Annotated in this window: 43 protein-coding genes; 23 read left to right on the forward strand and 20 right to left on the reverse strand. The window is 60.4% G+C overall.

The genetic code is table 11. From position 1 onward, the window contains the following. Positions 1-192: 192 nt before the first annotated feature. Positions 193-1,533, reverse strand: a complete 1,341-nt coding sequence (locus tag VD17_RS23095) for a PQQ-dependent sugar dehydrogenase (protein ID WP_046055820.1) — start codon at positions 1,531-1,533, stop codon at positions 193-195. A gap of 185 nt (positions 1,534-1,718) precedes the next feature. After that, complete coding sequence (locus VD17_RS23100; RefSeq protein ID WP_046055821.1) at positions 1,719-2,642, reverse strand: LysR family transcriptional regulator; 924 nt, start codon at positions 2,640-2,642, stop codon at positions 1,719-1,721. 175 nt (positions 2,643-2,817) lie between these two features. On the opposite strand from VD17_RS23100, the gene VD17_RS23105 reads away from it, so the two are divergent. The 12 genes from VD17_RS23105 to VD17_RS23160 all read left to right on the forward strand — a co-directional run bounded on the left by VD17_RS23105 (position 2,818) and on the right by VD17_RS23160 (position 15,731). Further along, positions 2,818-3,957, forward strand: coding sequence for an iron-containing alcohol dehydrogenase (locus VD17_RS23105; RefSeq protein WP_046055822.1), 1,140 nt, complete (start codon positions 2,818-2,820; stop codon positions 3,955-3,957). Positions 3,958-4,029: 72 nt separating this feature from the next. After that, on the forward strand, positions 4,030-4,809 hold the full coding sequence (locus tag VD17_RS23110) for an enoyl-CoA hydratase-related protein (protein ID WP_046055823.1): 780 nt from the start codon (positions 4,030-4,032) through the stop codon (positions 4,807-4,809). Position 4,810: 1 nt separating this feature from the next. After that, positions 4,811-6,016 carry a CaiB/BaiF CoA transferase family protein gene (locus tag VD17_RS23115; RefSeq protein WP_046055824.1) on the forward strand — a complete coding sequence of 402 codons (1,206 nt, stop codon included), beginning with the start codon at positions 4,811-4,813 and terminating at the stop codon, positions 6,014-6,016. 166 nt (positions 6,017-6,182) lie between these two features. Next, positions 6,183-7,226, forward strand: coding sequence for a TRAP transporter substrate-binding protein (locus VD17_RS23120; protein ID WP_046055825.1), 1,044 nt, complete (start codon positions 6,183-6,185; stop codon positions 7,224-7,226). Between the two features lie 15 nt (positions 7,227-7,241). Continuing rightward, complete coding sequence (locus VD17_RS23125) at positions 7,242-9,140, forward strand: TRAP transporter large permease (protein WP_046055826.1); 1,899 nt, start codon at positions 7,242-7,244, stop codon at positions 9,138-9,140. Positions 9,141-9,180: 40 nt separating this feature from the next. Next, a complete protein-coding gene (locus VD17_RS23130; protein WP_046055827.1) occupies positions 9,181-9,639 on the forward strand; it encodes a thioesterase family protein in 459 nt (152 codons plus the stop codon). A gap of 15 nt (positions 9,640-9,654) precedes the next feature. Next, positions 9,655-10,614 carry an amidohydrolase family protein gene (locus VD17_RS23135; protein WP_046055828.1) on the forward strand — a complete coding sequence of 320 codons (960 nt, stop codon included), beginning with the start codon at positions 9,655-9,657 and terminating at the stop codon, positions 10,612-10,614. Further along, complete coding sequence (locus tag VD17_RS23140; protein WP_046055829.1) at positions 10,607-11,566, forward strand: amidohydrolase family protein; 960 nt, start codon at positions 10,607-10,609, stop codon at positions 11,564-11,566. Before VD17_RS23135 ends, VD17_RS23140 begins: the two co-directional genes overlap by 8 nt. Before the next feature lie 30 nt (positions 11,567-11,596). Next, positions 11,597-13,174 carry an aldehyde dehydrogenase (NADP(+)) gene (locus VD17_RS23145; RefSeq protein WP_046055830.1) on the forward strand — a complete coding sequence of 526 codons (1,578 nt, stop codon included), beginning with the start codon at positions 11,597-11,599 and terminating at the stop codon, positions 13,172-13,174. 124 nt (positions 13,175-13,298) lie between these two features. Next, positions 13,299-13,871, forward strand: coding sequence for a PPC domain-containing DNA-binding protein (locus VD17_RS23150; RefSeq protein ID WP_046055831.1), 573 nt, complete (start codon positions 13,299-13,301; stop codon positions 13,869-13,871). Between the two features lie 77 nt (positions 13,872-13,948). Further along, the gene (locus VD17_RS23155) at positions 13,949-15,256 is read left to right on the forward strand and encodes an OprD family porin (RefSeq protein ID WP_046055832.1); all 1,308 of its coding nucleotides are present in this window, start codon (positions 13,949-13,951) and stop codon (positions 15,254-15,256) included. Positions 15,257-15,413: 157 nt separating this feature from the next. Continuing rightward, positions 15,414-15,731: a DUF2388 domain-containing protein gene (locus VD17_RS23160; protein WP_046055833.1), complete on the forward strand. Its 318-nt coding sequence runs from the start codon at positions 15,414-15,416 to the stop codon at positions 15,729-15,731. A 52-nt stretch (positions 15,732-15,783) separates the two neighbouring features. Here VD17_RS23160 and VD17_RS23165 read toward each other — a convergent pair whose 3' ends face one another. Together VD17_RS23165 and VD17_RS23170 are read right to left on the reverse strand one after the other, a co-directional pair. Further along, positions 15,784-16,716: a pyridoxal-phosphate dependent enzyme gene (locus VD17_RS23165; protein WP_046055834.1), complete on the reverse strand. Its 933-nt coding sequence runs from the start codon at positions 16,714-16,716 to the stop codon at positions 15,784-15,786. 67 nt (positions 16,717-16,783) lie between these two features. Further along, positions 16,784-17,575: an SDR family NAD(P)-dependent oxidoreductase gene (locus tag VD17_RS23170; RefSeq protein WP_046055835.1), complete on the reverse strand. Its 792-nt coding sequence runs from the start codon at positions 17,573-17,575 to the stop codon at positions 16,784-16,786. Between the two features lie 123 nt (positions 17,576-17,698). Between VD17_RS23170 and VD17_RS23175 the strand changes: the two genes are divergently transcribed. Continuing rightward, the gene (locus VD17_RS23175) at positions 17,699-18,643 is read left to right on the forward strand and encodes a GlxA family transcriptional regulator (protein WP_046055836.1); all 945 of its coding nucleotides are present in this window, start codon (positions 17,699-17,701) and stop codon (positions 18,641-18,643) included. Between the two features lie 121 nt (positions 18,644-18,764). Beyond that, complete coding sequence (locus tag VD17_RS23180) at positions 18,765-19,424, forward strand: methyltransferase family protein (protein ID WP_046055837.1); 660 nt, start codon at positions 18,765-18,767, stop codon at positions 19,422-19,424. A 106-nt stretch (positions 19,425-19,530) separates the two neighbouring features. Here VD17_RS23180 and VD17_RS23185 read toward each other — a convergent pair whose 3' ends face one another. The 8 genes from VD17_RS23185 to VD17_RS23220 form a co-directional block, all read right to left on the reverse strand. After that, positions 19,531-20,199 carry an HAD-IA family hydrolase gene (locus VD17_RS23185; RefSeq protein WP_046055838.1) on the reverse strand — a complete coding sequence of 223 codons (669 nt, stop codon included), beginning with the start codon at positions 20,197-20,199 and terminating at the stop codon, positions 19,531-19,533. 112 nt (positions 20,200-20,311) lie between these two features. Next, entirely contained in the window at positions 20,312-20,524 is a 213-nt protein-coding gene (locus VD17_RS23190; protein WP_008156959.1) for a DUF1059 domain-containing protein, read from the reverse strand. 159 nt (positions 20,525-20,683) lie between these two features. Beyond that, positions 20,684-21,091: a response regulator gene (locus VD17_RS23195; protein ID WP_046055839.1), complete on the reverse strand. Its 408-nt coding sequence runs from the start codon at positions 21,089-21,091 to the stop codon at positions 20,684-20,686. Positions 21,092-21,203: 112 nt separating this feature from the next. After that, positions 21,204-22,811 (reverse strand): GMC family oxidoreductase, encoded by a 1,608-nt coding sequence (locus VD17_RS23200; protein WP_046055840.1) that lies wholly within the window; start codon positions 22,809-22,811, stop codon positions 21,204-21,206. Between the two features lie 252 nt (positions 22,812-23,063). Further along, positions 23,064-24,281, reverse strand: a complete 1,218-nt coding sequence (locus VD17_RS23205; protein ID WP_046046632.1) for a mandelate racemase/muconate lactonizing enzyme family protein — start codon at positions 24,279-24,281, stop codon at positions 23,064-23,066. Position 24,282: 1 nt separating this feature from the next. Then, positions 24,283-25,602 carry an MFS transporter gene (locus VD17_RS23210; RefSeq protein WP_046055841.1) on the reverse strand — a complete coding sequence of 440 codons (1,320 nt, stop codon included), beginning with the start codon at positions 25,600-25,602 and terminating at the stop codon, positions 24,283-24,285. A gap of 84 nt (positions 25,603-25,686) precedes the next feature. Further along, positions 25,687-27,111 carry an aldehyde dehydrogenase gene (aldA, locus tag VD17_RS23215; protein WP_046055842.1) on the reverse strand — a complete coding sequence of 475 codons (1,425 nt, stop codon included), beginning with the start codon at positions 27,109-27,111 and terminating at the stop codon, positions 25,687-25,689. A gap of 233 nt (positions 27,112-27,344) precedes the next feature. Then, entirely contained in the window at positions 27,345-28,277 is a 933-nt protein-coding gene (locus VD17_RS23220; RefSeq protein ID WP_046055843.1) for a LysR substrate-binding domain-containing protein, read from the reverse strand. A 368-nt stretch (positions 28,278-28,645) separates the two neighbouring features. Between VD17_RS23220 and VD17_RS23225 the strand changes: the two genes are divergently transcribed. The 6 genes from VD17_RS23225 (at position 28,646) to VD17_RS23250 (ending at position 36,157) form a co-directional block, all read left to right on the forward strand. After that, the gene (locus VD17_RS23225) at positions 28,646-30,289 is read left to right on the forward strand and encodes an ABC transporter substrate-binding protein (protein ID WP_046055844.1); all 1,644 of its coding nucleotides are present in this window, start codon (positions 28,646-28,648) and stop codon (positions 30,287-30,289) included. A gap of 77 nt (positions 30,290-30,366) precedes the next feature. After that, a complete protein-coding gene (locus VD17_RS23230; protein WP_046055845.1) occupies positions 30,367-31,320 on the forward strand; it encodes an ABC transporter permease in 954 nt (317 codons plus the stop codon). After that, positions 31,317-32,153, forward strand: a complete 837-nt coding sequence (locus tag VD17_RS23235) for an ABC transporter permease (protein WP_046055846.1) — start codon at positions 31,317-31,319, stop codon at positions 32,151-32,153. Before VD17_RS23230 ends, VD17_RS23235 begins: the two co-directional genes overlap by 4 nt. 2 nt (positions 32,154-32,155) lie before the next feature. Further along, positions 32,156-33,802, forward strand: a complete 1,647-nt coding sequence (locus VD17_RS23240) for a dipeptide ABC transporter ATP-binding protein (RefSeq protein WP_046055847.1) — start codon at positions 32,156-32,158, stop codon at positions 33,800-33,802. Between the two features lie 134 nt (positions 33,803-33,936). After that, on the forward strand, positions 33,937-35,070 hold the full coding sequence (locus tag VD17_RS23245; RefSeq protein ID WP_046055848.1) for a hypothetical protein: 1,134 nt from the start codon (positions 33,937-33,939) through the stop codon (positions 35,068-35,070). A 211-nt stretch (positions 35,071-35,281) separates the two neighbouring features. Beyond that, positions 35,282-36,157 (forward strand): LysR substrate-binding domain-containing protein, encoded by an 876-nt coding sequence (locus tag VD17_RS23250; RefSeq protein ID WP_046055849.1) that lies wholly within the window; start codon positions 35,282-35,284, stop codon positions 36,155-36,157. Positions 36,158-36,282: 125 nt separating this feature from the next. Here the strand turns inward: VD17_RS23250 and VD17_RS23255 are convergent, their stop codons facing one another. The 7 genes from VD17_RS23255 to VD17_RS23285 form a co-directional block, all read right to left on the reverse strand. Next, positions 36,283-37,647, reverse strand: a complete 1,365-nt coding sequence (locus tag VD17_RS23255; protein WP_046055850.1) for an MFS transporter — start codon at positions 37,645-37,647, stop codon at positions 36,283-36,285. A gap of 177 nt (positions 37,648-37,824) precedes the next feature. Then, positions 37,825-39,258, reverse strand: a complete 1,434-nt coding sequence (locus VD17_RS23260; RefSeq protein WP_046055851.1) for an NAD-dependent succinate-semialdehyde dehydrogenase — start codon at positions 39,256-39,258, stop codon at positions 37,825-37,827. Further along, the gene (locus tag VD17_RS23265; protein ID WP_046055852.1) at positions 39,255-40,289 is read right to left on the reverse strand and encodes an aldo/keto reductase; all 1,035 of its coding nucleotides are present in this window, start codon (positions 40,287-40,289) and stop codon (positions 39,255-39,257) included. The genes VD17_RS23260 and VD17_RS23265 overlap by 4 nt, the downstream gene beginning before the upstream one ends. Before the next feature lie 10 nt (positions 40,290-40,299). Then, the gene (fae, locus tag VD17_RS23270; protein ID WP_008043405.1) at positions 40,300-40,812 is read right to left on the reverse strand and encodes a formaldehyde-activating enzyme; all 513 of its coding nucleotides are present in this window, start codon (positions 40,810-40,812) and stop codon (positions 40,300-40,302) included. Positions 40,813-41,174: 362 nt separating this feature from the next. Beyond that, positions 41,175-41,471, reverse strand: a complete 297-nt coding sequence (locus VD17_RS23275) for a pentapeptide MXKDX repeat protein (RefSeq protein ID WP_046055853.1) — start codon at positions 41,469-41,471, stop codon at positions 41,175-41,177. 71 nt (positions 41,472-41,542) lie between these two features. Further along, a complete protein-coding gene (locus VD17_RS23280) occupies positions 41,543-42,328 on the reverse strand; it encodes a molybdopterin-dependent oxidoreductase (RefSeq protein ID WP_046055854.1) in 786 nt (261 codons plus the stop codon). Next, the gene (locus VD17_RS23285; RefSeq protein WP_046055855.1) at positions 42,325-42,945 is read right to left on the reverse strand and encodes a cytochrome b/b6 domain-containing protein; all 621 of its coding nucleotides are present in this window, start codon (positions 42,943-42,945) and stop codon (positions 42,325-42,327) included. The genes VD17_RS23280 and VD17_RS23285 overlap by 4 nt, the downstream gene beginning before the upstream one ends. A gap of 200 nt (positions 42,946-43,145) precedes the next feature. Between VD17_RS23285 and VD17_RS23290 the strand changes: the two genes are divergently transcribed. Further along, the gene (locus VD17_RS23290; protein WP_046055856.1) at positions 43,146-44,084 is read left to right on the forward strand and encodes a class I SAM-dependent methyltransferase; all 939 of its coding nucleotides are present in this window, start codon (positions 43,146-43,148) and stop codon (positions 44,082-44,084) included. 97 nt (positions 44,085-44,181) lie between these two features. Here VD17_RS23290 and VD17_RS23295 read toward each other — a convergent pair whose 3' ends face one another. Next, positions 44,182-44,955, reverse strand: a complete 774-nt coding sequence (locus VD17_RS23295) for a helix-turn-helix transcriptional regulator (RefSeq protein ID WP_046055857.1) — start codon at positions 44,953-44,955, stop codon at positions 44,182-44,184. 111 nt (positions 44,956-45,066) lie between these two features. Between VD17_RS23295 and VD17_RS23300 the strand changes: the two genes are divergently transcribed. Further along, on the forward strand, positions 45,067-46,170 hold the full coding sequence (locus VD17_RS23300; protein ID WP_046055858.1) for an extracellular solute-binding protein: 1,104 nt from the start codon (positions 45,067-45,069) through the stop codon (positions 46,168-46,170). 158 nt (positions 46,171-46,328) lie between these two features. Beyond that, entirely contained in the window at positions 46,329-47,459 is a 1,131-nt protein-coding gene (locus tag VD17_RS23305; protein WP_046055859.1) for a DmpA family aminopeptidase, read from the forward strand. The last annotated feature ends 210 nt before the right edge of the window (positions 47,460-47,669 follow it).

The raw sequence follows: 47,669 nt of genomic DNA on the forward strand, positions 1-47,669 counted from the left end.
CTCCTACAGGGTCCGGTGTCGGCCACAAATCTCGCGAACAACATAAAACCAATGTGGGAGCGAGCCTGCTCGCGAAAGCGGTGTGTCAGGCGACAGTGTTTTTGACGGTGCTGACGCCATCGCGAGCAAGCTCGCTCCCACAGGGGGCTGTGCCCACCACAAATCTTGCGGAGTTAGCCGTCGCGCCTTTATCTAGGGTTTGGCGATCGCGATACGCCAAACCTTGTTCCCGACATCATCGGCCACCAACAACGCTCCGCTCTGATCAAGCGTGACGCCCACCGGGCGCCCTTGCGCTTCGCCATCGGCATTGAGGAAACCCGTCAAGAAATCGACCGGCATGCCTGAAGGCTTTCCGTCGGTGAACGGGATGAACACCACCTTATAGCCCGCCTGCGGATTACGGTTCCACGAGCCATGTTCACCGACAAAAACGCCATTGGCGAAGTTCGCAGGCATCGCGCGGGAATCAGAGAACGTCAGCCCTAACGGTGCAACGTGGGTGCCCAGCGCGTAGTCTGGCGCGATGGCCTTGGCCACCTTGTCCGGACGCGGCGGCTCGACTCGGGTGTCGACATGGGCACCGTAGTAGCTCCACGGCCAGCCGTAGAACGCACCGTCCTGCACCGATGTCAGGTAATCCGGCACAAGGTCGCTGCCGATTTCGTCGCGCTCGTTGACCACAGTCCACAACTGCGTCGAACCGGGCTTCCAGGCCAGCCCGTTGGGGTTGCGCAGGCCGCTGGCAAACAGACGCTTGCTGCCGGTTTTGACGTCCACCTCCCAAATCGCTGCACGCCCGTCTTCTGCATCAAGACCGTTCTCGCCGACATTGCTGTTGGAACCGACCGTGACGTAAAGCTTGGAACCCTCGAGGTTGGCGAGGACATTCTTGGTCCAGTGGTGATTGATGCCTGCGGGCAGATCGGTGACTTTCACCGGGGTGGCGTCACTCTCGGTTTGCCCCTCGATATAAGGCACTTTGACCAAGGCATCGGCATTGCCGATAAACAATTCATTGCCCACCAACGCCATACCAAACGGCGAAGCGAGGCCCGTCATGAATACCTTCCGGACTTCCGCGTGGCCATCACCGTCGGCATCGCGCAACAAGGTAATGCGATTGGCACTGGGTGCATCAGCGCCAATACGGCCCATCACAAAACCCATGACGGTGCGTTTTGCCCAGGCGATCGGGCCGGTGCCACCGTCAGTCGCGCCTTCCGGCATTGGTGGGTGATTACTCTCGGCAACCAGAACATCGCCATTGGGCAGCGTATACACCCAGCGCGGGTGATCGAGGTTTTCGGCCAGCGCGGTCACTTTGAAACCGGCAGGTGCCTTGGGCATGTCATTACCCGCCCAGCCGATCGCTTTGGATACTTTTAACGTAGGGATCAACGAGGTAGTGGGTTCAGGCAATTGCGGGGACGGACCGACGCTGGCCTGAGACGGCAATTTGGAAGACTCGCCACACGCGGTGAGCAGCGCGGCAGTCGTCATCAAGAGCGCAAGTCGGTTGGACACATTCATTGTTCTAACCTCGCAACGGCCATCCGTGGGCCAATTATTGGGCAGGCAAAATCCCGGCGAAGTATCGCGGCGCGGGTCCGTTTCAAACACCGCGTCTGTCGCAAATCAAATTTGCCTAAAACGCACGAATGCGCGCCTCTAAAGCCGGGCACTATCGCAAGCGCCTGTTTCAACCGTTCCTGAGTTCAAACGGGGTTCAACAACGCCTCCCGTAACAGCCTGGCGGCCGGCGAATCCGGCACGCCTTTGCGCGACACCAGCTCGTACGGTTCGCTGCGCGAGGTGATGGGCAGCGGCAGCGTGGTGGTGAAACCGTAGCCGGAGCAGAACTTCGCCACATCGGTCGACACCAACGCGACGAGGGTCGGGTTTTCCTGAAGCAGCGACAAGGTGGCAAACGCCGACGTGGTTTCCAGCAGGTGCACCGGAAAACGCAGGTCAGCCTCGTGAAACTCGCGCTCCAGCAGCAAACGCATCGGCATGTTGGCGCGATAGACCACCCAGCGGTAATCCACCAGGTCCTTCAGCGAGAGCTGCCGGGCATAGGCGAACGGATGCTGAGTGCTGGCGATCACTGCCAGGGTTTCTTCGACGAAGATCGAACTCTCATACAAGTAGGGCGTGTTGCTGATGGTCGTACGGCAGATCGCAAGGTCCAGGCGCCCGGCGTCAAGCTGGCTGAGCAGTGCGGCGCTGGTGTCTTCGACGATCTCGATGGACAGCTTCGGGTGGTCGGCAATCACCCGGCTGATCGCGGTGGTGAGCAGTGGGACGGCACCCATGATGGTGCCGACGGACACACGTCCGCCCTCTCCGCTCATGATGCCGATGATCTCTTCGCGCAGGTGCGCAAGGTCGGTCTGGATCAGCCTTGCGTAGCGAATGACCGAGCGCCCGGCATCGTTCGGTTCAAGCCCGCGGTTAGTGCGGGTGAACAGCGCGGTGCCGAACGTGGTTTCAATTTCTTGCAGGGCTTTACTGGCGCCGGGCTGGGTCAGCGCGACCTGTTTGGCCGCGCCCAGCAAGGAGCCGTGTTCATCAAGGGCTATCAACAAGCGAAGCTGCTTGATGTGCAGGCGGGACATGATCGAATTAAGTGAGGGCGTCATCAGGGTTAACTAAAAGTTATAGAGGTATCGAAAGTTGTCAGTATCGAGGCTCGCCACGACGGCCCTATAGTCCACTCCACAACCAGGCAATGCAATGGGTTTGACCAGATAGCGAAAGCCTTCCTGCCGCAGACCGATTGCAACAATAACAATCCTGTATAACTTGTGGTGAATCATGTCCCTCATCAATTACGTCACCAAGATCCAGTTCGGCTACGACAGCCTGCAGCATCTGGCCGCCGAAGCCGAGCGCGCGGGCATTACCCGGCCGCTGATTGTCACTGACATCGGCGTGCGCAATGCCGGCATCGTCGACAAGGTCATCGCGGCCCTCGGCGCCAGTCTTCCCCCTTCGATTTTCGACGCCACCCCGCCCAACCCAAACGAGCACGCCGTACGTGAAGCCGTCGCGCAATACCATCGCGACGAGTGCAACGGCATCATCGCGGTCGGCGGTGGTTCTTCCATCGACCTGGCCAAAGGTGTCGCTGTTTGCGCCACTCATGACGGTCCTCTGCAAAGCTTTGCGGTGATCGAAGGTGGCCTGGATCGCATCACCTCTGCCACCGCGCCGCTGATCGCCATTCCTACCACGGCGGGCACCGGCAGCGAAGTCGGCCGAGGCGCCATCCTGATCCTCGACGATGGTCGCAAGGTGGGCGTAATCTCTCCTTATGTCGTGCCTCGCGTGGCCATCTGCGACCCGGAACTGACCCTGGGCCTGCCACCGATGCTGACCGCCGCCACCGGCATGGACGCGATTGCTCATTGCATCGAGACGTTCATGGCGCCGGCCTTCAACCCGGCGGCGGATGGCATCGCCCTCGACGGCCTGTGGCGTGCCTGGGAACACATCGAGCGCGCCACCGCCGAGCCCGGTGATCGCGAAGCCCGGATGAACATGATGAGCGCGTCGATGCAAGGCGCACTCGCCTTTCAGAAGGGATTGGGCTGCGTGCACAGCCTGTCCCACGCCTTGGGCGGCATCAATCCGAAGCTGCACCACGGCACCTTGAACGCCATCTTTCTGCCAGCGGTCGTGGACTTCAACGCCAACGCCCCGACCGTTCGCGACGAACGCAAGCTCGAACGCCTGCGGCACGCCATGGGCCTTGAGGCCAACGCCAATATCGGCACGGCCATCGAAGACATGACCCGACGCCTGGGCCTGCCGACCCGCCTGAGCGAAATCGGCGTCGACGAAAGCCTGTTTGCCGGCATCGTCGAAGGCGCCTTGCACGACCACAGCCACAAGACCAACCCCCGCGAAGCATCGTCCGCGGACTACCTGTCGATGCTTGAGCAGTCGTTGTAACCGTCGCTACCCAACAATAAAAAATGAGGAGGCAGCCGCGTCGTCGGTTGAACCGACGCCAGCGCAACAATCATGAAGCCCACCGTCCTGATCGACCGGCAAGACAGCCTTGCCACCGTCACCCTCAGCCACCCGGGAAAAATGAACGCCCTGACCTTGTCCATGTGGCAGGACCTGGGTGATGTCATGACCGAGTTGTCCGCCGACGCCACCGTGCGTTGCGTGGTGTTGCGCGGTGCCGACGAACAAGCCTTCGCCGCCGGCGCCGATGTCAGCGAGTTTCCGACCGTGCGCGCCAACGCGGCACAGGCCCGGGTGTATGCCGACATCACCTCCAGAGCCATGCGCGCTGTCGCCGACTGCCCGCACCCGGTGATCGCGATGATCCATGGCGTGTGTGTCGGCGGCGGCCTGGAAATCGCTGCGCTCTGCGACCTGCGTATCTGTGGCACCTCCAGCCGTTTCGGCGCGCCGGTCGGCAAACTGGGCCTGATCATGTCCTATGACGAAATGGCCGGTCTGGTGGCGTTGGCCGGACGCTCGACGACCCTGGAGATTCTTCTCGAAGGCCGCATTCTCGACGCCAATGACGCCTACGTAAAAAACCTCGTGACCCGCGTCGTGCCCGATGCCGAGGTCGAGTCCGAAACCCTCGCCACCGCCAAGCGCATCGCCAATGGAGCGCCCCTCGTCGCCCGTTGGCATCGCCAGGCCGCACGCCAGCTTGAGGCCGGCGTTGCACCCACCGCCGAGCAGATTGACGCGAGTTACTTCTGCTACGACACCGAAGATTTTCAGATCGGTCTGAACGCTTTCATCGAGAAAGCCAAACCACAATTCAAGGGGAAATAACATGGGACCGCTGACAGGAATGCGCGTTGTAGAACTGGCTCACATCATGTCCGGCCCAGTGTGCGGAATGATGCTGGCCGACATGGGCGCGGACGTGGTGAAGGTCGAGAAAGTCCCGGGCGGTGATGATTCGCGCCGCTTCTCGCCGATCATGGCCAGCGGTGAATCCGCCTCGTTCATGGTGGTAAACCGCAACAAACGCGGTATTGGCCTGAACCTGAAAACCGAGGGCGGGCGCGACGTGTTGCGCCGCCTCTTGATGGACGCCGATGTGGTCACGGAAAACTACCGTGCCGGCACCATGGAGAAATTCGGCCTGGGTTATGAAACGCTGAAAACCCTCAACCCTGGGCTGATCTACTGCGCGATCTCCGGCTACGGCCGCAGCGGGCCGTTTGGCGAAAAAGGCGGTTTCGACCTGATCGCCCAAGGCATGAGCGGCATGATGAGCATGACCGGTGAAGCCGGGCGTGAGCCGGTCAAGGCCGGTTCGCCAGTGGCTGACATCAACTCCGGCATTCTCGCCGCCCTCGGCATCTGCGCAGCGTACGCCGCCAAACAGAAAACCGGCCTCGGGCAGATGGTCGACACTTCATTGTTCGAAGCCGGTCTGCAACAAATGTACTGGCCAGCGGCGGCGTATTTCGCCGACGGCACCATCCTGCCGAAGATGGGTTCCGCCAACTCCACCAGCGCGCCGTATCAGGTGTTCCGCACGGCGGACGGCTGGATCAACATTGGCGCCGCCAACCAGGCCAACTACGAACGTCTGGTCGAGGCGCTCGCCCTGCCCCAACTCAAAGCCGACCCACGATTCGCCAGCAACGCATTGCGCATGGAGCACCGTCTGGCCCTGGTGGAAATCCTCAACGAAGTCCTGGTCGCGCGCACCACGGATGAATGGATGGTGCTGTTCGACAACCTCGGCCTGCCTGCCGGGCCGGTCCTCGATATCGCGGCGGCGCTGGCTCATCCACAAACGGAAGCACGCGGCATGGTCGTCGAGACCGAACACCCGACCGAAGGCCGGGTACGCGGCATGGGCCTGCCGATTCACTTCTCCGACATGGACAACGCCGCGCCGCCAACCAGTCGGCATGCCCCGCTGCTCGGTGAACACACCCGCGAAGTGCTGAAAGAAAGCGGCTTTGCTGAAGATGAAATCGATGAGCTGATTAGAACCCAGGCCGTCGTGGCACTGGCGTAACGCAAACCTGTAGGAGCGAGCCTGCTCGCGAATGCGGTGGGTCAGTCGACATGAATTTCGAGTCTGACGACGCTATCGCGAGCAGGCTCACTCCTACCCGGAGCAGCGTTCGCTTGAACGATCCGCTGTTTTTTAAAACAACTACAAAAACAATAAGGTGAACATCATGAGCCGTATCTTGACCGAGTCCGTCAGCCGCCGATCATTCCTAGTGTCTGCCGGCGTCACCGTTGGCGGCGCATTCGCCGCCAACCTGCTGCCCTCCAGCGTCTTCGCCGCGACCAAACCCATTGTGTTGCGCTACACCAGCAGCCTGCCCGACACCCATCCGCTGAACATCCAGATGAAGGCGGCTTCGCTAGCCATCAAGGCCGAAACCAACGGCGCCGTGGACCTGCAGGTGTACGCCAACGGCGCCATGGGCGGCGACACCGACATGCTGTCCCAGGTGCGCGCCGGGGCAATCGACTTCATTCCCTTGCCAGGCGCGATTCTCTCCACGCTGGTGCCGGCCATGTCGATCGAAAGCATGCCGTTCGCATTCAAGGACTACGACAGTGTCTGGGCCGCGCTGGACGGCAAGCTGGGCGAGTACGTACGCGCCAAGACCGAGAAGGTCGGCCTGATCCCGATGGAGAAAGTCTGGAACAACGGCTTCCGCCAGATCACCAGTTCGACGCGTCCGATCAACACCCCGCAAGACCTGGCCGGTTTCAAATTGCGAGTGCTGGTCAGCCCGCTGTGGACCTCCATGTTCAGCGCCCTCGGCGCCTCGCCAACCGGCATCAGCATCAACGAGACCTACTCGGCGTTGCAGACCAAAGTCGTCGACGGTCAGGAAAACCCGCTGGTGGTCGTTGAAGCCGCACGCTTCTATGAAGTGCAGAAATACTGCTCCATGACCGACCACATCTGGGGCGGTTTCTGGATCGTCGCCTCGGGCAAGACGTTTCCAAAACTGCCCGCAGACGTGCAGGAAATCGTCTCCCGGCAGATCAACGCCGCCGCGCTGATTCAGCGTCAACAGGTGATCGATCTCAACGCCAGCCTGGAGCCGTCCCTGACCGCCCACGGCATCACGTTCAACAAAGTCGATCGTTCATTGTTCAGGACTGATCTGCAGTCCAAAGGCTTCTACACCCAATGGAAGGAAAAGTACGGCCCTGAAGCCTGGAGCTTGCTCGAGCAGTACGCGGGTCAACTGTCCTAAGCCGGAGACAAGGTCATGAAAAGCGAAATACCAATGACGGATGTTTCTCCCGCTGAAGGACTCAGCACGCGCCCCACCACGTTTCGTCTCGGTCGCGCACTGGACACCGGGCTGCGCTGGCTGACCGAAGGCAGCGCGGCGTTGCTGGTGGTTATCGAAGTCACGCTGCTGTTTTGCAATGTGTTCTCGCGCTACGTGCTCAATCAACCCATCGTCTGGGGCGACGAACTGGCCTCGCTGCTGTTTCTCTGGCTGGCGATGCTCGGCTCAGTGGTGGCGATGCGTCGAGGCGAGCACATGCGGCTGACCTCGTTCATCGGGCGGCTGCCGCTGGAAAAACGCGCCTTTGTCGACACCTTGGGCGCCGTGATCGTCATCACATTCATCGGGTTGCTGTTCACGCCGGCCTGGGAGTACGTCAGCGACGAGTGGATCATCACCACTGCCGCCCTTGAAATCCCCAACGCCTTTCGCGTGTCCGCCATTGCGGTCGGCCTGAGCCTGATGCTGATGACCTGCGTTGCACGTCTGCTGACCAGTGCCCGGTTGATCGACTTTTCGGTGTCGGTGGCGATGCTGGCCTCCCTGGCCGCGTTGTTGTGGGTGGCTGAAGGTTCCCTGCTGCTGATGGGCAACTGGAACCTGGTGGTCTTCTTCATGATCGGCGTGATGGCGATGATCGTCATCGGCGTGCCGATCATGGTGGCGTTCGGCCTGGCGACCGTGGCGTACCTGTCGACCATGACCAGCACACCCTTGACCCTGGTGGTCGGGCGGATGGACGAAGGCATGGCGAGCCTGATCTTGCTGGCCATTCCGTTGTTTGTGTTTTTGGGTGCGTTGATCGAAGCCATGGGCATGGCCCGCGCGATGATCCGCTTCCTCTGCTCGTTGATCGGCCATGTCCGTGGCGGCCTGTCTTACGTGCTGATCGGGGCCATTTACCTGATCTCCGGCATTTCCGGCTCCAAGGCGGCCGACATGGCGGCCATCGCACCGGCGCTGTTTCCGGAAATGAAGAAACGCGGTGAGGATGAAAACGAACTGGTGGCGATGCTCAATGCGTCCGGGGCGATGTCGGAAACCATTCCGCCAAGCCTGGTACTGATCACCATCGGTTCGGTGACCGGCGTGTCGATTTCCGCCCTGTTTACCGGTGGTTTCATGCCAGCGGTGGTGGGTGCCATCGCCATGGCGGCGGTGATCTGGTGGAAAAACCGCAAAGGCGAGGCCTCCACCGGCAAACGCGCTTCGGGCAAGGAAATTGGCCACTCGCTGCTGATCGCGTTACCGGCATTGGCCCTGCCCTTCGTGATCCGCACCGCGGTGGTTGAAGGGGTCGCGACCGCCACCGAAGTCGCCGCCATTGGCGTGGCTTACACCTTCATCGTCGGCTTGTTGTGCTACCGCTGCTTTGACTGGCGCCGCCTGTATCCGATTCTGGTCAGCACCGCGTCGTTGTCCGGCGCGATCCTGATCATCATCGGCAGCGCGACCGCCATGGCCTGGGCATTGACCCAGTCGGGCTTCTCGCACCAGTTGGCGCAGGTGATGTCGACGGTGCCGGGTGGCGCGATGGGCTTCCTGATCATCTCCGCCGTGGCGTTCATCCTTCTGGGCAGTTTTCTGGAAGGCATCCCGGCCATCGTGCTGTTCGGGCCGCTGCTGTTTCCGATTGCCAAGGCCATGGGCATCAACGACGTGCATTACGCCATGGTCGCGATCTTCGCCATGGGCCTGGGTTTGTTCGCCCCACCGTTTGGCGTGGGTTTCTACGCCGCCTGCGCCATCGCCAAGGTCGACCCCAGCGGCGCCATGCGTCGGGTCTGGCCGTATCTCGGCGCGCTGGTTGTGGCCCTGGGCGTGCTGATCGCCGTGCCATGGATTTCCATCGGTTTCCTGCCCAACGCCTGAATCACTTTTTGACTGTCAGCACTCAAATACGAGGTTTCTCATGAATTTCTCCACACTCGAAGCCGGCACCGCCACCGAACGCAAACTGATCGTCGACAAGGAACGCACCATCTCGTTTCTCGGCGAAGACTTGCGCATCTACGCCACGCCCCGCCTGGTGGATGACATCGAACGGACGTGCCTGGACTACCTGCTGACCTTCCTCGATGAGGGCGAAAACACCGTCGGCGCGGCAGTCGACATCCGCCACGTTGGGGCCACGTTGCTGGGCATGTCGGTCAGCATCGTCGCCACGGTTACCCGGATCGAGGGTCGCAGCGTCACCTTCAACGTCGAAGTGCGCGATGACGTCGAGCTGGTGGCCACGGCGGCGCATACCCGGGTGGTGGTGAACGTCGCCAAACTGCGCAGCCGCGTTCAGGCCAAGGCCGAGGCAGCCGCCGCAGGGGAAGTCGAAGACAGCGCACTCAGCCCTTCCCAATTCGCCGCGTCGCGCTGAGCAAGGGACCCCGTCATGATCACGCTGCACGAACGCAACGGCTTGCCCAACCTGGCGGCCGAGGATGCGCTGCCGATTGTCGATGCTCACCACCACTTGTGGGACCTGGGCAACGGTCGTTATCCGTGGCTGCAGGACGAGTATCACGAGGATTTTTTCCTCGGCGACTATCACAGCCTGTGCCGTGATTTCTTGCCGGAAAACTTTCTTGCCCTGACCGAAAGACAACGGTTGGTGGGCACGGTGCATGTCGAGGCCGAGCGTGCTCGCGATGAGCAAGTCGCCGAGACACGCTGGCTGGAACAGGTGAATGCCCGTTACGGCTTCCCGAATGCCATCGTTGCCCATGCCTGGTTCGATCGTGAGGACAGCGCGGAAATCCTCGCGGCACAGGCCGCCCGGCCGCTGGTGAAAGGCATACGCTCCAAACCCGTCACTTCGGCATCGCCTGAGGTGTCGATTGCCGGGGCTCGCGGCACCATGCAAGACCCGAAATGGCTGGAAGGCTTTTCGCGTCTGGCGGATCACGACCTGTCGTGGGATCTGCGCGTGCCGCCGTGGCACCTGGTGGAGGCCGCTGAAGTGGCAGCGATGTTTCCGCAGATCCGGATCGCCCTCAATCACACCGGTTTCGCCTGGGATCGCAGCCCGCACGGCATGGCCCGTTGGCGCAAAGGCCTGGAAGCCCTGGCCCTGCAACCCAACGTGCACATCAAGCTCTCGGAGTTCGGGCTGAAAGACTCGCCCTGGAACTACGACGACAACCGGATCGTGGTGCTGACCGCACTGGAGATCTTCGGCCCCGAGCGCTGCATATTCGCCAGCAATTTCCCGGTCGCCGGATTGCGCGCGTCCTACGACACGATTGCCGACGGCATGGCCGCGATGCTCGCGCCACTGGGCCGTGCCGTGCAGGAAGCGGTGTTCGCCGGCAATGCACAACGCTTTTATCGTCTGGAGGAACAGCATGGATAACCCATCCGTGATCGACTGGCGCGCGCGCTTTTTGGCCAGCGGCGAAGATGCGGACTTACCCATCGTCGACGCCCACCAGCATTATTTCGATATCGAAAAGCATTACTACCCGTGGCTGAACGACCGCCCGTTGCGACCGTTTCGTTACGGCGATTACTCGTCGATCTGCCGCAACTTTCTGCCTGAGGACTATCGCCGGCTGACGGGCAACCATCGCATCGTGCAGACCGTCGTCATCGAGGGTGAATGGGACCCTGCGACGCCCGCCGATGAGGTGAGGTTTGTCGAGTCTCTGGCACATAACGAACCGACCCTGGCGGCAATGGTGGCGCAGGCCTGGCTTGATCGTGAAGACGCATCGGACCTCTTGCGCCAGTACGGCGATCATCCGTTGGTGCGCGGGGTGCGCCACAAACCTGCGGTCACCAGCCTTGAGGCATGGCGCGAAGATTTCGTGGCGCCAGGCTCCATGCGTGACCCTCGTTGGCGCGAGGGCTACGCACAACTGGCTGAAAATGGCCTGCACTTCGAGTTGCAGGCGCCCTGGTGGCATCTGGCGGAAGCGGCCGAGCTGGCCAGGGACTTTCCTGACGTGACCATCGTGGTCAATCACACGGCGCTGCCGGCTGATCGTTCGGAAGAAGGGCTAGCCGGCTGGCGTGAAAACCTCGCGTTGCTGGCACGCGAGCCGAACGTTGCCTTGAAGATTTCAGGTATCTGTATCCCCGGCAAGGCGTGGCCCGTCGAGTCGAACCGCGTGGTGGTGAACGACGCGATTTCGATTGTCGATGTCAGTCGCTGCGCATTTGCCAGCAATTACCCGGTCGACGGCGTCGTGAACGGCATGAGCGAGATCTTCGACGGCTTCAAAACGATTGTCAGCGACCGCTCCCTCACAGATCGCCTCGCCCTGTTTCATGACAACGCCCGACGTATTTACCGGCTCACATGACCCGAATTGAACAGACCTTCAGGAGTTCCCATGTTTGAAGTTTCAGGCCACAACTACATCGCAGGCGCTCGTTCGGCAAAAGGTTCGAGCACCTTGCAAAGCCACGACGCCAGTACCGGCGAAGCACTGCCGTATCGTTTCCATCAGGCGACCGTGGATGAAGTGAACACGGCTGCAGAAGCGGCGGCCACGGCTTACCCGATCTTTCGCCATCTTTCATCCGCCCGACGCGCTCAGTTTTTGGAGGCTATTGCCACTGAGCTTGACGCGCTGGACGACTCGTTCATTGCCCTTGTGTGCCGGGAAACCGCCCTGCCTGCCGGCCGGATTCAAGGTGAGCGGGCACGCACCAGCGGCCAGATGCGCCTGTTCGCCACGATGCTGCGTCGCGGCGATTTCTACGGCGCCCGCATAGATCGTGCGCTACCGGATCGCCAACCGTTGCCTCGCCCCGACCTGCGCCAGTACCGCACCGGGCTCGGTCCGGTCGCCGTGTTCGGGGCCAGCAATTTCCCGCTGGCCTTCTCCACCGCTGGCGGCGACACCGCTTCCGCCCTCGCAGCGGGTTGCCCAGTGGTGTTCAAGGCCCATAGCGGGCATATGGCAACCGCCGATTACGTCGCCGATGCGATCACTCGCGCGGCCAGAAAAACCGGGATGCCGGATGGCGTGTTCAACCTGCTCTACGGCAGCGTTGGCGAGGCGCTGGTCAAGCATCCGGCGATCCAGGCGGTGGGTTTCACTGGGTCATTGCGTGGCGGCCGGGCCTTGTGTGACATGGCGGCGGCGCGTCCTCAACCGATCCCGGTGTTCGCCGAGATGAGCAGCATCAACCCGGTGGTGGTGATGCCCGAAGCACTCAAGGCGCGCGGGGAAAAGATCGCTGCCGAATTGGCCGCTTCCGTGGTGTTGGGCGCAGGTCAGTTCTGCACCAATCCCGGTTTGGTACTGGGTATTCGCTCGCCGGAGTTCACGGCTTTCCTCGAGCGCTTTACCGGTTTGATGAGTGAACAACCGGCGCAAACCATGCTCAACGCCGGCGCGTTGAAAAGCTATTGCCACGGTTTGGACAACCTACGCGCTCATGCTGGCATGACTCACCTGGCCGGCGCACAACAACAGGGCAATCAGGCACGGCCGCAAGTGTTCAAGGCCGACGTCAGCCTCTTGATCAACGGTGATGAGCTGCTGCAGGAAGAAGTCTTCGGCCCGACCACCCTCGTGGTGGACGTCGCTGACCAGGCCGAGTTGCTCCAGGCACTGCACGGTTTGCGCGGTCAGTTGACCGCCACGCTGATCGTCGAAGATTCGGAACTCAATACCCTGAACGAAGTGCTGGCCCTGCTGGAACAGAAAGTCGGGCGCGTGCTGTTCAACGGCTACCCGACCGGGGTGGAAGTCTGCGATGCCATGGTCCACGGCGGACCGTACCCGGCCACGTCGGATGCTCGCGGTACCTCGGTCGGGACGTTGGCGATCGATCGTTTTCTGCGTCCCGTGTGTTATCAGAACTGCCCCGACAGCTTGCTGCCGGACGCGCTGAAGAACGCTAACCCGCTCAGCATCGCCCGACTGGTGGACGGCGTCAGCCGCCGCGATGCGCTGTAAGTCACCCGGCTTCAACTAACACCCGCTGTCAGCACAACTTCCGCGCCTGTTGAACAACAGGCGTCGGATTCGCTCGTCCCGAAAACCGCACCACCCACACAACAACAAAAACAGAGGAAGTCTCATGCACGTTCAACTTCACCCGAAACAGCGCTTTTGCAAATTGATGCTGGCCGTGGCCGCCGCCGTGATGATCACCACCGCAGGCGCTCAACTGGCCGTTGCCGAAACCACTCCCGCCGCGACGACAACCCCCATGCAATGTGCCACTGAAGCCACACCGCGCTACACCAAAACCCCCACCGGTTACCTCATGGTGCTGCGCATGGGCGATAACGCCTTTAAAGAGCTGACCAAACTGGCCATCGCCGAAAAAATCCCCAGCGCCTCCATCACCGGCATCGGCTTCGGCAATGTGAAGTTCGGTTTCTGGAACAAGGACAAAAAGGACTTCGACGCCAAGACCTTGAACAGTGTCGAGATGGCGAGCATCACCGGCTCCGTGGCGTGGAAGAACGACCAGCCTTCGATCCATATGCACGGCGTCGCCGGCGACGCGACGTTCCAGGCGTACGGCGGCCACATCCTCGACTTCGAGGTCACGACGGGTTCGATGGAAATTACTGTGATCGTCCATCAGCGTCGCCTGGAACGCGGGATTGATCCGTGCATCGGCGCCAACGTGCTGGGTATTTAACTCAAGCGTCACGCTCCCGCAGGCAACTGCGGGAGCCACTCTCCCCCATTCAAACTACAAAAAAAAGGGCGGTTTCGATGAGCAATAAAACAACGGCGGTAATGATTGCACTGGGCGCCATCGCACTGAGCACCCAGGCGCACGCCGACTTCCTGAGTGACAGCAAAGCCACCCTGGGAATGAGAAATTTCTACTTCAACAACGACAACCGCGACGGCACGGCCGCGCCTTCGAAAACCGAAGAGTGGGCGCAAGGTTTCATGCTCGATTACAAGTCGGGCTACACCGATGGCACGGTCGGGTTTGGCGTCGATGCATTGGGCTTGATGGGGATCACGCTGGACAGTGGCAAAGGACGGCACGTCGGCAGTTCGATGATTCCTTCGGACAGCGACAACAGCGCCGTCGACGAATGGAGCCGGCTGGGGTTGACCGGCAAAGTCAAAGTCTCAAAAACCGAACTTCGCCTGGGCACACTGATGCCCAAACTTCCAATCCTCGTCTCCAACGACGGCCGCCTGCTGCCGCAGACCTTCGAAGGTGGCCAGATCACCTCGGGCGAGTTCAAGGACTTGACCCTCACGGGAGGCCGAATCGAACACGCAACCGGTCGGGGCTCAAGCGATCAGACGGGGTTGGCCGCCACCGGCGGCACCCGTGAAAGCAATGCCTTCGACTTCGCCGGCGGCGACTGGAAAATCACCAAGGACCTGACCGCCCAGTATTACTACGCCCACCTGGACGACTACTACACCCAGCAGTTTTTCGGCCTGATCCACACGCTGGCGATCACGGAAGGTCAATCGCTGAAAACCGACTTGCGCTATTTCAAGACCGATTCATCCGGTAGAAACAGCTCGGGCACGTCGGGCTACAGAATCAGTGGCTTCACCGAGGGTAATGATGGCGAGATCGACAATAAAACCTGGAGTGCCGCACTGATTTACACCTTGGGTGGCCATGCAATCACTGCGGGCTATCAAAGCGTTTCGAGTGGCAGCAACTTCACGCAGCTCAATCAGGGAGGCCTGGCCAACAAGGGTGCCGGCGGCTCCAGCGTTTACCTGTACACCGACCGTCTGATTCAAACCTTCACCCGCGCGGGCGAACGCACAGCCTTCGGTCAATACGCCTATGACTTTGCTGCCATGGGTGTGCCCGGCCTGAAAGCGTCCGTCATGTACCTCAGCGGGGACGATATCAAGACAACCTCTGGCGATACCCAGAAGGAATGGGAGCGGGACATTGCGCTGGACTACGTGATTCAGTCCGGGGCTCTGAAAAATGTCGGATTTGGATGGCGTAACGGCAAGTCCAACAGCGAGGCGGCGCGTGATCAGGACCAGAATCGCTTGATCGTGAGCTACAGCATTCCTTTGCTTTAGCATCGGGGTCTAAAGGGGTTGCCCGGCGAGGGGTTGAGCTTTTTCAGAAGCAGGCTTTGGGCTGATCACGCTTCGGCAGGGAACTCCTGACGACCGCCACGCATCCTACAGATGAGGTACTTCCTTTTTTGCATCACGCTTTACAGAGGACACCGTCATGCGCCGTCTGATTATCATCTCTTCCCTTTTGCTGTGTTTACCCTTCGGCTCCGCTATGGCCAAAGTGGATGCGGGCGATGTCGCCACGTCAGCCGGGGTTTCCGCATCGTTGTACTCGACCTTCAAGGATGACAAACGAGTGATTCCGGCTCGGGATGACGCCTCCAGCTTCGTCGCCAGTGGCGGCGCGATTCGTGGTGTTTATCTGGAGTCTTACTTAAAGCAGATTCGTCAGGAACATCCCGGCCTCAACGCCAGCGACGAAGACCTGGCCAGAGCAATCCTCGTCCAGGAAGGCGTAGCTGCGGGTCAATAAAGGCTGGAAAACCAGCGGTAGGGCTTGCGGCACCCGGATAGCGTTTGCAGCCCTACCTTGCTTCAATACCGGTGGATAATCGCGCCCAACCCGCCACCAGTTGCGCGCTGATGCTCACGCCGCCGCACACCACAATCACCACATCATGGGCACCGGCAATCGCCGGATGGTCCAGGTATCCAATCGCCAACGAAACGCCGCACGCCGGCTCGACCAACTGACGCAGGTCGTTGGCGTATCGGACCACGCCCATGATCGCCTCGTCATCGCTAAGCACCACGCACTCATGGGGGAAATCGAGGATGTGCTTCACCGGCCAGGCGGCTACCTGAGCAGCGCCTAGCGAAGTGGCCACAGTGTCGATCCGCGGCAATCTGACCGGATGCCCGGCAGCGACCGCTGCCGCAAAAGAGGCCGCCCCCTGGGTTTCACAAGCAATGATCCGGCAGTCCATGCGGTCATGGCGAATCAACCCGGTGAGAATGCCCGCCAGCAAACCACCACCCCCTACCGACGTCACCATTGCATCGACCTGAGGACAATCTTCGAGGATTTCATCGACTATCGTGCTGTGCCCTTCCCACAACACCGGGTGATCGAAGGCCGGCACGTATTCAGTGTCCGCGCCTTGCGAGAGTTCCTTCGCCCGTTGATTTGCATCGTCCCAGACCTTGCCATGGACGATCACCTCGGCACCGGTTTTCCTGATCCGTGCGCGGGTGGTTTCGGGAGTGGTGTGCGGTACCACAATGCAGGCTTTCAACCCCAGGATGGCGGCAGCCACGGCGGTGGCGAACCCGGCATTACCGCCGGAAGGACAGACGACTTTGCGTTTGCCCTGCGCCTTTGCCTGGCTGCACAAAAGGCCCATGCCGCGCAATTTGAACGAACCGCTGGGTTGCAGGTTTTCCAGCTTGAGCCAGATCCGCCGGGCCGGCGTCGACAGGCCTGGGTGCAGAATCAACGGCGTTCTGATGTGAAGCATGGTGAAGCTCCTTAAGGGTGAACAGTCCTTATCCAAGCTTAGTTCACCCTGCCCGGAGGCTACCGCTTCAGCGATAACGCGGTGCGGCCGTGGAATTGCCGAACAAGCCTGAAAGCGTCTGGCGTTGGGCTTCGTAGGTGTCCCACTGGTCGCCTTGGTGCAGGCCCGGAATGGTCACCACTTCGCCTTGCGCCAGGCCCGTCAGCGCGGCATCGACCATGTCCTGGGCAGACATCACGATCTCTTGCGGCAGGTTTTCCACCGGGTTGCCGGCCTCGCTCCAGAAGTCGGTGGCGGTGGCTCCGGGCAGCACGGCCTGGATCCGAATGCCTTTGTCGGCCAGCTCGCGGTGCATGGATTGGCTCAGGCCGAGGACAAACGCCTTGGTCCCGCCATACACGCCGTTGAGAATTTCCGGGGCGATGGCAACGATCGAGGAAATGTTGATCACCGTCCCGGTGCCGCGAGCGACGAAGCCTGGCACCACCGCGTAAGCGAGGCGCATCAACGCGGTCACGTTGAGGGTGATCATGTCTTCCATGTCATCCACCGGGCTGCCGAGCAGCGGCATGACAGCGCCGACCCCGGCGTTGTTGACCAACAGGGTGATACTGGCGTCGGAGCGTAGAATTTCTTCGACCCGCCGCACGTCGGCCTTGTCTTTCAGATCAGCGGCGACCACTTCGACTGTGCGACCGGTTTCGTTACTCAGGTGGTTGGCCAGGGCGTTCAGTTTTGCCTGGCTGCGGGCGACCAGAATCAGGTCGTAACCCTGCCGGGCGAGTCGGTCGGCATACACCGCGCCGATGCCCGAAGAAGCGCCAGTGATCAGCGCGGTACCTTTGGATGAGAGGGCCATGTCGATTTCCTTCACAGTGAGGCGATAACGTCGCCGGGTGTGAATCGTTATAAATGGTCTAACGATCGTCTCAAATGACGTTTAAAGTACGTTTTTCGGACATGACCTTTTGAGGACATCTCGATGACTTCCGTGGCGTTTGTAGTGTTTGAAGGGTTCCAGTCCATGGCGCTGGCGGCCATGCCGGTGTTCGAGTACGCCAATTTCAGCGCCGGCGAAGCGCTGTATGACGTCAGCGTACTGTCCGAAGACGGCCGCATATTGCGCGCTTCCGGTGGACTGAGCGTCGGCACCGAGGCCTTTGGTGAGCGGGTGTTCGATACGGTGATTGTGGTGGGCGGCGATGCCATCCTCGAGCAGGCGCCCGAGGGGGTACTGAACTACCTGCGCACAAACGTTAAAACCGCACGGCGCACGGCGTCGATCTGCTCCGGGGCGTTCGTCCTGGCCCAGGCCGGTTTGCTCGACGGACGGCGGGCCACCACCCATTGGGCTTATGCACGGGAGCTGCAAGCGCGGTTTCCGTCGATCAAGGTCGAAGAAGACCGCATCTACGTCGTCGATGGTTCGATCTGGACCTCCGCCGGGATGACCGCCGGCATCGACCTGGCGCTGGCCATGGTGGAAAAGGATCACGGCGCCGCACTCGCCCGTTCCGTGGCGCAGAAACTGGTGATGTACCACCGCCGTGCGGGCGGCCAGTCGCAACACTCGGCGCTGCTGGAACTGGAAGCGAAATCCGACCGTATTCAAACCGTCCTCGGCTATGCGCGAGAACACCTCACCGAGACGTTGTCGGTGGAGCAACTGGCGGACGTCGCGCGCCTCAGCCCTCGGCAGTTCAGCCGGGCCTTCCGGGCGGAAACCGGTCAATCACCGGCCAAAGCCATCGAGAACCTGCGCCTGGAAACAGCACGGCAGATGCTGGAACGCGGGCGCCTGACCCTCGACCAGATAGCCGAAGAATCCGGCTTCAGCGACTGCCGCCGCATGCGCGAAGCCTTCCTTCGGGCGTTCGGGCAGCCGCCGCAGGTGATTCGGCGTAATGCCAGGGCCGACGCCACGTAGGAGCTGCCGCAGGCTGCGATCTTTTGATCTTGAGCGGTATTGAGGACGGCCAAGATCAAAAGATCGCAGCCTGCGGCAGCTCCTACAATGAACGGTGTCAGGTTCGTTTGTGGAGATGTAGATGAAAATCTCGGCCAAACTGGCGTTTTTCGCCGTAGTTTCCACCCTCGCCTACCTCGGGCTCGCGGTGTGGGGGCTCGGCGGGTTCTCGGCGTTTTTCTCTCATACACCGCTGGTGGTCATCGTGTGTGCCACTTTGGTGATGGCCATCGCGTCCTTGTTCACTGAGGTCAACCTGAGTTCCGGCGAACGTGAAGACCGGGCCAATCGCTGGGTGCTGCCGGCGTTCGGGGTGATCGGTTTATTGAGCGGGTATTTGCCGGCCTATACGGACCGGATCGATTTCTGGACCTTTGGTGGCGAAGGTGTGCGCTGGCTCGGGGCGTTGCTATTCATCATCGGCGGCACGCTGCGGCTGTGGCCGGTGTTTGTGCTGGGCAAGCGTTTTAGTGGACTGGTGGCGATTCAGCCGGGGCACACGCTGGTCACCGACGGGATTTATCGCACCTTGCGCAACCCCAGTTATCTGGGGCTGATGATCACTGCAGTGGGCTGGGCACTGGCCTTTCGCTCCGGCGTTGGCCTGTTGCTGGCCGCGGTGACGCTGATCCCGCTGATCGCCCGCATTCACGCCGAAGAAGCGCTGTTAAGGACGCAGTTCGGCAGCGAATACGAGGCTTACTGCGCCCGCAGTTGGCGGTTGATTCCCGGGGTTTACTGAAACAACAAAATCCTAATGTGGGAGCGAGCTTGCTCGCGATGGCGGGCTATCAGTCGACATTATTGTTGAATGTTAAACCGCTATCGCGAGCAAGCTCGCTCCCACATTAGTTGGTGTGCAGGCAGATTTGGTCGTCGTGATCCACATGGGCTACGACCGACTCATAGCTGGCGAGCGTGGCGTGCGGGGTCTGGAGCGGATGGTCGTGGGTCGCGGTCACTACGATCAGGCCCGCGCCCGCTGCCTCGGCGGCGAGAATGCCCACGGTGGCGTCTTCGAAAATCAGGCAATCGGCCGGTTCAACGCCCAAGCGCTTGGCCGCCAGTCGATAACCCGCGGGATCGGGTTTTCCGGCGCTGACGTCTTCGGCAGTGACCATCACCAAAGGCTCTGGAATACCCGCCGCGGCCATCCGCCGCAGCGCCAATGCCTTCGGCGCAGAAGTGACGATTGCCCATTGATTGGCAGGCAGCGACTTCAGAAAGTCTGCCGCGCCAGGCACCTCAATGATTCCCTCGACATCCTCGATTTCCGCCTCGGTGATGAACGCCGCTTCAGCCTCGGCATCCACCCCGGGCAACGCCAGGCGATTGATGGTATCGATGGCGCGAACGCCATGAATGGTGGGCAGGAAGGTTTCGACATCGACGCTGTGGCGCACGGCCCAGGCCGCCCAGATCCGCTCGGCAGCGGCGATGGAATTGAGGACGGTGCCGTCCATATCAAACAGAAAAGCGCGGTACGGGGTGTTGAAGACGGATTCTTGAGCAGACAAGGGGGAGCTTCCTCTCGCAAGTGCCAGGCGGGTTCGCCGAACAATGTAGCATTTGCGAGGAGCTGCCGAACGCGGCCCGAGCCTTCGGCAACTCCTCCAGAGGATTTCCTGACTAAGCGGGACGTGGTGCTTCAACAGGCGGGGTGCCGTCGTGAAACATGGTCTTCAGTTGAGCACGCAGTTCCGGTGAATCGGTGTGCTTGTGAACACTGACTGCATGCTGTGCGGCGGCCTCGAGCAGTTCGTTTTCAGAGTCTGCGGACAGTGCGACCGAGCATTTGGCATCGCTTGGAAACTCGCGGCAGTCGATGTATTTACGCGCCATGATCTTCTCCTCCCTACGACGAAGGCAGGCCGTGGCCTGCGTGAACGATCACTCGACGCGCCATCTCATCCATCCAACACGACTGCATGTCGCACCGAGTGTGCCGACTCTTGAAGTATAGGCCCGCCACAAGCCGCATCGTGACAGGTTGTAGTGGTTCTACAGGGTATGTTTCGACTTCAAGGCACCTTCGACACAGTCCAGCAACTGCCCAAGCGCCCACGGTTTCTTGATGAACGACACCGAATGCCTGACCCCGGCGCTTTCCGGTGTTTCGAAACCGGACATGATCATGATCGGTTTGTTCGGCCAGCGGTCGCCAAACAGATTGGCCAGGTCCGCGCCATTGAGTTTGCCTGGCATGGTGATGTCCGTGAGCAATAGACGGACGCCGTCCGAGTGTTGTTCCAGATACGCTGACGCGGCATCCGCACTGACATGCGCTTCAACCAAAAAGCCTTCCTCCTGAAGAATTTCGCAGAGAAACTCCAGGATCAGCGGGTCGTCCTCCACCACAAGAATCAACCCGCCAAGGAGATGATCGCCCGCCTTCGATACTGGTCTCATGACTGTGCCACTCCCTGATTGCCTAAATGATTTCGCGCGCTTAAATCCGCTACCTACAGGTATGAGCAGCGGACTTCGCGGAAATTCATTTTTGATGCAATCGGGCGGTGAATCAGGCGTCCTGCAAAATCAGATCGGCGCCCTTCTCCGCCACCATCAGCACGGCAGCGTGAGTATTGCCAGAGGTCACGTTAGGGAAAATCGATGCATCGACAATGCGCAAACCATCTAAACCATGGACTTTAAGGCGCTTGTCGACCACCGACTTCTGTTCGTCCGCGCCCATCGTGCAGGAACCGCACAGGTGATAAATCGAGCCGCTGTTTTCGCGAAAGTACTGCAGCATCTGTTCGTCACTTTCGATGGCCGGCCCCGGCAGCACTTCTTCGACGGTAATGCCTTTGAGCGCCGGCGCCTGCATGATTCTGCGCATCAAGCGGCTGCCCTGGATCACCTCGTCGATGTCCTTTTGCGTGCTCAGGTAATTCGGGTCGATCAGCGCCGCGTCCCGCGGATTTTTCGAAGCAATCTCGATGTACCCGCGACTGGTCGGTCGGCACGGGTTGAAGCACAACAGGAAGCCTGAATACGGTTCCGGCTTGAGGCTAGCCTTATTGTTTTTTGGAATCTGGTACGACAACGGGTTGAAGTACAACTGCAGATTAGGATTGGCTTGCTGCTCATTGCCACGGAAGAATCCGCCGGCCTGATTGACGCTCATCGCCAGTGCGCCCTTGCGGGTGAACACGTATTTCAAACCCAGTTTGAACTGACCGAACAGCGAGCTCAGTTGATCATTGAGCGTCGGGATGTTGGCCTTGTAGTAGTAACTGGCGCAGAGGTGGTCTTGCAGGTTCTGCCCTACCGCCGGCAGGTGTTTGACCAACGGGATGTTGTGTCTGGCCAGCAGCGCCTGATCCGCGACACCGGACAATTGCAGGATCTTCGGCGTGTCCACGGCACCGGCGCAAAGAATGACTTCCTTGTTGGCGGTAAATGTCCGCACCACGCCGTGCTGGGTGATGGAAATCCCGGTCGCCCGGCCGTTATCAAACAACACCCGATCCACCAGCGCGTAATGCTCAACCGTCAGGTTCGGCCGGCTCAATGCCGGATGCAGATGCGCAAAACTGCTGGAGCAACGCTGACCGTTGCGGGTGTTGACGTCATAGATGCCGGAACCTTCAAATTTCGGGCCGTTGAAGTCGTCGCTATGGGGATAACCCAGTTCATCGCAGCCCTTGAGGAATACATCGCAAATCGGATGGGTCTGGCCCTTCATAGGTGTGATGCTGATCGGGCCGCTCCCGCCGTGGTACTCGCTGTCGCCCAGCGGATGGTTTTCCAGTTTGCGAAAATACGGCAGCACGTCCTTGAAGCTCCAGCCATCGTTGCCATTGGCCGCCCAGTCATCAAAGTCATGGGCCTGGCCACGGACGTAGATCATCGCGTTGATAGAGCCGGAACCACCCTGCACCTTGCCCCGCGGGGCATAGATTTCGCGGTTGTTCAGCTGTTTTTGCGGCTGGCTGTAGTACATCCAGTTGAAGGTCGGGTTGTAATACATTTTGGCGAAGCCGACCGGGATCCTGAACCACAGAGAACTGTCCTTGCCGCCCGCTTCCAGCAGCAACACCGAGTGTTTCCCGGACGCAGAGAGCCGATTGGCAAGGATGCAGCCTGCGGCGCCTGCGCCAGCGATGATGTAGTCGTAAGTCATGCACGGTTACCGCGTAAGTCGTTGTACAAAAAAAACCGCCCACCCCCTGTGGGAGCGAGCTGCGTGGCGAGGGGATTTATCCCCGTTCGGCTGCGAAGCAGTCGTAAAACCATTGTTTGCGGTGCATCTGATACACCGTGGTTTTCGATTTTGGGGCCGCTTCGCAGCCCAATGGGGCGGTGCGACGTGTCGCTAAATCCCCTCGCCACACAGCTCGCTCCCACAGGTTTTGCGTTTGTGCGGCAAATCCCGTCAGCCTCGAGCTGGCGATGTGTCTTTGACGTCAGCCGGGGTCGGCGCCATTTGCAGGTGCAGGCGCTCGCCGGTGTACGGCGAATGCTTGCGCACCACGTCCATGTTCAGCTCCACCCCTAGGCCCGGTTCGGTGGACGGAATGATGTAGCCATCCTCCCATTGCAACGGTTTGGTCAGGACTTCGGCGTGGAACCCGCCCCAGGTCATGATGCTTTCCTGGATCAGGAAGTTCGGCGTACAGGTGGCCAACTGAAAACTCGCCGCCGCACCGATCGGCCCGTTGTAGAGGTGCGGGGCGATTTGCGCGTAATAGGCTTCGGCCATGCTCGCGATTTTCTTGGCTTCCAGCAGACCGCCGCAGCGAGCGACGTTCATCTGCAGAATCGACGCACCGCCGGCCTGCAACAACTTGAAGAATTCGTACTTGGTGGTCAGCCGTTCTCCGGTGGCAATCGGGATGCTGGTTTTGGCCGCGACTTGCGCCATGGCCTCTTCCTGACCCGGCGGCACCGGTTCTTCGAACCACAGCGGATCGTATTTCTCCAGGCGCTTGGCCAGGCGGATCGCCGAGGACGGCACCATTTGCCCGTGGGTGCCAAACAGCAAATCGCACTTGTCGCCCACCGCTTCGCGAATCTTGCGGCAGAAGGTTTCACAGCGTTCGAGCACTTCCAGGGAAATCTGGTGCCCGGAGTACGCGGTGTACGGTCCGGCCGGGTCGAACTTCACGGCCGTGAAACCTTTGTTCATGTTCTCGATGGCGCACTCGGCGGCCAGGTCCGGGTCGTCGTAGTCATACTCGCCCTTGCTGTTGACCGGGTACAGGTAGGTGTAGGAACGCAGGCGTTCGTTGACCTTACCGCCCAACAATTCGTAAACCGGTTTGTTCGCCGCTTTGCCGATGATGTCCCAGCACGCCATCTCCAGGCCGCTGACCACACCCATCATGGTCAAATCCGGACGCTGGGTGAAACCGCTCGAATAGGCCTGACGGAAGAAGCGCTCAATGTGGTGCGGGTCGTGGTTGAGCAGGTAGCGTTCGAACACGTCTTCGATGATCGGCAGCATGGCTTTGGGGCCGAAGGTCGCGGCGTAGATTTCGCCCACGCCTTCAATACCGCAATCGGTCTTGAGCTTGACGAACAGCCAGTACATGCCGCCGATGTGCGGTGGCGGTACGGCAACGATATGGGTTTCAAGGGCGACGATTTTCATCTCAGGCACCTGTCATGTTCAAAGATTGACGATTGATTCGAGCGCGCAGGGTCAGGGCTGCCAGGGTTCCGAGCAGACCGACGAAAGCGATGTAGCCGAAATACAGCTTGTAACCAAAGGCACCCGGGAAATGCTCGGTGAGGTAGCCGTTGATCAAGGGAATGAAGGCATCGGGCAAGTAACCGACCACCGAGACAATGCCAATCGCCAGGCCGGTAATGCGCAACGGAATGTTGCAGGTGTCGAGGATCGCCCAGTACAAACCGCGAATGGCGTAGGTCATCAGGCCGATGAAGATGACCGTGCCGATCAGCAAGCCCATGCTGTTGAGCGCCGGAAACACGATCAGGCCGACCATCGCCAGTGTTGCCAAAAACAGCGCAACGACCAGTACCGAAATGTTGGAGAACTTGTCACCGAGCCAGCCACCGCCGATGCCGCCAATCGGGCGCATCCACAACTTGATGGTGGTGATGGTGCCGGCCATGACTGCGGTCATGCCGCTTCCCTGCAGGTAATCGGAGAAACTGTAGGTGGCCCAGAAGATGTGATAACCGCAGAACACGATGGCCGTCACCAGCCACAGCTCGGGGATTTTCACCAGGGTGGCCAGATCACTGAGCAGGTTGTACTTGCCCTTCTCTACGGCCGCTGTGTCTTCCATCGACTTCGGATCCTTGATCAACACCAGCACACAGCCGATGGCGATACAGGTGAATGCATACAGGTAGACCACGTGCTTGAAACCTTCGGCGGCGGACTCCCCACGGGTTTCGGTGGCGAAGGCAAACAGGCCCAGCGCAACGGTCGCCAGCAAGGCTTCGACTAAACCGCGACCGCCATCGAGGATGCCGAAAAAACGGCCCTGTTCCGTGTGGTGGGCGATCATTTTCACGCGCTTGAGCACCGAGGCCCAGAACGTCAGGCCGGTGGTCAGCCCCCAGCAACCGAAGATGATCATCAACCCGGTCATCGAGGGCGCGGTGGAATACCACAAGCCCAGCGCACCGGTGGCGACCAGCGAGAAGAAAATCAGGAAACGCGGGGCGATGCGGTCGGCCAGCCAGCCACTCGGCAGATAACTCAGAAGGAAAATCGTGCCGAGCATCGAGTACAGATAACCCAGCTCGCTGTGGTTGATCTGGAACACTTCGAGCATGGTGGTCTGGTAGACCTGGCGCAGATAAAGGATCGGGTAGATCGCCCCGGCGGCGAGCACCAACATCATTAACTGGATGTAACGACTTCCCTTGTCACTGTGGCTTTTTGAACCCGCGTTCGAACCCTGAACAGCGGCAACAGTGGTTGCAGGCTTGGACATCTGTGAGACCTCGGGCAGCCCGGTGGTCCGGGCGCCCCAAATAATTGTTTTTATAGGTGTGGCGTGAGGCGTGTCGCGGGTGGATCAGTACTTCATGACCACCAAACGGGTCTGGGTGAATTCAAGCATGCCGTGCTTGCCGTCATCGCCGCCCAAACCGGAGCGTTTCCAGCCGGCGTGGAAACCCTGGTACGGGTCGGCCGGGGTGCGATTGACGTACAACTCGCCCGCCTCGATGGCGTTGGCGACTTTCATCGTGGTGCGGTAGTTCTCGGTGTACAGCACCGACGACAGACCGAACTGATGATCGTTGGCCATGGCCAGCGCTTCGTCGATGTCGCGGTACTTGAGTACCGGCAGCACCGGCCCGAAGATTTCTTCCTGGATGATTTCCATGTCCTGACGGCAACCGCTGAGCAGGGTTGGCGGGTAGAAATGACCGCCGCCCTGCGGAATAAAACCGCCTGTTTCCAGTACAGCACCGTCGGCGACAGCGCGCTCGACCATCGCGTGGATGTTCTGCTGCGAACTGGCGTTGACCAGTGGGCCCATCAGGCTGGCATCGGTGGCGCGGTCACCGAATTTCACCGCGCTGATTTTGCTCTTGAGCAGCGCGAGGAACTGCTCGTAGACACTTTCCTGCACGTAGACCCGCTCCACCGCCGTGCACAACTGGCCGCAGTGCGTGGTCTTCGACGCGATAATGTCGCTGGCGGCTTTTTCAAGATCGGCGTCCGCTTCAATGATCGCCGGGGTCTTGCCGCCCAGCTCCAGCGACGGCTTGGCGATGTTGGCCTTGCAGTAATCGAGCACGATGCGCCCGGCATTGACGCTGCCGGTCAGGGTGATCAGGCCGACGGCCTTGTGCGTGCAAACCGCAGCAGCCGTGGCGTGGTTCATGGTCAGAATGTTGATCACACCCGCTGGCAAACCGGATTGCTGCACGGCCTTGGCGATTTCGAAGGCCGAGGTCGGTGTGTTGTTGCTCGGACGCACCACCACCGTGTTGCCGGCAATCAACGCCGGGGCGATTTTGCGCAGCAACGTATAGACCGGGTAGTTGAACGGAATAAGGCAGGCAACGACACCAATCGGCTCGCGGTGCAGAAAGAGGGTTTCGTTCGGGGTGTCGCTGGGAATGATCTCGCCTTCGATACGGCGCGCCCACTCAGCGTGGTAACGGGTGATCTGCGCGGCGTAACGGGCTTCGTTGCTGGCATCGGCGACACTTTTGCCGGATTCCGCGGCCAGGGCTTCACCGATATTTTTGGCGCAGGCCTCAAGGGCATCGGCAAACGAGCGCAGGTGTTCGGCGCGTTCGATACTGGTGAGTTTGCCCCAGACTTTCTGGGCGGCGGCGGCAGCGTCTACGGCAGCGGTGGCTTCGGCCGTCGTGGCAGCCGAGACCTGGCCGACCAGTGCTTCAGTCGCCGGGTTATAGACCGCAATCAGCGCGTCGCTGGCAGGCTCAATGAAGTGACCGTTTACAAAATTTCGCTCGAGTCGCATGTGAATCGCCCATCGTTGTTTTTATCCAGTTCGAGCAGTCTTGGCATCCTGAGCGGGTTGAACAAACGATTTATTGAGCGGGGGAACATTCGAAAAATGCATATTACCCCTGGGAACGAAGAGATTCCCTGTGGGAGCGAGCTTGCTCGCGATGGCGGTGTTTCAGTCGAAGCATCATTGCCTGACACTACGCAATCGCGAGCAAGCTCGCTCCCACATGGGTTTGGGGGTGTTCAGGTGGCGGCGGTGGAGGGTTCGAGCTGCCTTTGCGCCAACCAGATCTCTTCCTGCAACCACTGACTGAACACCTGCAATTGCGGCATCTGCGTCTGTTCCGGCCGGGTCACCAGCCAATACGATTGATGCCCTTCCACATGCACGTTCAGCACTTGAGTCAACTGCCCGCTGGCCAGTTCCGGGGCGACCATGTGCCAGTCGGCAATGGTGATGCCCAGGCCATCGGTGGCCGCGCGGATGGCCAAGTCCAGCAGGTCGAATTCATAACCGCCCTGAGTGTCGACACCGCTGATTTTCGCCGCGTCCAGCCAGTGTTTCCAGGTCAGGTAGCGCTGGTCCTCCCGGGCCAGCACATGCAGCAGCGTCAGGCGATTGAGGTCAATGCCACCCTCGCTCCACTCCCGCGCATACAAGGACGGCGCGCACACCGCGATGTGCCGTTCCTGGATCAGCAGCGAGCTGTCCAGGCCATCCCATTCGCCATCGCCAAAGCGGATCGCGCAGTCCAGGGTGCTGGTTTCCGCCAAGCTGTCTTGCAGGCGAGTGGTGATGCTCAACTCCAGCTCCGGGTGCTTCTCACGGAGGCGCCCCAGGCGTGGCATCAGCCAGCGACTGGTGAAGGTCGGCGGCGCGTTGATGTGCAGGCGATTGGCGTGGGATTTCTGCTGGATGCTGCGCACCGTCAGCTCGATTTTGTCAAATGACTGGTGCAATGCCCGCAGCAAAACCCGGCCGGCGCTGGTCAGTTCCAGGTGATGATGGCGACGCTCCAACAGGTTCTCGCCGAGCTGTTCTTCCAGCTGACGCACCTGCCGGCTGACCGCACTCTGGGTGACGTTGAGCAACTCCGCTGCCCGGGTAAAGCTGCCGGTGCTGCCAGCGACTTCAAAGGCTTTTAGCGCGTTGAGCGCGGGCATTTTGCGTTTCATTAAGCTCACTCGTGGGAGGCTGACGAGGTGTAAAGCATCCCATGCCTCGTAGGAAATTTCCTGAGTAACATGCATTTTTGTGTTGTGCAGGACGATTCCTGCTTCACGCTGGGTTGACTTATGTGGGAGCGAGCCTGCTCGCGAAAGCGGACGTTCAGTCACTACAAAGGTGGCAATCAGATCGCTTTCGCGAGCAGGCTCGCTCCCACAACGTCCGTATTCAGCCTGTCTATCTCAAGCACTGGCGTAGCCATCCGTCAGTAACATGCATTTATCGAACGTTTGCGCGTTGAATTTATCGTTTGTCGATCTTTGCGCGGATGACAAAACTGCGGCCATCTCAAATAAAAACAACATGAGAGCTGCCCATGCCCCATCTCGACGAGCTAACAACTCTGGACGGCGCCCTGCCGCATCCAGCAGTCAACGACCTGTGCATTCAAGTCAAAAGTGGCGAGATCAATCGTCGACAGTTTCTGCGCACCGCCGCCCTGCTGGGCGTCACCGTGGCCAGCGCCAGCACCTTTCTCGGCTCTGCACTGCTCGGCAATTCAGCCCGGGCAGACGATGCCATCACGCCGCGCCAGGGCGGTAGCCTGCGTTTTGCCTGTGCCATCCAGGAAATCCAGGACCCGATGCTGATCACCTGGATCGAGGCCTCGAACCTGTTGCGCAATTCCCTGGAATTCCTGACCTGGGTTGACGCCGACAACATCACGCACCCGTACCTGGCCGAAAGCTGGAGCCCGTCCGAGGACCTCAAGACCTGGACGTTCAACCTGCGTCAGGACGTGAAGTGGAGCAACGGCGATACCTTCAACGTCGACGACGTACAGCACAACATTCAGCGCTGGATTGCCACCGACTCCAAGTCGGTCAACCGCACCGCGTTCCAGGACATCAGCGCCTTCGAAAAACTCGGTGACTTCCAGTTCCGCCTGGTGCTCAAGCGGCCGATCCTGGCGATCCCGGAAATGCTCAACGCCTTCACCTGCGCCATCGTTCACCGCAGCTTCAAGGCCGGTGACGACTGGGCGAAAAACCCCCTCTGCACCGGTCCATTCAAGCTTGTGTCGTTTGCCGTCAACAAGCAGGCGACCTTCGCCAAGCGGCCCGATTACTGGCGCAAACCGGCCAACCTCGACGAATTGCGCTACGTCGACATGGGCACCGACATTTCCTCTCATCTGGCGGCATTGCAGGCCGGGCAAGTGGACGTGTTGTACCGGGTGACCGTGGCGGAACTCGACTTGGCCAAACGTCTGCCGGGCGCGCAATTGCTGACCTGCAAATCGGCGCAAACCATCGTCATGCGCATGGCCTGCGACCAGAAACCGTTCGACGACTTACGCATTCGTAAAGCGGTGGTGCTCTGCGCCGACAACGCACAGATGCTGAAAATCGCCTATCGCGGCATGGGCACGCTCGGCGAAGACCATCACGTCGCACCGTCGAGCCCGGAATACTTTGCACTGCCCAAACGTGCCCGGGACGTGGTGGCGGCGAAGAAGCTCCTCGCCGACGCAGGTTATCCGAACGGCATCGACATCGACCTGATCGTCGGTAACACCCAGGGCCGCTACGAACAGGACTGCGCACAGATCCTGCAACAGAACTGCGCCGAAGCCGGCATCCGCATCAACCTGAAAGTAATCCCGGCCACCCAATACTGGCCGATCTGGAACAAGGCAGCGTTCAGCCTGACCTATTGGGCCCACCGCCCGCTGGGCGTGATGTCCCTGGAACTGGCCTACCGCAGCGGTGCGGCCTGGAACGAAAGCCACTACAGCGACCCGGCTTTCGACGCCGCGCTGGACAAGGCCATGGGCATTGTCGACCCGAAACAGCGGGCCGTGGCCATGGAAGAAGTCGAGCGCATCCTGCAAGACGCCTGCGTCATGGTGCAGCCGTTCTGGGGCGACAACTTCACCGCCACCAGCAAAAAGGTCCAGGGCTTCAAGGTCCACCCTTCGCACTTCTACCCAATGGATGAGGTCTGGCTGAGCGCCTGACGCACAGCCCCACAACAGCTCGCCACACCTGCGGGTGCGGCGGGCCGGCCTCCCTTGAATAGCCGGAGCTTGCAAGCATGGCTGAATTTCTGTTGCGCAAATTACTGGCATTGATAGCAACCCTGTTGTCAGTGTCACTGATCGTATTCGCGGCCCTCGAACTGAACATCGAAGACGTGGCGATCAATGTCCTCGGCCCCTACTCCGCCGCCGACCAGCGCGCCGCGTGGCTGGTCGAACATGGCTACAACCAACCCTTCCTGTGGCGCTACCTGGTGTGGCTCAAGGATTTCCTCTGTGGCGACTGGGGCACTTCAGTGCACTTTCGCGAACCGGTCATCGACCTGTTGCTGCCGAACCTTGGGCAAACACTGATCCTCGCCGGCCTTGCGCTGCTGGTGATGGTACCGGTGGCACTGACCCTGGGCATTCTGGCGGGCATTCGTCAGGGTTCGGCGCTGGATCGGCTGGTGTCGTTCCTGTCGATCGTCACCACGTCGATTCCGGACTTCGCCAGTGCGGTGTTCGTCTCGGCAATCTTCGTGTTCTGGCTCAACTGGCTGCCGGGTGTAAGCAGCATGAGCGACGGTTTCAATGCCGCTGAACTGGCGTTGCCACTGATGGTGCTGTGCCTGTTCGGCATCGGCTATCTGGCACGGATCACCCGCGCCTCGATGGTCGAAGTGATGCAGGCGCCGTACATCCGCACCGCCCGGCTCAAGGGCGCGTCCACTTCGCGCATTGTCCTGCGCCATGCCCTGCGCAATGTGCTGATCGCTCCGATCACGGTGATCATGTTGTACATCCCGTGGCTGCTGTCGAACGTGATCGTGGTCGAGGTGTTCTTCGCCTACAAGGGCTTCGGTTCGCTGCTGTACACCGCCTCGCTGAACCATGACGTCTACCTGATCGAAGCCTGCGCAATGATCAGTGGCGTGGTAGTCGGCGCGACAAAAATATTCTCGGACCTGGCCTACACCTGGCTCAACCCGCGCATCACCTTGCGCAGTCTTGGCGGAGGTGGCCAATGAGCTTCCTGCAGTCGTTCAAACATCCCTTGGCTTTACTCGGCTTGTTGTTGGTTGGCAGCTGGGTGCTGCTGGCGATGTTCGCGCCTTGGCTGGCGCCCCACGATCCACTGGAAAGCTTCACCCCGCTGCTGACTCCGATGACCGGCGACGGTACTGGCCAAAGCTTTTTGCTGGGCACCGACATGATCGGACGGGACATTCTTTCGCGGCTGATCTGGGGCACTCGCACCGTGCTGTTCTGGTCGGTGCTGGCGACATTGACGGCGTTCGCCGTGGGCATCGCCATGGGCCTGTGCGCCGGTTACTTCAATGGCCGGGTCGACGCCTTGCTGTCCTATGTCGCCGACACCGTGTTGTCGTTCCCGGTGCTGGTGTTGTACATCGTGATCATCATCGCCCTCGGTGCTTCGGCGCTGAACATCCTGATTGCGGTGACCGTCACCAGCGCCCCGGCGATTTTCCGCATCATGCGCGCATTGACCATCGACATCCGCTCCAGGGATTACGTGCTCAGCGCCATTACTCAGGGCGAAGGGTCGCTGCGGATCATGCTGGTGGAAATCCTGCCCAACTGCGGCGGGCCGCTGATCGTCGATTTCTGCCTGCGCATCGGCTACACCGCAATCATGATTGGCGCCCTTGGTTTTCTCGGCCTCGGCCTGCCTCCGCCGACTCCGGACTGGGGCGGCATGATCAACGAAGGCCGCAGCATGGCCATCGCTTTCCCGCACTTGGTGATCTTCCCGTGCATTGCCATCTCCACCCTGATGCTGGGCCTCAGCCTGCTGGCGGACGGTCTGGACGAACACGCCCAGAAAGGCGCAAGGAGTTGAGCATGAGCCAACAGCAAGTACTGAGAGTGGAAAACCTCTCCATCGAACTGCCCGCCGACGCTGACCGCAGCCACGCCGTAAAGGGCATCAGCTTCGATGTGCGCAAGGGCGAAATCCTCTGTGTGATCGGTGAGTCCGGCTCCGGCAAATCGGTGCTTTCGGCGGCGATCATGGGCGACTACGCCAAAGGCCTGCGCCATAGCGAAGGCGTGATCGACTTCCTTGGCGACGACATCTGCCGCATGGACGAACATTCGTTGCGCCGGCTACGTGGCAACCGCATCGCGATGATTTTCCAGGAACCGATGGCGGCGCTGAACCCGGCGATTCGCATTGGTCAGCAGGTCGAGGAAATCTTTGACATCCACGCCCCACAGATGCCCGCCGCCGAGCGTCGCGAACGCATGCTCGCTTTGCTCGACTCGACCCATCTGCCGGACCCGCCACGGATCGCCAACAGCTTTCCCCATCAACTGTCCGGTGGCCAATGCCAGCGCGTGGTGATTGCCATGGCCCTGGCCATGAACCCCGACCTGTTGATCGCCGACGAACCGACCACGGCCCTCGACGTCACTACCCAGGCGCAAGTGCTGAAACTGGTGCGCGAACTGCGCGGGCGTGGCCAGCACGGCATTCTGTTCATTACCCATGACTTTGGCGTGGTGGCGGAAATTGCCGACCGCATCGCCGTCATGGAGGGCGGTGTGCTGGTGGAGATCGGTGAGCGTGATCAAGTGCTCAATGCGCCGAACCACCCGTACACCCGCAAGTTAATCGCTGCCGTACCGGCGCTGCATCCCGAATTGCACGCTCCGTGCGCCGACGGTGAACTGGCGCTGCGCATCGAACACCTGACCAAGACCTACAACGTCGGCGGCCGCTCGGTGGCGGCGCTCAAGGATGTGTCGCTGCAACTGCCACGGGGTAAAACCCTGGCCATCGTCGGCGAGTCCGGCTCCGGCAAGAGCACCTTGGTGAAAGCCGCGATTCGGCTGGTGGACAGTGACAGCGGTCACGTCTGGGTCGGTGACACGGACTTTCTGGCCTTGCGCGGCTCGGCCCTGGCGGCCAATCGACGGCGGATCCAGATGATTTTCCAGGACCCTTACGGCTCGCTCAATCCGCGCCATCGGGTCGGCGACATCATCGCCCGCGCCGCGCAGTTACGAGGGTTGTCGGCCAAGGATGCGTGGACCGAGGCCGGCGACTTGCTGGAGCAGGTCGGACTCAAACGTGACGCCCTCAAACGCAAGCCCCGGCAGTTTTCCGGTGGCCAGCGCCAGCGCATCGGCATTGCCCGGGCACTGGCGATGCGCCCTGAAGTGCTGATCGCCGATGAAAGTGTCTCGGCCCTGGATGTTTCCGTGCAGAAGCAGGTGCTGGAGTTGCTGGCTGAACTGCAACAGCGACTGAACCTGAGCATTTTGTTCATCACCCACGACTTGCGGGTGGCCGCCCAGATCAGTGACTACATCGCGGTGATGCGCCAGGGCGAAGTCGTCGAGTACGGCACCGCCGAACAGGTGCTATTGCGTCCGCAAAACAGCTACACCCAGACGCTGCTCGCGGCGGCACCCGGTGCTTCGGCGATACCGGCCACACCCGTCGTCGCCCCTGCATTAAGGCTGATCCGACCTCAGGCCCACTGACCAAAAAACCCTTTCCCCCACGCTGCAGCGTTCGCTGCGGCCGGGGTTGCTGTTGCCAATAATAATCAGAAATCCGGAGTAAGACTGTGCGCACAACCACCCCTCGCGCTATCCGTTCCATCGCATTGATACCCATGCTCGGCGCCCTCGCGGCACCGGCCATGGCCGTTCAAGTCACCGACAACCTCGACCTCGGCGGCGCCGTCCGGGCCCGTTGGGACTACGACCCGGACCGCGACATCCAGAAGTTTGGCCTGGACACGGTGTTCCTCAGCGCCAAATACAACTCCGACACCTGGATCGGTGAGGCCCAGTACCGTTTCTACGGACGTTCTTATCCGTACCAGTACACCAAGAACTACGGCGACATCCAGTTCGCCAAGTACGCCTGGGCCGGCTACAAGTTCAACCCCGACCAACAGGTGCAGGTGGGTCTGAACACCGTGCCGTTTGGTTTGCAGCCGTACTTCGGCAGCACCTTCTACGAAACCCTGGGCAACGTCATCGGCCTGGAAGATGTGCAACAGATCGGCGCCAAGTACATCCAACAAAGCGGCGACTGGAACGTCCAGGCCGGTTACTACCTGCGACCGGCGTGGCAAGGCAAAGGCACCAGCAAAGGCGTGACGTATTCCAGCGTGGTGTCCGGGGCCGACAGCTACGTGGCCGACGGCAGCGACAACCAGGAACGCAACACCATCGTACTGCGAGTGGCCAAGGCCCTGGACCTGGGGCCGTGGAAATCCGAAGTCGGGATCTCCGGCCTGACCTCGACCCTGGAGAACAAGGACACCGACAACGACGGCCGACGCAACGCGGTGGCCGTGCACTATCTGGGCAAGAACGGTCCGTGGGGCGTGCAACTGCAAGCGGCGCGACAGCAGATGTCGCCGCGCAACGCCGGCACCGACGAACTGGTGACCCTCGGCGGTTACGACGGTACCTATAACGTTGCCAGTCGCGGCAATCTGTACGTGGCGGACCTGAGCTACGACCTCGCCGGCAAGTACCTGTTCGACCAGATCAGCGGCGTGAAGCTGTACGCCAACTACAGCGCCTTCGACAAATCCGCCAGCGAGTTCAAGACCTCGGAACGGATGATCCTGGGCACCTCATTCTCATTGAACAAATTGTGGATCGCCACGGAATGGCTGTATGGCAAGAACGATCCGTACATCGGCGGTAGCAGTTATACCCAGAGTTTGGGGGCAGGCGGGACGGATCACTGGGAGAATCAGTTGTACATGAACATAGGGTATTACTTCTGATCCTGGTTTCTTAGCGCTCTTCAGGACGCTTTCGCGAGCAAGCTCGCTCCCACATTGGAATGCGGTCCACTGTGGGAGCGAGCTTGCTCGCGATGGCGTCAGTCCAAACACCACTTGCATCAGCCCATCCACACATAGTCAGATAGGCCACCACCCAAAGAAAAACAAAAACCTGCCCCACTTCGGCGTCAGGTGCGGAGCCCCCACTTCCATGCGTCAACTGCCCTCGCTCAACATGCTGCGCGTCTTCGACGAGGTCGCGCGGCATCGTAGTTTCAGCCAGGCGGCCCTCGGTCTGAACGTCACCCAAGGCGCGGTCAGCCGTCAGATCAAGCAGCTCGAAGACTACCTCGGTGTAGCGCTGTTCGTGCGCACGCCCCAGGGCCTGACGCTGACCGAAACCGGCACCGCCCTCTCCCCGCATCTGGCGGAAGCCTTCGACCATATCGAACGCGCCCTGCAAGCGGTACGCGTGCCCAACCTGCGCCAGCGCCTGCGGATTCTTGCACCGCCGACCTGGGCGACTCGCTGGTTGTCGGCGCATTTGCGCGTGTTCTGCCAACGCTACCCGGACATCAGCCTGAGCGTGACCAACCAGAGCAGCCACGAAAGCCTCGCGGAAATTGATTGCCACATCCGCTTCGGCCTCGAACCCGCCAGCCATTGCAGCAGTCGGTTGCTGGTGATGGAACGCCACATCGCGGTGGCCAGTCCGGAGCTGTTCAGCGACGGGCAACCCCCGGATTTTCGGCAGTTCCCGCTGCTGCACATCCTGCACGACGGCAAGCGGTTGAAGGTCTGGGAGAACTGGTTGGCGGCCATGGGCCGGGAGGATGTCGATGCCGGGCAAGGGCTGGAATTCAGCACGTTGGATCAGGTGATCCACACCGCGTTGGCCGGTGGTGGGCTGGCGGTGATCGACCGACAGATGATTGAGAAGGAACTGGCAAATGGCAGCCTGCTGCCGATCACCCCGGTGGAAGTGGTCGGGCCGTATGGCTATTGGCTGGATGTGGCGAACGACAAACAAGGGTTGTCGAAGGTGCGGCTATTTACCGAATGGTTGGGGTTGGTCAGCAATCCCTAAGCCACTGACGTTCTAATGTGGGAGCGGGCTTGCTCGCGAAGGCGTCATGTCAGTAAACATCTATGCTGAATGACACACCGCCTTCGCGAGCAAGCCCGCTCCCACATTTGGATTTGTGGCGTATTTTAGATCGATGTCGCGACTTTCACGGCCACCGGAGCACTGCCTTCAACCGGGCTCTGCGCCTTGCACGCCTGGCTCAGCGTCAGGGATTTGGTTTCCGGTGCCCAGGCCCAGGACAGCATCGCCCCCAACGCCAGAATCGCCGCCAGGATGCCCATGGTCGGGCTCAGGCCAATCCCCGCCACACTCACCGGCAACAGGAAGGTGCTGACCGCCGAGCCCAGACGGCTCACCGCCGTAGCCAGGCCAATCCCGCTGGCCCGCACTTCCGTTGGAAAGCTCTCGGCCGGAAATACCCCCACCAGATTGCTCACCGCCGACAACACCAGCGTAAACAGCCCGAACACCAGCACCATCAGGAACGCCGCATTGCTCGGCAACACGGCCAGCATGAACAACGCGACCGCGAGGATGATGAACGAGTTGATCAGGAACCCACGCCGAGAGAATTTGATCGTGCACCAGATGCCGATCAGCGCGCCGAGGATCAGCAGCATGTTCAGCATCAGTTCGGTGCCGAAGCCTTCGGACAGGCCCATCTTCTGCAGGATCGACGGCAGGAAGGTGTAGATGGCGAAGTACGGCATCACGATGCAGACGAAGAACAGGCAATTGAACGCGGTGCGTTTGCGGTATTCACGACTGAACAGCACCGCGTAGCCGGAGCGGGTTTCAGTGGATTGTGTTTCGTCGAGCTCGACATTGTCGCCCAGATGCTTCTTGACGATCGCTCGCGCCTCGGCAATCCGACCCTGATTCACCAGCCAACGCGGCGACTCAGGCGTGCCGATACGCGCAATCAGAATCAACGCCGCCGGGATCGCCGACGAGGCCAGCATCCAGCGCCAGGCATCATCACCGAGACTGAGCATGGCGGTGCCGACGAAGGTCGCGGCCACGTAGCCGAAGGTCCAGATCACGCTGAACGAACCGAGCAATACGCCACGGTGCTTCTTCGGCGCAAACTCGGCCAGCATGGCATGGCCGACGCTGAAGTCACCACCCAGCCCAATACCAATCAGCACCCGACAGAGAAACAGGCCCATGGCCGTCTCGGCGTAGAACTGCATCACGGAGGCAATGGTGATCAACACGAAGCTGACCAGAAATATTTTCTGCCGGCCGACTTTGTCGGAAATCCAGCCAAAAAACAGACTGCCGAGAAACAAACCGATCAGCGCCGAAGCACCTATCAGGCCCTGCCAGAATGCATCGAGGTGCATCTGCGGGCTTAGCAGGGTGAACGCGATACCGATCAGGCCGAGGATGTAGCCGTCGGTGAAATGTGCGCCGAACGTCAGGCCGGCGATTTTGATGTGAAAGCGCCCGATGGGCAGGTCATCGATCTTTATCGATTGAGCGGACATATTCGTCTCCAGTTGTTGTTATTGACGGAGAAATGAAACCGATAGCTCTTGAACTTGTGGGAGCGAGCTTGCTCGCGATAGCGGTGTGTCAGTCAACATCCATGTTGAAAGTGATGGCCTCATCGTCGGAACGCCGCCCGGAGCAAGCTCGCTCCCACATTGGTTGTGTGGTGGGCGTTACAGGCCGCCCATTAACAGGTATTTGATTTCCAGGTAGTCATCCAGACCGTACTTCGATCCTTCGCGACCGAGCCCCGATTCCTTGATGCCACCGAATGGCGCCACTTCCGTGGAAATGATCCCTTCATTGATCCCGACCATGCCGGCTTCGAGGCCTTCGGCCATGCGCCAGACCCGGCCGATGTCACGGCTATAGAAGTAGGCCGACAAACCGTACGGCGTGTCGTTGGCTTTTTGCAGCACCTCGGCTTCGTCCTTGAAGCGGAAGCACGCAGCGACCGGACCAAAGGTTTCATCCTGGGCAATCAGCATCTCGCTGTTGGCTTCGGCGAGGATGGTCGGCTCGTAGAACGTGCCGCCCAATGCATGACGACGACCGCCGCACAGCACCTTGGCGCCCTTCTCCAATGCATCGCTCACGTGCAGCTCGACCTTGGCCAGCGCCGCCGAGTTGATCAGCGGGCCTTGTTCGGTTTCACCCTCAAGCGCGCTACCAACCCGCATCGCCGCAACGGCTTCAGCGAGTTTGCCGGTGAAGGCTTCGTAGACGCCGTCCTGAATGAAGAAGCGGTTCACGCAGACACAGGTTTGCCCGGTGTTGCGGAATTTAGAGGCCATCGCGCCTTTCACGGCGGCGTCGAGATCGGCGTCGTCGAAGACAATGAACGGTGCGTTGCCGCCCAGTTCCAGCGAGACTTTTTTCAGGGTGTCGGCGGCTTGGCGCATCAGCAACTTGCCAGTGCGGGTGGAGCCGGTAAACGACAATTTACGCACGATGCCAGATGCTTGCAGCGCACCACCGATGGCCACGGCGTCGCCGGACACGATGTTGAACACGCCCGCCGGAATGCCTGCCTGCTCCGCCAGCACAGCCAGGGCGAAGGCTGATAAAGGTGTCTCTTCCGACGGCTTGAGAATCATCGTGCAACCGGCGGCCAGCGCCGGGCCGACCTTGCGGGTGACCATGGCCAGCGGGAAGTTCCACGGGGTGATCGCAGCGACTACACCGATGGCTTCCTTGACCACGATGATCCGCGCATCAGCCTTGTGGCTTGGAATCACGTCGCCGTAAGCGCGTTTGGCTTCTTCAGCGAACCACTCCAGAAAGCTCGCGGCATACACCACTTCGCCCATGGCTTCGGCCAGCGGTTTGCCCTGCTCGCGACTGAGCAAGGTCGCCAGATCCTTCTGGTTGCTCAACATCAATTCGCTCCAGCGCTTGAGCTTCTGGCTGCGTTCCTTGGCGGTCAACTTGCGCCAGGCTGGCAAAGCGCGGTTGGCGGCGTCGATGGCCTGGTTGGTTTCTTCGGCGCTGGCCTTTTGTACGTCGGTAATCAACTCGCCGTTCGCCGGGTTGAACACCGGGTAGGTCGAACCACCGCTGGACCATTGGCCGTCGATGAAATTGCCGTTACGGATCAACGCGCTCATGCCACGGCCTCGGTCAGGTTGAAGCGTTCCAGACCCGGACGGGCCGAACGCAGGATACGTTTGCCGGCGGTGTAATCGTTGATCACGTCGCACGGGGTGTAATTGCGTTCCAGCTCATGCAGCTCTTCGGCATCGAGTTTGGTTTCCAGCGCGGCCAGGGCGCTGTCGAACTGTTCTGTGGTGTCAGCGCCCACTAGCATGCAATCCACGCCAGGATGATTGGCGACCCAGGCCTGAGCGATCTGCGCATTGGACACGCCGCGCGCTCGGGCCACGCGCTGTACCGAATGGGCGATTTCGAACGAAGCCTCGTCGCTGTACATCTGCTGAGTGAAGAAGTCGGTCTGGTTGCGAGTCGATTGCACATCGCCGGTCAACAAACCACGGGCCAGCGGACTGAACACCGACACCCCAAGGCCTTGATCGCGGCAGAACGGGATCATCTCGCGCTCTTCTTCGCGGTAGGCGCAGTTCAGTTGCAGTTGCATGTTGATCGGCTTGACCCAGCCGTTGCGCTCGCAGGCCATGAGGATCTTCGCCAGTTGCCCGGTGAGCATGGTCGAGACACCAATGTAACGGGCCTTGCCGGAACGCACGATGTCGTTCATGGCGCTCATGGTTTCTTCGACCGGGGTATTCACATCGAAGTAATGCAGCATGAACACATCGACGTAATCCATGTTCAGACGCTTCAGCGACGCATCGATGCTGTCCATGATGTGCTTGCGCGAATGACCGCTGGCGTTGATCCCGGTGCGAGTCCCGTAACCGACCTTGGTGGTGATCACCAGGTCTTCACGACGGGCCAGGCGCTTGACGATGCGCCCCACCACTTCCTCGCCGACACCGGCGGAATAAAAATCCGCGAGGTCGATGAAATTCACGCCGTTGTTCAATGCGTGCGCGACGATCGGCTCGCTTTTCTTCTCGTCGAAGATCCACGGTTTCCAGTCCGGGGTGCCCATGTTCATGGTGCCCAGGCACAGGCGGGAAACTTCAAGGCCGGAGTTGCCCAAACGAATGTATTGCATGGCGCGGACCTCAGGCTTTTGGCGTGTAGAAAGGATTGCTGATGTGATTGACCACATCCGCCAGTTGCGCCGTTTCCGGCTTGCCGGTCAGCGCTGCACGAATCGCCGTGCGGCAGGCGTTGTAGTTGTTCAGGTAGACCGCATCCAGGTCGTCGCAGGCCGGGTTGACCCAGTTCGCGGTCACGATGGCCCACTCGTCTTCAGCTTCCGGCGGCAAGGTACCGTCCAGCAGCGCTTCAAGCACAGCCTTGGCGATCCCGGCCTGCGACGCGCCCCACGTGGCGTTGCCGTGCAGATCACTGCTGATGGCGGCTTTGTTCACGTAAAGGGTCATTGGCTTGACCGGAATGTTCGGCTGGGCGATCACCATGAACGGGCAATGCCCTTGGCTTGGCGACGCCAGGCTATTGGCAAACGCCTGCCCTGCCGGGCCGTTGCGCGGACCGATCAGAATGTTGATGTGCGCGGCATTCACGCCCGGGCCTTCGAAGCCTTCACCGATGTACAGGTCGAGTTCTTTCATGAGTCGTTACTCTTCAGGGATTTTGGGTGATCAGAAACGCACGCGGACCGTAGCGGTTGCGTGGCAATGGTCGGGGATTGAAGAGCGCAGGACGTGGCAGTGAGGATGAGTCATGGGTGCAAACGCTCTTTTATGTTGTTGATGAGCTGTGTTTGCGATTTTTTAACACCGGGGGTTTGCGGGGCTGTAACCATTAAAAGTCATGAGGGCATGACTTCAAGTCATACCCCTGTGCAACCTGTGGGAGCGAGCTTGCTCCGGGCGGCGTTCCGACGATAGCAATGGGTCAGTCAACATTGATGCCGACTGCCATGGCCTCATCGCGAGCAAGCTCGCTCCCACAAGGATTGGGTTGTTTATGCTCAATACGACGGGGCGTCTTTTTTCATGGTGTCCTTGGACATCGCGTCCTTCTTCATTCCGTCCTTGCTCATGGAGTCCTTGGACATCGCGTCTTTCTTCATCGCGTCCTTGCTCATGGAATCCTTGGACATGGCGTCCTTTTTCATCGTGTCCTTGCTCATGGAATCCTTGGACATTGAATCCTTGCTCATGCTGTCGTTGCTCATGCTGTTATTGATTGTTGCATCGGCGGCAAACACGCTGGCGACGCCAAAAGCCAGGCACATGGACAGTACGGTGGTCGCTAACTTTTTCATGATTAAACTCCTTGAAGCACAGGTTGCGAATGAGCGCAGCGGACGCTGCGCAGTGAAGTGGCCAGGCGCCATCAGCTGCCACCGAACCAGTTGTAGCCCTGGTCTTCCCAGTAGCCACCCGGATAGGTGTTGGTGACGAAAATCGCCTGAATATGTTTGGGATTCTTGTAGCCCAGCTTGGTGGGCATGCGCAGCTTCATCGGGAAGCCGTACTGGCGAGGCAGCACCGCGCCGTCATAGGTCAGCGTCAACAAGGTTTGCGAATGCAGTGCGGTGGCCATGTCGATGCTGGTGTAGTAGTCGTCCGCGCATTTGAAGCCGACAAATTTGGCATCCGTGTCGGCACCGACACGCTTCAGGAAGTCGCTGAACCGCACGCCGCCCCAGCGGCCAATGGCGCTCCAGCCTTCGACGCAAATGTGTCGGGTAATCTGTTCGGTCTGCGCCATGGCCCGCAGCTCTTCGAGCCGCCAGCTGCGCTTGTCGGCGACCATGCCGGTCACTTCCAGTCGATAGCTCTCTTCCTCCACCGTCGGCGCCTCGTCGATGCCGTAGAAGGCATTGAACGGAAACGGCCGGGTGATCATTGACTCGGGATAGGTCGGTGCCAGGTTATTGGGATTGAACAGCCAGCCCTGCACCCTGTCGTTGAAGCGGGACATCGAGAACAACGCGGTTTCGACGCTTTCGTTGTCGGTGAGGTTGCAGCCGGACAACATGGCCACGCCGCCGAGGGTCAGGCTGCGCATCAGGAACGAGCGTCGTGAGCGGTCCTCGATCTGTGGTGCGAGGATCTTTCTGGCATCTGTCAGGATGGACGATTCGTCCAGCCCTGAGCTTTGAATGCGCTTTTTCATACGACCTCCTTGCGACCGACAATCATGGCCCACAACGTTTTGGGAACCAGCGCGACCATCACCAGATGAACCGCGACAAAGGCCACCAACAGCGACATCGCGATGAAATGCACGTGCCGTGCGCCTTCGTAACCACCCAGCAGTTCACGCAACAGCGGAAACTGGACGGACTTCCACAACACCAGCCCGGAAATCACCAGCATCGTGATGTCGACCATCACGAACAGGTACGCCACCCGTTGCACCTGGTTGTAATGACTCAGGTCGGCATGCCCCAGTCGTCCTCTCAACGCCGCCCACAAGTCATGCAAGACACCTTTAGGCGAAACCGGGAAAAAGCGCCGTTTCAGACGACCACTGACAAGGTTGATGATCAGATAGACAAGACCGTTGACGGCCAGAAACCACATCGCCGCGAAATGCCATTGCAATGCGCCGCCGAGCCAGCCACCCAACGTGATTTCCTTGGGAAAACTGAAGTCATAAAGCGGAGACGCGTTATAGATTCGCCAACCGCTGGTGACCATGACCAACACCGCCAAGGCGTTCAGCCAATGGGTCAGCCGTAGCCAGCGGGGATGGCTGCTGACCGTGGGTGAAGCAGGTAACTGCGACATGATGGGCTCCCGGCGGTTGATCGTTGGAGCCGATTATGCGAGCCGACAGATCCCCAAATCCTCACGTAAAGTTAAATAAAACGTGATAACTCTCCCCAATAACCTGTGGGAGCGAGCTTGCTCCCACAGTTTTTTGCGTGGTCCGCCCTTGGCTCAATTGTGGTTAAAATGCCGCCCCTCCAAATTGCCGACGTTGCCCGATGAACTCAGACGCCCTCTCCACCCTCCACGACCATTTACTGACGGCCCTGGCAACTGCCCCCGCAGAAACCCGCCGGCTGTTCCACGGCCGTGGCCGGTGCTGGCCGGGGCTGGAGCAATTGACTGTCGACTGGTTGCAGGGCGTGGTGCTGGTGTCGCTGTTCAAGGAACCCGACGCGTCGCAGCTGGAAGCGTTGAAACACAAGCTGATGGACGTCACGCACTCGCCTGCGTGGACGCAATCCGGCGCGCACACGCTCCTGCTGCAACATCGCTACCTGCTGCAAAGCACCACCGAGTGGCTGGTGGGGGACGCGATCGACGAGATGACGATCACCGAGGGCGGCCTGCATTACCGGGTGGACCTGGGCCGCAAGCAGAACACCGGCCTGTTCCTCGACATGCGTTACGGCCGCGACTGGGTGCGGGCCAATGCCCAAGGCAAGCGCGTGCTGAACCTGTTCGCCTACACCTGCGGATTCTCGGTAGCGGCCATCGAAGGGGGAGCGACGCACGTGGTCAATCTGGACATGTCCAGCCCGGCCCTGAGCCGTGGTCGCGACAATCACCGGCTCAACGGCCACGACCTGAGCAAGGTGACGTTCCTCGGTCATGACCTGTTCAAATCCTGGGGCAAGGTGATCGGCAAGGGCCCTTATGACCTGGTGATCATCGACCCACCATCCTTTCAGAAAGGCAGCTTTCTGCTGACCAAGGACTACCAGCGCGTGCTGCGCCGACTGCCGGAATTGCTCAGCCCCCAGGGCACGGTGCTGGCGTGCATGAACGATCCGGCGTTCGGTGCGGACTTCCTCATCGACGGCGTCACCCGCGAAGCACCGAGCCTGCGTTTCGAGCAACGGCTGGACAACCCGCCGGAGTTTCCCGATGCCGATGTTGAATGCGGGTTGAAAGCGCTGGTGTTCAGGCTGGGTTAGCTGAAAATCAAAAGATCGCAGGCTTCGCCAGCTCCTACAGGGTGTACGCCATCCCAACGTAGGAGCTGGCGAAGCCTGCGATCTGTTGATCTTGATCTCAACGCGGCTGCAACACCAACGCAAACAACTCACCATGCCCATTCACATTGAGCTTGTGATAGAGATTGCGCCGGTGAACCTTCACCGTCTCCGGGGAAATGCCCATCTGCTGGGCGATGGCCTTGCTTGAGAAGCCCTGAAGAATCAGGCGCGCCGTTTCGATTTCCCGCACTGACAGACGCGCGTCGAAGCGATCCAGCAGGGTCGCCAGATCCCCGGCCACCGCCTCGGTTGCCGGTCCTTCCGGGGGCATCAATTGCAGGTGACGGCGCATCGCCGCCAGCACCCAATCGCGCACGCAAAGCAGGCGGCCCTGTTCCTCAAGCGTGAATCGCGTCGAGCGCCCCAACGACAAACCGAGCACGGCGCCATCGATGTTGACCATGAACTGCAACTCGTCGCCGCCCACCACGGTGCGGAAGTAGCTCAGGTAGTACTCGCTCTGCTGGAACTGGTCGGGGGCCACTGATTCGAGGCTGTGCAAACCGTCAGCAATGCCGGCACAGGCGGCCTGATAAAACGGATCGAGCAGGTACATGCCGGCGCTGTAGTCCGCCAGTTCTTCTTGCTCGGCAGCACCGCCCTTTGAGTCGAAGTCGATCAGCAGGCGCGGCACCCGCCCGGCCCGCATTACTGCGACCAACGCGTTATCCATCGGTACCAGCAGCCGCAGCGTGTCGACCAGCGCACGCCAGAACCCGTCCTGCCCCACGGCAGCAAATACCCGCGCCAGCCCCTGGTGCACCGGTAACTCTTTCAACAACGCGTCCACGCCCTACCCCTTTCGAGTAACCCATGATGGGAATGGGTGAGTCCACTCCCTGCCGATACGCTGCAAGCACCTGATCATCACCGGCCTGCAGCAGGCCAGGAGTGCCGCATCATGAGTCGTCACCGCTCGCATATCAATCTCGGACTGGGCGCCTGTTTGTCGGTCTCGCTATCGGCGGTTGCCGCCGACGGCCCGACGGTGCACGTCTACAACTGGTATGACTACATTGGTCCCACAACCCTGCAGGATTTCAAGCGTGACACCGGGATCGCGCCGGTCTACGACACCTTCGACAGCGCCGAAGTACTGGAAGGCAAATTGCTCACCAGCCGCAGCGGATACGATGTGGTGGTGGCCAGCAACTTCAGCCTGCCGACCCTGATCAAGGCCGGCGCCCTTGCGCCTCTGCCCCACGCTCAGATGCCTGACTTCAAAAACATGGATGCCGATCTGTTGGCGAAACTGGCCAACAACGACCCGGGCAACCAGTACGCCGTGCCATATCTGTGGGGCACTAACGGCATCGGCTACAACATCGACAAAGTCCGCGCCGCGCTGGGCGACAAGGCGCCGGTGGATTCCTGGGACCTGGTGTTCAAGGAAGAAAACCTGGCCAAACTCGGCCAGTGCGGCGTGGCCATGCTCGACTCGCCAGCCGAGATGTTGCCGGTCGCCCTGCACTACCTCGGCCTGCCACCCAACAGCACCAACCCCGAGGACTACAAAAAGGCTGAAGCACTGCTGCTCAAGCTGCGTCCGCATATCGCCTACTTCAACTCGTCCAAGTTCATCAGCGACCTGGCCAACGGCAACATCTGCGTGGCGGTGGGCTGGTCCGGCGCGATGCTGGAAGCCAAGACCAATGCCGAGCAGGCGAACAATGGCGTGAAGATCGCCTACAGCCTGCCAAAAGAAGGCGCGCCGGTGTGGTTCGACACCCTGGTGTTGCTCAAGGACGCGCCACATCCGGAGCAGGGTTTGGCCTTCATCGACTACCTGATGCGCCCCGACGTCATCGCCCCGGTCAGCGATCACCTCTCCTACCCCAACGGCAACCGCAGCGCGACGCCACTGGTGGCCGAAGCGACCCGCAACAACCCGGCCGTGTATCCGTCAGCTGAAGCCATGGCCACATTATTCACCCTCCAGCCTCTGCCGCCCGCCACCGAGCGCGTGCGCACGCGGATCTGGAGCAAAGTCAAAAACGGTCAGTAAGCCTGATGTGAAACACCTGTGGGAGCGAGCTTGCTCGCGATCAGGCCATCCCATTTAACACTGATGGCGACTGACCCAACGCTATCGCGAGCAAGCTCGCTCCCACAGGTTCCGCGCCCAACCTAGCCCACTTTTTCTGCCACGAGATGAGAGAAACAATGAAACCACGTGCCCGCGACCTGAACATCCAGTTCGGCCAACTGCAACCCGGCCCGCTCAACGCCATCACCGACGTGCCCGGCGTACGGGTCGGCCATAGCAATGTGCGAGGACGCACCGCCAACGGCCGCGACATCCTGACCGGCGTCACCGTGATCGAGCCGCGTGCCGGCTCTACCAGCCTGCAACCGTGCTTTGCCGGCGTCCACGTGCTCAACGGCAACGGCGACGCGACCGGCCTTGAATGGATTCGCGAAGCCGGACTGTTGACCAGTCCGATCGCCTTCACCAACACCCACAGCCTGGGTGTGGTGCGCGATGCGCTGGTGACACTGGATCGCCAGAACCAGCCCGATGACGGGCGACTCTACTGGAACATGCCGGTGGTGCTGGAGACCTTCGACGGTCTGCTCAACGACATCAACGGTTTCCATGTGAAGGTCGAACATGTGGCCGAAGCCTTGCGCACGGCGGTGGGTGGCCCAGTCATTGAAGGCGCCGTCGGCGGTGGCAGCGGCATGATCTGCCACGAATTCAAGGGCGGTATCGGCACCGCTTCGCGACGTCTGAGCAGTGCTGAGGGCGGCTGGACCGTCGGCGCCATCGTCCAGGCCAACCATGGCATCCGCAACGAACTACGTGTCGATGGTTATCCGGTCGGGCGCTACATGGAGCAGGCCGATTCTCCGTTCCTCAAAGCGTCGTTGCCGCATCCAGGCATGGGCTCGATCGTCGTCTGCCTGGCCACCGATGCGCCGTTGCTGCCGCACCAGTGCACGCGCCTCGCGCAGCGCGCCAGCCTCGGTCTTGCCCGTACCGGCGGCGGCAATGAAGACCACAGCGGAGACATCTTCATCGCCTTCGCCACCGGCAACCAGCACGTGCCGCCGGCCGCTTACGAGAGCAAGCGTGCGCCGACCACCGACAACCTGAGCATGGTCAACAACGACCACATCAGCGAGTTGTTCCTGGCCGCCACCGAAGCCGTAGAAGAAGCGATCATCAACGCCTTGCTGGCCTCCGACACCGCCGAAGGCAATGGCCATGCGGTGCCGGGACTGGATGCCGGAACGCTGCTCAACGCCTTGCGTCGGGCGGGCTGGCCGGGTGATTCGACTAGCGGTACTTGAGTGCCAACCCCCAACTTTCTACGATAATTCTACGCAGCCGCTTGTTTGCTCAAGCCGCTGCGTAAGTGGTGAGTGAACTGAACCCCCAACAAGCTCACCACTTGTTTCATGCGCATCTTGAGCCTCGAGGGCTCTTCTTCCTCCCCATCAAAGAGCTTTGAGGCTCTTTTTTATCTGTACGAATTCCAGACATCGGCATAGGGGACGGCC

The sequence above is a fragment of the Pseudomonas fluorescens genome, assembly GCF_000968015.1.
GTDB classification, from domain to species: domain Bacteria; phylum Pseudomonadota; class Gammaproteobacteria; order Pseudomonadales; family Pseudomonadaceae; genus Aquipseudomonas; species Aquipseudomonas fluorescens_W.

Coding starts and splice junctions, on each gene's coding strand:
- VD17_RS23275 (WP_046055853.1), bottom strand. CDS start 41,471: ATGAAAAAGTTAGCGACCACCGTACTGTCCATGTGCCTGGCTTTTGGC.
- VD17_RS23210 (WP_046055841.1), bottom strand. CDS start 25,602: ATGTCCAAGCCTGCAACCACTGTTGCCGCTGTTCAGGGTTCGAACGCG.
- VD17_RS23140 (WP_046055829.1), top strand. CDS start 10,607: ATGGATAACCCATCCGTGATCGACTGGCGCGCGCGCTTTTTGGCCAGC.
- VD17_RS23190 (WP_008156959.1), bottom strand. CDS start 20,524: ATGGCGCGTAAATACATCGACTGCCGCGAGTTTCCAAGCGATGCCAAA.
- VD17_RS23095 (WP_046055820.1), bottom strand. CDS start 1,533: ATGAATGTGTCCAACCGACTTGCGCTCTTGATGACGACTGCCGCGCTG.
- VD17_RS23155 (WP_046055832.1), top strand. CDS start 13,949: ATGAGCAATAAAACAACGGCGGTAATGATTGCACTGGGCGCCATCGCA.
- VD17_RS23255 (WP_046055850.1), bottom strand. CDS start 37,647: ATGTCCGCTCAATCGATAAAGATCGATGACCTGCCCATCGGGCGCTTT.
- VD17_RS23135 (WP_046055828.1), top strand. CDS start 9,655: ATGATCACGCTGCACGAACGCAACGGCTTGCCCAACCTGGCGGCCGAG.
- VD17_RS23250 (WP_046055849.1), top strand. CDS start 35,282: ATGCGTCAACTGCCCTCGCTCAACATGCTGCGCGTCTTCGACGAGGTC.
- VD17_RS23305 (WP_046055859.1), top strand. CDS start 46,329: ATGAAACCACGTGCCCGCGACCTGAACATCCAGTTCGGCCAACTGCAA.
- VD17_RS23170 (WP_046055835.1), bottom strand. CDS start 17,575: ATGGCCCTCTCATCCAAAGGTACCGCGCTGATCACTGGCGCTTCTTCG.
- VD17_RS23180 (WP_046055837.1), top strand. CDS start 18,765: ATGAAAATCTCGGCCAAACTGGCGTTTTTCGCCGTAGTTTCCACCCTC.
- VD17_RS23285 (WP_046055855.1), bottom strand. CDS start 42,945: ATGTCGCAGTTACCTGCTTCACCCACGGTCAGCAGCCATCCCCGCTGG.
- VD17_RS23225 (WP_046055844.1), top strand. CDS start 28,646: ATGCCCCATCTCGACGAGCTAACAACTCTGGACGGCGCCCTGCCGCAT.
- VD17_RS23260 (WP_046055851.1), bottom strand. CDS start 39,258: ATGAGCGCGTTGATCCGTAACGGCAATTTCATCGACGGCCAATGGTCC.
- VD17_RS23205 (WP_046046632.1), bottom strand. CDS start 24,281: ATGAAAATCGTCGCCCTTGAAACCCATATCGTTGCCGTACCGCCACCG.
- VD17_RS23195 (WP_046055839.1), bottom strand. CDS start 21,091: ATGAGACCAGTATCGAAGGCGGGCGATCATCTCCTTGGCGGGTTGATT.
- fae (WP_008043405.1), bottom strand. CDS start 40,812: ATGAAAGAACTCGACCTGTACATCGGTGAAGGCTTCGAAGGCCCGGGC.
- VD17_RS23110 (WP_046055823.1), top strand. CDS start 4,030: ATGAAGCCCACCGTCCTGATCGACCGGCAAGACAGCCTTGCCACCGTC.
- VD17_RS23120 (WP_046055825.1), top strand. CDS start 6,183: ATGAGCCGTATCTTGACCGAGTCCGTCAGCCGCCGATCATTCCTAGTG.
- VD17_RS23165 (WP_046055834.1), bottom strand. CDS start 16,716: ATGCTTCACATCAGAACGCCGTTGATTCTGCACCCAGGCCTGTCGACG.
- VD17_RS23160 (WP_046055833.1), top strand. CDS start 15,414: ATGCGCCGTCTGATTATCATCTCTTCCCTTTTGCTGTGTTTACCCTTC.
- VD17_RS23145 (WP_046055830.1), top strand. CDS start 11,597: ATGTTTGAAGTTTCAGGCCACAACTACATCGCAGGCGCTCGTTCGGCA.
- VD17_RS23245 (WP_046055848.1), top strand. CDS start 33,937: ATGCTCGGCGCCCTCGCGGCACCGGCCATGGCCGTTCAAGTCACCGAC.
- VD17_RS23175 (WP_046055836.1), top strand. CDS start 17,699: ATGACTTCCGTGGCGTTTGTAGTGTTTGAAGGGTTCCAGTCCATGGCG.
- VD17_RS23105 (WP_046055822.1), top strand. CDS start 2,818: ATGTCCCTCATCAATTACGTCACCAAGATCCAGTTCGGCTACGACAGC.
- VD17_RS23235 (WP_046055846.1), top strand. CDS start 31,317: ATGAGCTTCCTGCAGTCGTTCAAACATCCCTTGGCTTTACTCGGCTTG.
- aldA (WP_046055842.1), bottom strand. CDS start 27,111: ATGCGACTCGAGCGAAATTTTGTAAACGGTCACTTCATTGAGCCTGCC.
- VD17_RS23115 (WP_046055824.1), top strand. CDS start 4,811: ATGGGACCGCTGACAGGAATGCGCGTTGTAGAACTGGCTCACATCATG.
- VD17_RS23200 (WP_046055840.1), bottom strand. CDS start 22,811: ATGACTTACGACTACATCATCGCTGGCGCAGGCGCCGCAGGCTGCATC.
- VD17_RS23150 (WP_046055831.1), top strand. CDS start 13,299: ATGCACGTTCAACTTCACCCGAAACAGCGCTTTTGCAAATTGATGCTG.
- VD17_RS23220 (WP_046055843.1), bottom strand. CDS start 28,277: ATGAAACGCAAAATGCCCGCGCTCAACGCGCTAAAAGCCTTTGAAGTC.
- VD17_RS23290 (WP_046055856.1), top strand. CDS start 43,146: ATGAACTCAGACGCCCTCTCCACCCTCCACGACCATTTACTGACGGCC.
- VD17_RS23300 (WP_046055858.1), top strand. CDS start 45,067: ATGAGTCGTCACCGCTCGCATATCAATCTCGGACTGGGCGCCTGTTTG.
- VD17_RS23125 (WP_046055826.1), top strand. CDS start 7,242: ATGAAAAGCGAAATACCAATGACGGATGTTTCTCCCGCTGAAGGACTC.
- VD17_RS23240 (WP_046055847.1), top strand. CDS start 32,156: ATGAGCCAACAGCAAGTACTGAGAGTGGAAAACCTCTCCATCGAACTG.
- VD17_RS23100 (WP_046055821.1), bottom strand. CDS start 2,642: ATGACGCCCTCACTTAATTCGATCATGTCCCGCCTGCACATCAAGCAG.
- VD17_RS23265 (WP_046055852.1), bottom strand. CDS start 40,289: ATGCAATACATTCGTTTGGGCAACTCCGGCCTTGAAGTTTCCCGCCTG.
- VD17_RS23130 (WP_046055827.1), top strand. CDS start 9,181: ATGAATTTCTCCACACTCGAAGCCGGCACCGCCACCGAACGCAAACTG.
- VD17_RS23280 (WP_046055854.1), bottom strand. CDS start 42,328: ATGAAAAAGCGCATTCAAAGCTCAGGGCTGGACGAATCGTCCATCCTG.
- VD17_RS23230 (WP_046055845.1), top strand. CDS start 30,367: ATGGCTGAATTTCTGTTGCGCAAATTACTGGCATTGATAGCAACCCTG.